The 54,727-nt window shown below is 64.1% G+C and carries 63 protein-coding genes and 2 tRNA genes (2 of these 65 only partly in view); 30 read left to right on the forward strand and 35 right to left on the reverse strand.

The features are described from left to right. The 3 genes from WG900_RS06935 to trmD form a co-directional block, all read right to left on the reverse strand. Positions 1-45 carry the 5' end (the start) of a DUF418 domain-containing protein gene (locus tag WG900_RS06935; protein WP_339965828.1) on the reverse strand. Its footprint begins 1,341 nt before the window's first position, so only the first 45 of its 1,386 coding nucleotides appear in the window; the start codon lies at positions 43-45; its stop codon lies beyond the left edge, outside the window. Between the two features lie 181 nt (positions 46-226). Then, entirely contained in the window at positions 227-604 is a 378-nt protein-coding gene (rplS, locus tag WG900_RS06940; RefSeq protein WP_339965830.1) for a 50S ribosomal protein L19, read from the reverse strand. A 6-nt stretch (positions 605-610) separates the two neighbouring features. Beyond that, positions 611-1,348, reverse strand: coding sequence for a tRNA (guanosine(37)-N1)-methyltransferase TrmD (gene trmD, locus WG900_RS06945; protein ID WP_339965831.1), 738 nt, complete (start codon positions 1,346-1,348; stop codon positions 611-613). 80 nt (positions 1,349-1,428) lie between these two features. Here trmD and WG900_RS06950 point away from each other — a divergent pair, with 80 nt between their 5' ends. Further along, the gene (locus tag WG900_RS06950) at positions 1,429-2,277 is read left to right on the forward strand and encodes a hypothetical protein (RefSeq protein ID WP_339965833.1); all 849 of its coding nucleotides are present in this window, start codon (positions 1,429-1,431) and stop codon (positions 2,275-2,277) included. On the opposite strand, the gene WG900_RS06955 is transcribed toward WG900_RS06950, so the two are convergent. The 6 genes from WG900_RS06955 to WG900_RS06980 form a co-directional block, all read right to left on the reverse strand. Next, positions 2,274-2,567: a hypothetical protein gene (locus WG900_RS06955; protein ID WP_339965835.1), complete on the reverse strand. Its 294-nt coding sequence runs from the start codon at positions 2,565-2,567 to the stop codon at positions 2,274-2,276. The two genes, WG900_RS06950 and WG900_RS06955, sit on opposite strands and share 4 nt — an antisense overlap. 28 nt (positions 2,568-2,595) lie before the next feature. Continuing rightward, complete coding sequence (rimM, locus tag WG900_RS06960) at positions 2,596-3,096, reverse strand: ribosome maturation factor RimM (RefSeq protein ID WP_417597108.1); 501 nt, start codon at positions 3,094-3,096, stop codon at positions 2,596-2,598. Positions 3,097-3,102: 6 nt separating this feature from the next. Further along, positions 3,103-3,633: a 30S ribosomal protein S16 gene (rpsP, locus tag WG900_RS06965; RefSeq protein WP_339965838.1), complete on the reverse strand. Its 531-nt coding sequence runs from the start codon at positions 3,631-3,633 to the stop codon at positions 3,103-3,105. Positions 3,634-3,674: 41 nt separating this feature from the next. After that, positions 3,675-5,147, reverse strand: a complete 1,473-nt coding sequence (gene ffh / locus WG900_RS06970; protein ID WP_339965839.1) for a signal recognition particle protein — start codon at positions 5,145-5,147, stop codon at positions 3,675-3,677. An 81-nt stretch (positions 5,148-5,228) separates the two neighbouring features. Further along, positions 5,229-5,304, reverse strand: a tRNA-Ala gene (locus WG900_RS06975). Between the two features lie 101 nt (positions 5,305-5,405). Further along, the gene (locus WG900_RS06980; protein ID WP_339965840.1) at positions 5,406-5,717 is read right to left on the reverse strand and encodes an FYDLN acid domain-containing protein; all 312 of its coding nucleotides are present in this window, start codon (positions 5,715-5,717) and stop codon (positions 5,406-5,408) included. A 198-nt stretch (positions 5,718-5,915) separates the two neighbouring features. On the opposite strand from WG900_RS06980, the gene aroA reads away from it, so the two are divergent. The 5 genes from aroA to rpsA all read left to right on the forward strand — a co-directional run bounded on the left by aroA (position 5,916) and on the right by rpsA (position 10,768). Next, positions 5,916-7,241 carry a 3-phosphoshikimate 1-carboxyvinyltransferase gene (gene aroA, locus WG900_RS06985; RefSeq protein ID WP_339965991.1) on the forward strand — a complete coding sequence of 442 codons (1,326 nt, stop codon included), beginning with the start codon at positions 5,916-5,918 and terminating at the stop codon, positions 7,239-7,241. Next, positions 7,238-7,495, forward strand: a complete 258-nt coding sequence (locus tag WG900_RS06990; RefSeq protein WP_339965842.1) for a CBU_0592 family membrane protein — start codon at positions 7,238-7,240, stop codon at positions 7,493-7,495. Before aroA ends, WG900_RS06990 begins: the two co-directional genes overlap by 4 nt. After that, on the forward strand, positions 7,492-8,118 hold the full coding sequence (locus WG900_RS06995; RefSeq protein WP_339965844.1) for a (d)CMP kinase: 627 nt from the start codon (positions 7,492-7,494) through the stop codon (positions 8,116-8,118). The genes WG900_RS06990 and WG900_RS06995 overlap by 4 nt, the downstream gene beginning before the upstream one ends. 77 nt (positions 8,119-8,195) lie before the next feature. Continuing rightward, positions 8,196-8,894: a hypothetical protein gene (locus tag WG900_RS20265; protein WP_339965845.1), complete on the forward strand. Its 699-nt coding sequence runs from the start codon at positions 8,196-8,198 to the stop codon at positions 8,892-8,894. Positions 8,895-9,061: 167 nt separating this feature from the next. Continuing rightward, positions 9,062-10,768, forward strand: a complete 1,707-nt coding sequence (gene rpsA / locus WG900_RS07005) for a 30S ribosomal protein S1 (protein ID WP_339965847.1) — start codon at positions 9,062-9,064, stop codon at positions 10,766-10,768. A 61-nt stretch (positions 10,769-10,829) separates the two neighbouring features. Here rpsA and WG900_RS07010 read toward each other — a convergent pair whose 3' ends face one another. Continuing rightward, on the reverse strand, positions 10,830-11,420 hold the full coding sequence (locus WG900_RS07010) for a hypothetical protein (RefSeq protein ID WP_339965848.1): 591 nt from the start codon (positions 11,418-11,420) through the stop codon (positions 10,830-10,832). Positions 11,421-11,514: 94 nt separating this feature from the next. On the opposite strand from WG900_RS07010, the gene gloB reads away from it, so the two are divergent. Then, a complete protein-coding gene (gloB, locus tag WG900_RS07015) occupies positions 11,515-12,288 on the forward strand; it encodes a hydroxyacylglutathione hydrolase (RefSeq protein ID WP_339965849.1) in 774 nt (257 codons plus the stop codon). Between the two features lie 15 nt (positions 12,289-12,303). On the opposite strand, the gene WG900_RS07020 is transcribed toward gloB, so the two are convergent. The 10 genes from WG900_RS07020 to WG900_RS07065 form a co-directional block, all read right to left on the reverse strand. Next, positions 12,304-12,603 (reverse strand): hypothetical protein, encoded by a 300-nt coding sequence (locus WG900_RS07020; protein ID WP_339965850.1) that lies wholly within the window; start codon positions 12,601-12,603, stop codon positions 12,304-12,306. A gap of 31 nt (positions 12,604-12,634) precedes the next feature. Further along, positions 12,635-13,519 carry a hypothetical protein gene (locus WG900_RS07025; RefSeq protein WP_339965851.1) on the reverse strand — a complete coding sequence of 295 codons (885 nt, stop codon included), beginning with the start codon at positions 13,517-13,519 and terminating at the stop codon, positions 12,635-12,637. A 117-nt stretch (positions 13,520-13,636) separates the two neighbouring features. Then, positions 13,637-14,191: a F0F1 ATP synthase subunit B family protein gene (locus WG900_RS07030; protein ID WP_339965853.1), complete on the reverse strand. Its 555-nt coding sequence runs from the start codon at positions 14,189-14,191 to the stop codon at positions 13,637-13,639. Beyond that, on the reverse strand, positions 14,184-14,675 hold the full coding sequence (locus tag WG900_RS07035) for a F0F1 ATP synthase subunit B family protein (protein ID WP_339965855.1): 492 nt from the start codon (positions 14,673-14,675) through the stop codon (positions 14,184-14,186). The genes WG900_RS07030 and WG900_RS07035 overlap by 8 nt, the downstream gene beginning before the upstream one ends. A gap of 82 nt (positions 14,676-14,757) precedes the next feature. Beyond that, on the reverse strand, positions 14,758-14,985 hold the full coding sequence (locus WG900_RS07040; RefSeq protein ID WP_101798446.1) for a F0F1 ATP synthase subunit C: 228 nt from the start codon (positions 14,983-14,985) through the stop codon (positions 14,758-14,760). A gap of 50 nt (positions 14,986-15,035) precedes the next feature. After that, the gene (locus tag WG900_RS07045) at positions 15,036-15,797 is read right to left on the reverse strand and encodes a F0F1 ATP synthase subunit A (protein WP_339965992.1); all 762 of its coding nucleotides are present in this window, start codon (positions 15,795-15,797) and stop codon (positions 15,036-15,038) included. Positions 15,798-15,892: 95 nt separating this feature from the next. Continuing rightward, positions 15,893-16,213: an AtpZ/AtpI family protein gene (locus WG900_RS07050; protein ID WP_339965858.1), complete on the reverse strand. Its 321-nt coding sequence runs from the start codon at positions 16,211-16,213 to the stop codon at positions 15,893-15,895. 201 nt (positions 16,214-16,414) lie between these two features. Next, positions 16,415-16,807 carry a YdbL family probable chaperone protein gene (locus WG900_RS07055; RefSeq protein ID WP_339965860.1) on the reverse strand — a complete coding sequence of 131 codons (393 nt, stop codon included), beginning with the start codon at positions 16,805-16,807 and terminating at the stop codon, positions 16,415-16,417. Next, positions 16,807-17,025 carry a YnbE family lipoprotein gene (locus WG900_RS07060; RefSeq protein ID WP_339965862.1) on the reverse strand — a complete coding sequence of 73 codons (219 nt, stop codon included), beginning with the start codon at positions 17,023-17,025 and terminating at the stop codon, positions 16,807-16,809. The genes WG900_RS07055 and WG900_RS07060 overlap by 1 nt, the downstream gene beginning before the upstream one ends. 47 nt (positions 17,026-17,072) lie before the next feature. Further along, positions 17,073-20,303: an intermembrane phospholipid transport YdbH family protein gene (locus tag WG900_RS07065; protein ID WP_339965864.1), complete on the reverse strand. Its 3,231-nt coding sequence runs from the start codon at positions 20,301-20,303 to the stop codon at positions 17,073-17,075. A 68-nt stretch (positions 20,304-20,371) separates the two neighbouring features. On the opposite strand from WG900_RS07065, the gene radC reads away from it, so the two are divergent. Then, positions 20,372-21,091 (forward strand): RadC family protein, encoded by a 720-nt coding sequence (radC, locus tag WG900_RS07070; protein ID WP_339965866.1) that lies wholly within the window; start codon positions 20,372-20,374, stop codon positions 21,089-21,091. 16 nt (positions 21,092-21,107) lie between these two features. After that, positions 21,108-21,824: an NRDE family protein gene (locus WG900_RS07075; protein WP_339965868.1), complete on the forward strand. Its 717-nt coding sequence runs from the start codon at positions 21,108-21,110 to the stop codon at positions 21,822-21,824. Positions 21,825-21,829: 5 nt separating this feature from the next. On the opposite strand, the gene WG900_RS07080 is transcribed toward WG900_RS07075, so the two are convergent. Beyond that, positions 21,830-22,150, reverse strand: a complete 321-nt coding sequence (locus WG900_RS07080) for a 2Fe-2S iron-sulfur cluster-binding protein (protein WP_339965870.1) — start codon at positions 22,148-22,150, stop codon at positions 21,830-21,832. Between the two features lie 8 nt (positions 22,151-22,158). Next, complete coding sequence (locus WG900_RS07085; protein ID WP_339965872.1) at positions 22,159-23,373, reverse strand: cytochrome P450; 1,215 nt, start codon at positions 23,371-23,373, stop codon at positions 22,159-22,161. 342 nt (positions 23,374-23,715) lie between these two features. On the opposite strand from WG900_RS07085, the gene purB reads away from it, so the two are divergent. The 4 genes from purB (at position 23,716) to WG900_RS07105 (ending at position 26,769) form a co-directional block, all read left to right on the forward strand. Then, positions 23,716-25,029 (forward strand): adenylosuccinate lyase, encoded by a 1,314-nt coding sequence (gene purB / locus WG900_RS07090; RefSeq protein WP_339965873.1) that lies wholly within the window; start codon positions 23,716-23,718, stop codon positions 25,027-25,029. 94 nt (positions 25,030-25,123) lie between these two features. After that, positions 25,124-25,429, forward strand: a complete 306-nt coding sequence (locus WG900_RS07095; RefSeq protein WP_339965874.1) for a LapA family protein — start codon at positions 25,124-25,126, stop codon at positions 25,427-25,429. Between the two features lie 10 nt (positions 25,430-25,439). Further along, positions 25,440-26,120 carry an orotidine-5'-phosphate decarboxylase gene (gene pyrF, locus WG900_RS07100; protein ID WP_339965875.1) on the forward strand — a complete coding sequence of 227 codons (681 nt, stop codon included), beginning with the start codon at positions 25,440-25,442 and terminating at the stop codon, positions 26,118-26,120. 7 nt (positions 26,121-26,127) lie between these two features. After that, a complete protein-coding gene (locus WG900_RS07105; RefSeq protein WP_339965877.1) occupies positions 26,128-26,769 on the forward strand; it encodes a phosphoribosylanthranilate isomerase in 642 nt (213 codons plus the stop codon). A gap of 54 nt (positions 26,770-26,823) precedes the next feature. Here WG900_RS07105 and WG900_RS07110 read toward each other — a convergent pair whose 3' ends face one another. Beyond that, a complete protein-coding gene (locus WG900_RS07110) occupies positions 26,824-27,285 on the reverse strand; it encodes an outer membrane protein (protein WP_339965879.1) in 462 nt (153 codons plus the stop codon). A 223-nt stretch (positions 27,286-27,508) separates the two neighbouring features. On the opposite strand from WG900_RS07110, the gene trpB reads away from it, so the two are divergent. The 5 genes from trpB to WG900_RS07135 are packed head-to-tail and all read left to right on the forward strand — an operon-like array spanning position 27,509 to position 31,797. After that, complete coding sequence (gene trpB / locus WG900_RS07115) at positions 27,509-28,723, forward strand: tryptophan synthase subunit beta (RefSeq protein WP_339965881.1); 1,215 nt, start codon at positions 27,509-27,511, stop codon at positions 28,721-28,723. Further along, on the forward strand, positions 28,720-28,914 hold the full coding sequence (locus WG900_RS07120) for a hypothetical protein (protein ID WP_339965883.1): 195 nt from the start codon (positions 28,720-28,722) through the stop codon (positions 28,912-28,914). Before trpB ends, WG900_RS07120 begins: the two co-directional genes overlap by 4 nt. Continuing rightward, entirely contained in the window at positions 28,911-29,696 is a 786-nt protein-coding gene (gene trpA / locus WG900_RS07125; protein ID WP_339965885.1) for a tryptophan synthase subunit alpha, read from the forward strand. The genes WG900_RS07120 and trpA overlap by 4 nt, the downstream gene beginning before the upstream one ends. Before the next feature lie 8 nt (positions 29,697-29,704). Next, positions 29,705-30,553 carry an acetyl-CoA carboxylase, carboxyltransferase subunit beta gene (gene accD, locus WG900_RS07130; protein WP_339965887.1) on the forward strand — a complete coding sequence of 283 codons (849 nt, stop codon included), beginning with the start codon at positions 29,705-29,707 and terminating at the stop codon, positions 30,551-30,553. Then, positions 30,550-31,797 (forward strand): bifunctional folylpolyglutamate synthase/dihydrofolate synthase, encoded by a 1,248-nt coding sequence (locus WG900_RS07135; RefSeq protein ID WP_339965889.1) that lies wholly within the window; start codon positions 30,550-30,552, stop codon positions 31,795-31,797. The genes accD and WG900_RS07135 overlap by 4 nt, the downstream gene beginning before the upstream one ends. On the opposite strand, the gene WG900_RS07140 is transcribed toward WG900_RS07135, so the two are convergent. Next, the gene (locus tag WG900_RS07140; RefSeq protein WP_339965891.1) at positions 31,775-33,349 is read right to left on the reverse strand and encodes an AmpG family muropeptide MFS transporter; all 1,575 of its coding nucleotides are present in this window, start codon (positions 33,347-33,349) and stop codon (positions 31,775-31,777) included. The genes WG900_RS07135 and WG900_RS07140 overlap by 23 nt on opposite strands. Before the next feature lie 100 nt (positions 33,350-33,449). On the opposite strand from WG900_RS07140, the gene WG900_RS07145 reads away from it, so the two are divergent. Together WG900_RS07145 and rsmD are read left to right on the forward strand one after the other, a co-directional pair. Continuing rightward, positions 33,450-34,625, forward strand: coding sequence for a pseudouridine synthase (locus WG900_RS07145; protein ID WP_339965893.1), 1,176 nt, complete (start codon positions 33,450-33,452; stop codon positions 34,623-34,625). A 2-nt stretch (positions 34,626-34,627) separates the two neighbouring features. Next, positions 34,628-35,173 (forward strand): 16S rRNA (guanine(966)-N(2))-methyltransferase RsmD, encoded by a 546-nt coding sequence (gene rsmD, locus WG900_RS07150; RefSeq protein ID WP_339965993.1) that lies wholly within the window; start codon positions 34,628-34,630, stop codon positions 35,171-35,173. Here rsmD and WG900_RS07155 read toward each other — a convergent pair. Together WG900_RS07155 and WG900_RS07160 are read right to left on the reverse strand one after the other, a co-directional pair. Further along, positions 35,157-36,428, reverse strand: a complete 1,272-nt coding sequence (locus WG900_RS07155) for an MFS transporter (RefSeq protein WP_339965895.1) — start codon at positions 36,426-36,428, stop codon at positions 35,157-35,159. The genes rsmD and WG900_RS07155 overlap by 17 nt on opposite strands. Before the next feature lie 246 nt (positions 36,429-36,674). Further along, complete coding sequence (locus WG900_RS07160; protein WP_339965897.1) at positions 36,675-37,355, reverse strand: hypothetical protein; 681 nt, start codon at positions 37,353-37,355, stop codon at positions 36,675-36,677. A gap of 120 nt (positions 37,356-37,475) precedes the next feature. Here WG900_RS07160 and WG900_RS07165 point away from each other — a divergent pair, with 120 nt between their 5' ends. Further along, on the forward strand, positions 37,476-39,755 hold the full coding sequence (locus tag WG900_RS07165; protein WP_339965899.1) for an ATP-dependent helicase: 2,280 nt from the start codon (positions 37,476-37,478) through the stop codon (positions 39,753-39,755). Here the strand turns inward: WG900_RS07165 and WG900_RS07170 are convergent. The 4 genes from WG900_RS07170 to WG900_RS07185 form a co-directional block, all read right to left on the reverse strand. Next, a complete protein-coding gene (locus WG900_RS07170; protein WP_339965901.1) occupies positions 39,752-40,180 on the reverse strand; it encodes an acyltransferase family protein in 429 nt (142 codons plus the stop codon). The two genes, WG900_RS07165 and WG900_RS07170, sit on opposite strands and share 4 nt — an antisense overlap. Continuing rightward, on the reverse strand, positions 40,181-40,456 hold the full coding sequence (locus WG900_RS07175) for a hypothetical protein (RefSeq protein WP_339965903.1): 276 nt from the start codon (positions 40,454-40,456) through the stop codon (positions 40,181-40,183). Between the two features lie 158 nt (positions 40,457-40,614). Beyond that, positions 40,615-42,138 carry a DEAD/DEAH box helicase gene (locus WG900_RS07180; RefSeq protein WP_339965905.1) on the reverse strand — a complete coding sequence of 508 codons (1,524 nt, stop codon included), beginning with the start codon at positions 42,136-42,138 and terminating at the stop codon, positions 40,615-40,617. A 152-nt stretch (positions 42,139-42,290) separates the two neighbouring features. Continuing rightward, on the reverse strand, positions 42,291-42,851 hold the full coding sequence (locus WG900_RS07185) for a hypothetical protein (RefSeq protein ID WP_339965907.1): 561 nt from the start codon (positions 42,849-42,851) through the stop codon (positions 42,291-42,293). 196 nt (positions 42,852-43,047) lie between these two features. On the opposite strand from WG900_RS07185, the gene WG900_RS07190 reads away from it, so the two are divergent. Next, on the forward strand, positions 43,048-44,496 hold the full coding sequence (locus WG900_RS07190) for an FAD-binding oxidoreductase (protein ID WP_339965908.1): 1,449 nt from the start codon (positions 43,048-43,050) through the stop codon (positions 44,494-44,496). A gap of 66 nt (positions 44,497-44,562) precedes the next feature. Then, complete coding sequence (locus WG900_RS07195; protein ID WP_339965910.1) at positions 44,563-45,393, forward strand: SapC family protein; 831 nt, start codon at positions 44,563-44,565, stop codon at positions 45,391-45,393. A gap of 217 nt (positions 45,394-45,610) precedes the next feature. Here the strand turns inward: WG900_RS07195 and WG900_RS07200 are convergent, their stop codons facing one another. Next, entirely contained in the window at positions 45,611-46,573 is a 963-nt protein-coding gene (locus WG900_RS07200) for an N-formylglutamate amidohydrolase (protein WP_339965912.1), read from the reverse strand. Between the two features lie 135 nt (positions 46,574-46,708). On the opposite strand from WG900_RS07200, the gene cpdR reads away from it, so the two are divergent. Next, positions 46,709-47,083: a cell cycle two-component system response regulator CpdR gene (gene cpdR / locus WG900_RS07205; protein WP_310531066.1), complete on the forward strand. Its 375-nt coding sequence runs from the start codon at positions 46,709-46,711 to the stop codon at positions 47,081-47,083. A 78-nt stretch (positions 47,084-47,161) separates the two neighbouring features. Continuing rightward, positions 47,162-47,236 (forward strand) — tRNA-Val (locus tag WG900_RS07210). A 50-nt stretch (positions 47,237-47,286) separates the two neighbouring features. Here the strand turns inward: WG900_RS07210 and WG900_RS07215 are convergent. After that, positions 47,287-48,048, reverse strand: a complete 762-nt coding sequence (locus WG900_RS07215) for a crotonase/enoyl-CoA hydratase family protein (RefSeq protein ID WP_339965914.1) — start codon at positions 48,046-48,048, stop codon at positions 47,287-47,289. A gap of 158 nt (positions 48,049-48,206) precedes the next feature. Between WG900_RS07215 and WG900_RS07220 the strand changes: the two genes are divergently transcribed. Both WG900_RS07220 and WG900_RS07225 read left to right on the forward strand, forming a co-directional pair. Continuing rightward, complete coding sequence (locus WG900_RS07220) at positions 48,207-49,430, forward strand: NADP-dependent isocitrate dehydrogenase (protein ID WP_339965916.1); 1,224 nt, start codon at positions 48,207-48,209, stop codon at positions 49,428-49,430. Between the two features lie 5 nt (positions 49,431-49,435). Beyond that, entirely contained in the window at positions 49,436-50,104 is a 669-nt protein-coding gene (locus WG900_RS07225) for a hypothetical protein (RefSeq protein WP_339965918.1), read from the forward strand. A gap of 3 nt (positions 50,105-50,107) precedes the next feature. On the opposite strand, the gene WG900_RS07230 is transcribed toward WG900_RS07225, so the two are convergent. Further along, entirely contained in the window at positions 50,108-50,920 is an 813-nt protein-coding gene (locus tag WG900_RS07230) for a sterol desaturase family protein (RefSeq protein WP_339965920.1), read from the reverse strand. 57 nt (positions 50,921-50,977) lie between these two features. Here WG900_RS07230 and WG900_RS07235 point away from each other — a divergent pair, with 57 nt between their 5' ends. Both WG900_RS07235 and WG900_RS07240 read left to right on the forward strand, forming a co-directional pair. Beyond that, positions 50,978-52,753 (forward strand): cation:proton antiporter domain-containing protein, encoded by a 1,776-nt coding sequence (locus tag WG900_RS07235; protein WP_339965922.1) that lies wholly within the window; start codon positions 50,978-50,980, stop codon positions 52,751-52,753. A 50-nt stretch (positions 52,754-52,803) separates the two neighbouring features. Next, positions 52,804-52,986 (forward strand): hypothetical protein, encoded by a 183-nt coding sequence (locus WG900_RS07240; protein WP_339965923.1) that lies wholly within the window; start codon positions 52,804-52,806, stop codon positions 52,984-52,986. A 2-nt stretch (positions 52,987-52,988) separates the two neighbouring features. Here the strand turns inward: WG900_RS07240 and WG900_RS07245 are convergent, their stop codons facing one another. After that, positions 52,989-53,519: a hypothetical protein gene (locus WG900_RS07245; RefSeq protein ID WP_339965925.1), complete on the reverse strand. Its 531-nt coding sequence runs from the start codon at positions 53,517-53,519 to the stop codon at positions 52,989-52,991. A gap of 128 nt (positions 53,520-53,647) precedes the next feature. Between WG900_RS07245 and WG900_RS07250 the strand changes: the two genes are divergently transcribed. Further along, positions 53,648-54,349: a hypothetical protein gene (locus tag WG900_RS07250; protein ID WP_339965927.1), complete on the forward strand. Its 702-nt coding sequence runs from the start codon at positions 53,648-53,650 to the stop codon at positions 54,347-54,349. A gap of 19 nt (positions 54,350-54,368) precedes the next feature. Here WG900_RS07250 and WG900_RS07255 read toward each other — a convergent pair whose 3' ends face one another. Further along, positions 54,369-54,727, reverse strand: the 3' portion of a protein-coding gene (locus tag WG900_RS07255) for a hypothetical protein (protein ID WP_339965929.1). Its footprint extends 73 nt past the window's final position; 359 of the gene's 432 nt are visible here — the last part of the coding sequence; its start codon lies beyond the right edge, outside the window — the gene reads right to left on this strand; its stop codon occupies positions 54,369-54,371.

Raw genomic sequence — 54,727 nt, forward strand, 5'->3', positions numbered from 1 at the left:
ACGATCGCGGCCGCGCACTGGCGCCAGCGCCAAGCCCTGTGTCATTGGAATTCTCCCCATCCGTTCCCTGCGCGGAGAGTATCAGGGTGTATGAGGAATGCAATACACGTTCAGTTGCGTTGCAATTCGCTTGGCGTGCCCATGCAAAAAGGGCCCCGACCGTCGTCGGAGCCCCCAGACCCTTGCGGGTAGCGTGCAACCACCCGAAGGCAGTTGATTCGTATTCTTATGCGTCGCCGCGCGGATCCCGGCGTTCGGCGATACGCGCGCGCTTGCCGGTACGGCCGCGCAGGTAGTAAAGCTTGGCACGACGCACGACACCACGGCGGACCACAGTGATGCTGTCGATGTTCGGCGAATAGAGCGGGAATACGCGCTCAACGCCTTCGCCGAAGCTCATCTTGCGGACGGTGAAGTTCGAACCGATGCCCTTGTTGGCACGAGCGATGCAAACGCCTTCGTACATCTGTACGCGGCTGCGTTCGCCTTCGATAACTTTCACGCCGACGCGCACGGTGTCACCCGGGCGGAATTCGGGAATTACCTTGTCGCCAGAGGTCGCCTTCGCGATTTCCTCGGCTTCGATCTGCTGGATCAGGTTCACTGGTCCTCAGTCCTTCTTTTCACGCCGCGCGCCAGAGGCAGACTGGACCCGAGCGTCGTCATGACGCTCCCAAAGATCCGGTCTGCGTAACCGTGTATCGATCTCGGACTGTGACTTTCGCCAAGCCGCGATCTTCGCATGATCCCCCGATCGCAGCACTTCGGGGATCGTGCGTCCTTCCCACTCGGCAGGCCGGGTGTAGTGCGGATATTCAAGGAGGCCGTTCTCGAACGACTCCTCAGTCCCGCTGGAAGCCGCGCCCATTACGCCGGGAAGCAGGCGAATGCAAGCATCAAGCAGCATCAGCGCGGCCGGCTCTCCGCCCGACAGGACGATGTCTCCGACCGAGACTTCCTCGACCTGCCGCCCGGCGAAGATCCGCTCGTCGAATCCCTCGAACCGGCCGCACAGGACGATGACACCGGGGCCATCGGCAAGTTCACGCACGCGGGTCTGAGTGAGCGGCTTTCCGCGCGGGGTCATGGCGATGACCGGGGCATCCGGATTGAGGCTGCGTGCATGATCAATGGCGCTGGCAAGGACGTCCGCCCGCAGCACCATCCCCGCTCCGCCGCCGGCGGGGGTGTCGTCAACCGTGCGGTGCTTGTCCGCCGCGAAATCGCGGATCTGGATCGCATCAAGCGTCCACTTGCCCTCGTCCCGCGCGCGGCCGGCAAGGCTGATGCCGAGCGGGCCGGGGAACATTTCCGGATAGAGGGTGAGGACGACGGCGCGGAAGGTCATGGCACGCGCCTTTCGGCCAAATCGCGTGGCGGCGCAATTGCCGACTTGCAGACGCCTCCCGCAAGGGCGAAGGTGGGGCCATGCGCAAGTCCCTGATTTTGCCTCTGGCGCTGATCGCCGCTCCCCTCCCCGCCCTTGCCGAGGAAATCGGCGAATGCCGTTTTGACCGCGACACCCTGACCTTTGCCGGCACGCCGCTGGAGCAGGCCAACTGCCTGCTGCGCAAGATCGAGAAGTTCGCAGTGAGGAAGCCGCAGCCGGTGCCGCCGGTCTTTTCCTGGCTGTTGACCAACGCGCCGCCGCCCAGCGCCGCGCACAAGGCGGCGGCAATCGTGGCATTCCCCGAGCCTTACCGCGCCTATGCCCAGCTCCACGCCGATGCGCCGGTGTCGCAGACCGAGGAGGGCGTCCCGCTGCAATACTACGTGATCCACGATACCAGCACGCCGTTCTACAAGTCTGATCCGTTTCCCAAGCGACTGGATCAGGATCTGAAGGTCAACTCGTTCCAGCCCTATATCTCTGACGAGATCGCCAAGGAGCCGGTAGCGCACATCTTCCTCAACCGCGTGGGGCAGATCTGGGCCGGGCATGAATTCGCCGAGCCATGGCGCGCAACCAAGCTCGAAAGCCGCGTGGTTGGCCCGCGCGCGCGCGGGCGGTTTGTCCATATCGAGACGGTGCAGCCGCGCCGCTTTGTGGGCGATGCTACCACCCGCGCGGCAACCGAAGGCCCTAAGCCGGGCTTCTCCAAGGCGCAGTACCGGATGCTGGCCGCGCTCTACGTTTATGTCAGCGCGCGCGCCGGACGCTGGCTGATCCCGGCGCAGCACAACACGGTCGACGCCGGCATTCCCGATGCCCACGACGATCCGCAGAACTTCGACATGAAGCAGTTCGGCAAGGAAGTGGAGCGACTGGTCCGCTAAAGATTGCGCGTCGCCGCCAGCCCAACGGGAAGGCAGACACAAACGCCGCCCACCACTGCCAGCATCAGCGTGCCGGTCACGGCGATCGCGGCCGCGTTGTTGATCATGTCTGCCTTGGCGACCCATACGGTGCCTAGCAGCAAGGGCATCAGCGCCCCCGCTGGCACTGCCTTGGTAAGCACATGACGGCGCGATCCGCCTTGGCCAAAGGCCACGAGCAAGCGCACCAGCCCCCAGGTGAACAGCGCGGGCAGGAGGATCAGGATTGCGAGAAAGAGCAGGCTCGCCACGGCAATGATCTCCGGTGCCAGGTTGGAATCAGTCCTGACAATAGGACGCGACGATTAACAATCGTTCGTCATTCCATTCGGGCACGGCTTCGGCGCGCATCGGCACCATGAAGCGTTTGCCATTGGCACGCTGGACTTCCACAACGTCGCCAGCGCCGAAATTCTCAATCGCAACGACGGTGCCCAGCGCGTCGCCTTCGTCTGACACGGCAGGCAGACCCAGCAGATCAGCGTAGTAGTATTCGCCCTCGCCCAGCGGCGGCAGTGCCGAGCGGGCGACGGTCAGCGCGGTGCCGCGCAGGGCTTCGGCGGCATTACGGTCTTTCACTTCGGCAAAGCGGGCAATCGCGCCGCCCTTGCCGTCGTCTTTCAGCTTTTCGACGTTGAGGGCCTTGCCGCCGCCAAAATCGTTGAAGGCGCGGAATCGCTTGAGCGAGTCCACGCCTTCACCGAACAGTTTGAGCCGGACTTCGCCCGTGATGCCATGCGCGCCGATGATGGCGGCGAGCGTAACGGGCTTGTCTTGCACCAAGGTTTAGCCCTGAGCCTGTTCTTCGCTGGCTTCGGCAGCCGGAGCTTCCTCAGCAGCACCTTCAGCGGCAGGTGCTTCAGCAGCAGCGAGAGCTTCTTCAGCCGGAGCTTCTTCAACGGCGGGAGCGGGAGCGGCAGCAGCGGCGGCGGCAGCTTCAGCGGCTTCAACTTCGGCAGCCTTCTTGGCTTCTTCGGCTTCAACCAGCTTCGCAGCCTTGTCTTCAGCGCGGTCCTTGGCCTTCTTGCCGGGCTCGCCCTTGCTCGGGTTCACCGTGGCAGCGCGTTCCTTGATGCCGGCCTTGTCGAGCATGCGGGCAACGCGGTCGGTCGGCTGGCCGCCAACGCCGAGCCAGTAACGCACGCGGTCCTCCACGAGGCGAACGCGATTTTCGTCGTCCTTGGCGAGCAGCGGGTTGTAGGTGCCGATCTGCTCAAGGTACTTGCCGTCGCGCGGGGCGCGGCTGTTGGCGACGACGATCTTGTAATAAGGGCGCTTCTTAGAACCGCCACGCGAAAGACGAAGGGAAACAGACATTTGAACTACCTTTCGAAGTAATCAGTTTTTTTCAGTTGTACTTATTTCTTGAGAAGATCGTTGAGGTTGGAAGGCATCGAGCCGCCGAGGCCGGGGAGCGCGCCTCCGGCTCCGCCGCCCATTCCACCTAGGCCGCCGCCGCCCACACCCCCGCCGCCCATTCCCGGGATTCCACCCTTGCCGAACAGCTTGCCGAGCGCGCCGAGGCCGCCCATCTTGCGGATCTGCTTCATCGCCCGTTCCATTTCCTGATGCATCTTCAGGATCTTGTTGACGTCCTGCACCTGCGTGCCGGAGCCCTTGGCGATGCGGATCTTGCGCTTGGCATTGAGCAGGTCGGGACGGCCGCGTTCCTTGGCGGTCATCGAACCGATGATCGCGTCCATGTGCAACAACACCTTGTCGTCCATGCCAGACGACGCCATCGCCGCCTTGGCCTTCTTCATGCCGGGCATCATGCCGGCGAGCGCACCAAGGCCGCCCATCGACTGCATCTGGCGAAGCTGGGTGCGCAGGTCGTTCATGTCGAACTGCCCCTTGGCCATACGCTTGGCCATGGCCTCGGCCTCTTCCTCCTTGATCGAGGCAGCCGCCTTTTCGACGATGGAGACAATGTCGCCCATGCCAAGGATGCGACCAGCCACGCGGCCGGGGTGGAAGACTTCGAGCGCGTCGAGCTTTTCGCCCATGCCCGCGAACTTGATCGGCTTGCCGGTGACGGCGCGCATCGAGAGCGCCGCGCCGCCGCGCGCATCGCCGTCCATGCGGGTCAGGATCACGCCGGTGAGGTCAACCTGACCGGCAAAGCTCTGCGCAACGTTCACCGCGTCCTGGCCGGTGAGCGAATCGACGACGAGCAGCGTTTCCTTCGGGTTCGAGATGGCGGCAACCGCCTTCATCTCTTCCATCAGCTGCTGATCGACGTGGAGGCGGCCCGCGGTATCGAGCAGCAGCACGTCGACTGCCTGCAGCTTGGCCGCCTGCATGGCGCGGGCGGCAATCTCTACTGGCTGCTGGCCGGCGATGATCGGCAGGGTGGCAACGCCGACCTGCTCGCCAAGCACGCGCAGTTGCTCCTGCGCGGCGGGGCGGTTGACGTCGAGCGACGCCATCATCGCCTTTTTGCCGTACTTTTCCTTGAGCAGCTTGCCCAGCTTGGCGGTCGACGTCGTCTTGCCCGAGCCCTGCAGGCCGACCATGAGGATGACCACCGGCGGCGCGGCATTGAGATCGAGACCGGGAACATCTTCCCCGCCCAGCATCTCCACCAGTGCGTCGTTGACGATCTTGACGACCTGCTGGCCGGGCGTGACCGACTTCAGGACCGACTGGCCAACGGCCTTTTCTGTGATGTCATCGATGAAACGGCGGGCGACGGGCAGCGCTACATCGGCTTCGAGCAGCGCGATTCGCACTTCGCGCATGGCATCGCGAACGTCCTGTTCGTTGAGCGCACCGCGCCCACGCAGCTTGTCAAAGACACTGCCAAGGCGGTCTGACAAGGTTTCGAACATGGAACCAATTCTCCAAAACGCGAAAAAAGCCGGTGGGCGAAACCTCGCCAACCAGCTGCCTTCAAAAGCATAATTTATGAATGGTGGAGCCTAGCGGGATCGAACCGCTGACCTCCTGCATGCCATGCAGGCGCTCTCCCAGCTGAGCTAAGGCCCCATACCATTCATTCCGGTTCGCCTGAAAGGTGAACCACCCCCGTGCCATTGGCTAGGAAGGCCCGCCCATTAGAAGCGGCTCCCGAGCTTGGCAAGAGGGTTTTAATTTTCGTCGTCGTCGCCATCAACCCCGGCAACGCCAAGGTCATCGTCGCCGCCCAGATCGACGTCGTTGTCCGGGCTGTCGCCGTCCTCGTCGATGTCGATATCGTCTTCGGCCAGATCGGCGTCGGCCACGACGACGTCCTTCTTGACCTCTTCAAAGGGAATCGGCTGCTTTGACTTCAGCACCGGATCGATATTCCAGGCATAACCGCATTCGATGCAGGTGATCGGATCGTCCTTGCCGAGATCGTAAAAGCGGGTGCCGCACTTCGGGCAGCCGTGCTTGGCACCCCATTCAGCCTTGACCATGTCCATTCCTCGTGTGCGCCGCGCGGCGCGAAAATCGCTTGAAACCTTGCGGCGAGGGCTTGCGCCGACGCCCCGCCCATCCTGAGCCTGTCGAAGGACGCGCGCCTTGCCATAGTGCGCCCGCGCTGTCAAAAGCCGCGCGCATTTCCGCCTGCCCAGACGAAAGCTCCGACCTTGAGCCACTCCGATGCCGCCGCCATGCGCCCGCGCCACTTCCGCCCTGCCGGAGCCATGCGCGGAGAGATTCGCGTGCCGGGCGACAAGTCGATCAGCCACCGCTCGATCATGCTTGGCGCGCTCGCCGTGGGCGAGACCCGCGTCACCGGTCTGCTGGAGGGCGAGGACGTGCTGTCCACCGCCGCCGCCATGCGCGCAATGGGCGCGCGGGTGGAGCGCGAGGATATCGGCGAATGGGTGGTGAACGGCGTCGGCGTCGGCGCGCTGCTGCAACCGCAGGCCCCGCTCGACATGGGCAATTCGGGCACTTCCACGCGCCTGCTGATGGGCCTTGTAGCCAGCCATGCGATCGAGGCGACGTTCGTAGGCGATGCCAGCCTGTCCAAGCGGCCGATGGGCCGGGTGATCGAGCCGCTCTCCCGCATGGGCGCGGCGTTCGATTCGGCGGAGGGCGGCCGCCTCCCCCTCACTGTGCGCGGCGCTTCGCCCGCCGTGCCGATCGAATACCGCCTGCCAGTCGCCTCGGCGCAAGTGAAGAGCGCCGTCCTGCTCGCGGCGCTTAACACGCCGGGAATCACTACGGTGGTCGAACCGGTGCCGACCCGCGACCATTCCGAACGGATGCTGCGGGGATTCGGCGCGGAACTCGAAGTCGAAGAAATCGATGGTGCCAATGGCCCTGAGCGCGTGATTCGCCTGCGCGGTGAGGCCGAACTTCGCCCGCAGGTGATCGAGGTTCCGGGCGATCCCTCGTCCGCCGCCTTCTTCATCGTCGGCGCGCTGATCATTCCCGGAAGCGAGCTGCTAATCCGCAACGTCGGACTCAACCCCACCCGCGCCGGGCTGATCGGCGTGCTGCGCGACATGGGCGGGCGCATCGATGAAGAGAACCCGCGTGTGGTTGGCGGCGAGCCGGTGGCTGACCTGCGCGTATTCCACTCGCCATTGAAGGGTATCGAAGTCGATCCGGCGCTTGCTCCCAGCATGATCGACGAATTCCCCGTGTTCTTCGTCGCGGCCGCGCTGGCGGAAGGCCGCACGGTCACCTCGGGCCTCGACGAACTGCGGGTAAAGGAAAGCGACCGGCTCTCCGCTATGGCCGCCGCGCTGACCCTCGCCGGGGCGAGCGTGACCGAGAATGAGGACGGCTTGGTCATTCACGGCACCCGCGGCGATCCGCTGCCGGGCACCGGAGGCCCGATCGCTACACACCTCGATCACCGCATCGCCATGGCCATGGCCATTGCCGGCATGGCGAGCGTCAAGGGCGTCGAAGTCGACGATACCCGCCCAATTGCCACCAGCTTTCCGGTGTTCGAGGAACTGCTCGAAGGCGTCACACAGTGACGTTTGACTGGGCGAACATCGTCGGGCTGATCGGCAGCACCCTGTTCCTCGCGGCCTTTGCCTATGCCAATGCCGCGCCGAAGATGGACAAGGTGCTGTTCAACGCGGCCAACCTTGTCGGCGCGGCGCTCCTGCTCGCGTCGCTGTCTGTCCACTTCAACCTTGCCGTCGTGGTTCTGGAACTGTGCTGGGGTGTCATTGCCCTGATCGGACTGGTCCAGGCAATCCGCGCCCGCAAAGCGTCCCGGCCGTGATCATCGCGGTCGACGGCCCCACCGCCTCGGGCAAAGGCACGATTGCCAAGGCGCTCGCCGCGCATTTCGGGCTGCCGCACCTGGATACCGGGCTACTTTACCGCGCGGTCGGGCGCCAGTGCTTCATCGATGGCGGCGATCCGGATGACATCGCCGATGCCCTTGCCGCCTGCGCCTTCCCGGACAGCCTGCTGGGCGACCCCGAACTACGCTCCGAGGCAACCGGCGGGCTCGCCAGCCGGGTCTCGGTCCATCCGGCGGTGCGGCAGGCCTTGTATAAACGCCAGCGCAGCTTCGCCACCCAGCCAAGCGGCGCGGTACTTGACGGGCGCGACATCGGCACGGTGATTGCGCCTGAGGCTGAGGTGAAGCTGTTTGTCATCGCCTCGGTCCCGGCCCGTGCCGAGCGGCGCTTCCGCGAGATGGAGCAGGCAGGGCGCGAAGCCTCGCTTGAATCGATCGCCGCCGACCTTGAAGAACGCGACCGCCGCGATGCCACCCGCGCCGCCGCCCCGCTGCTCGCCGCCGAGGATGCCGTGGTGCTCGACACGTCGCTGCTCAGCCGCGACGAGGCCATTGCCCGCGCCATCGCGCTTGTCGATCTGATCCGGGAACGCGGCTAAAGGTTAACCGCGCTGGCAGGCTGTTTACATCGTTGTAAACGCTTGGAATCGACCGACAGATAGTCCCCGGCTACATCGTGTTCGACGATTTCCTGCCGGATGGCCTCATCTCCCAACTCGATGCACAGGTTGCAGAGGAAGAGCCGCGCCTGTTCGAAATCGCCTTCGACAGCAACGCTAACAGCCACGGCTATGCCGGATCGCGCCGGCTATGGCAGGCACCCGGCGGCCTCGGACCCTGCGGGCCAGCCTTCACAGCCGCCGTCTCCGCACGGCTCGGCGACCTGTTCAGCGCCACTGAGATCCAGCCCTGCCCGCCCGCGCGCTATGAATACGAGCTCAACGCCCAGTTCGACGGCGTCTTTTTCGAGCGCCCCATTGACAGCGACTTCGGACCCGCCGCCGCTGCGCGCACAACCGACCGGGTGATCAGCGCGGTCTATTATTTTTCGCGGCCATCCGCGCGCCACTCTGGTATTTTTCGCGGCCATCCGCCCGCCACTCTGGCGGCGAACTGGAGCCTTTCGCCTTCAACGGCACCGAGCCGGCGGTATCCATCGCCCTTAAGCGCGCCCGGCTGGTCGCCTTTCCCAGTTTCGCCTGGCATCAGGTCGCCCGGGTTTCGCCGCAGGGCGACAGCCTTGCCAATGCGAGGCTGTCCATCAACTGCTGGATCCACCGCGCCCGCCCGGACGCCGCCTGCTAGACTTCGCAGCCTCGCTCGGGCTGGCGCAAAACCGCCCAATTTCCTTGCTTTTCGCCGCCCCCTCACCTAGGGGCCAGCCGTCCTGACGGCCTTCGGGCTGACGGGATGCTGCGGCAGGCAATCCGGCCTCTGCAGGAAACGGCCCTTTTGGCCCATGCCGGCAATCCCGCCGACATGGAGAAAAGACCAGCGGATACAACCGCTTGGCCGGAAACATCGATACTAAGGAAACTGAAAATGGCAACCACTGCCACACCGACTCGCGACGACTTCGCCGCGATGCTCGACGAATCGCTGGGCGGCGCCGCCAGCGGCGGCTTCGAAGGCCGCGTAGTCAAGGGCACCATCACCGCAATCGAAGGCGACAAGGCCGTCATCGACGTTGGCTTAAAGAGCGAAGGCCGCGTTCCGCTGCGCGAATTCGCCATGGCCGGTCAGCCGCACGGTCTTTCCGTGGGCGACGAAGTCGAAGTCTACGTTGACCGCGTCGAGAACGCCGACGGCGAAGCAATGCTCAGCCGCGACCGCGCCCGCCGCGAAGCCGCCTGGGACAAGCTTGAAAACGAATTCGGCGAAGGCAAGCGCGTTGAAGGCGTGATCTTCGGCCGCGTGAAGGGTGGTTTCACCGTCGATCTCGACGGCGCCGTGGCCTTCCTGCCCGGTTCGCAGGTTGATATCCGCCCGGTTCGCGATGTGCAGCCGCTGATGGACATTCCGCAGCCGTTCCAGATCCTCAAGATGGACCGCCGCCGCGGCAACATCGTCGTTTCGCGCCGCGCCGTTCTGGAAGAAACCCGCGCTGAACAGCGTTCGGGCCTGATCATGAACCTGGCTGAAGGCCAGATCATCGACGGCGTCGTCAAGAACATCACCGATTACGGTGCCTTCGTTGATCTCGGCGGCATCGACGGCCTGCTCCACGTCACCGACATGAGCTACAAGCGCGTGAACCACCCGAACGAAGTCATCAACATCGGTGACACCGTGAAGGTCCAGATCATCCGCATCAACCAGGACACCCAGCGCATCAGCCTCGGCATGAAGCAGCTGGAATCGGATCCTTGGGACGGCGTTGCCGCCAAGTACCCGGTTGGCGCCAAGCTCAAGGGCACGGTCACCAACATCACCGAATACGGCGCCTTTATCGAGCTGGAAGCCGGCATCGAAGGTCTGGTGCACGTTTCGGAAATGTCGTGGACCAAGAAGAACGTTCACCCCGGCAAGATCGTTTCGACCTCGCAGGAAGTCGATGTGCTCGTTCTCGAAGTCGATTCGGACAAGCGCCGCATCAGCCTTGGCCTCAAGCAGGCTGTCCAGAACCCCTGGGAAGCCTTCGCTGACCAGCACCCGGTCGGTTCGACCGTCGAAGGCGAAGTCAAGAACGCCACCGAATTCGGTCTGTTCATCGGCCTCGACGGCGACGTCGACGGCATGGTCCACATGTCGGACATCGCCTGGGGCATCTCGGGCGAGGACGCGCTGGCCCTGCACCGCAAGGGCGAGCAGGTTTCGGCCATCGTTCTCGACGTCGATGTCGAGAAGGAGCGCATCAGCCTTGGCATGAAGCAGCTTGAAAAGGGTGCTCCGGCAGCCGGCGTAGCCGCTTCGTCGTCGGGCCTGAAGAAGAACCAGGTTGTCACCGTCACCGTCCTCGAAGTCCGCGATGGCGGCCTCGAAGTTCAGGCTGGCGACGATGGCGCCACCGGCTTCATCAAGCGCAGCGACCTTGGCCGCGACCGCGACGAACAGCGCCCCGACCGCTTCCAGGTCGGCCAGAAGTTCGACGCCATGGTCACCGGCTTCGATCGTTCGAAGAAGCCGAACTTCTCGGTCAAGGCACGCCAGATGCACGAAGAGAAGGAAGCCGTGGAACAGTACGGTTCGTCCGACTCGGGTGCCTCGCTCGGCGACATCCTGGGCGAAGCGCTCAAGGGCAAGAAGTAAGCTTCAACCGCAAGGTTTGGCTAAAGCAAGGCCCGCCCGGAGCAATCCGGGCGGGCTTTTGCTATTCCAGGTCTGCAAGGGCCATGAGCCGCTCGCTCAGCGCGGCATGGGATAGTCCTGCCGTCGGCATGGGCGCTCCATGGCCCAGCAACTCCAGCGCCGCCTGGGCAGCCTGCGCCACGTCCTGCCCCTGCGCGCCGCGCATCAGCGTGTCCGCGATCAGGGCGGTGGGCGATTGTACCTCGAACGGCAATGCGCGCTCCACTGAAAGGCTTTCCAGCGCAGCGCCATAAGCGGTTTCGCGGCGCGCGAACGCAACCAGCAGGGCGTGATCGAGCCAGGCCCCGGTTCGCACTTCCGGAAACCGCACTTCAGTCGCCATCGCCAGTTCAAGCGCTTCGATGGCGGCATCAAACCTGCCAAGGATCGCCAGCGCTGTTCCCCGATAAAGCGCCGCTCGCGCGGTCTGCTGGGGATCGCCCAGCATAATGGCGCGCTCAAGCAGGCGCTCGGCCAGGTCCGGATGTCTGGTCAGGAGAGTATAGCCCTGCAGGACCAGATGCTGGGCCGGCTGACGTGACCGGGCTAGCCGCCGCTCGAACTCGGCGGCAATCGCTTCGTCCCAGTCCGTGTTTCGAAACCAATCGGCCATGTCGGACCTTTATGCGAGCAAGGATGGTCAAAGGCCTAATTGGCGCCTCGATTTGGCCCCTGTTATGATGATAGTGTCGGCACAGGAGATGACCATGATCGAAGTTCACCAGTTCCCCTGCCTCGACGACAACTACGGCTTCCTGCTCCATGATCCTGTGAGCGGCGAAACCGCCTGCATCGATACGCCGGACGCCAATGCCTACCTGACCGAGGCACGCAAAAAGGGCTGGCAGATCAGCGCCATCTGGAACACGCACTGGCACCCCGATCACGCCGGCGGGAACGAGAAAATCAAGGCGGTGACCGGTTGCACTGTCATCGCTCCGGCTGCCGAGGCGGAGAGGATCGCCGGGATCGACCGCACGGTAAAGCAGGGCGATGTCGTCTGCCTGGGCGACTGGGAGGCTGACGTGATCGATGTCGGCGGTCACACGCTGGGCCACTGCGCTTACCATCTGCCCGCCGCGAAAATCGCCTTCGTCGGCGATTCCCTGTTCGCGCTCGGCTGCGGCCGCATGTTCGAAGGCACGGCGGCGCAGTTCTGGGCGAGCCTGCAGCGGATCAAGGCGCTACCCGCCGAAACTACGCTCTACTGCGCGCACGAATATACCCAGAGCAATGCAAGGTTCGCGCTCCACGCCGATCCGGAGAACGAGGCGCTGCAGGACTATTGCCGCTCGATCGACAAGGCCCGCGCCGAAGGGCGGCCGACGGTGCCGTTTGCACTTGCGCGCGAGCTGGCGACGAACCCCTTCCTGCGCGCGGATAACGCAGACCTTCAGGCGCGATGGGCCAATCTAGGCGGAAAGATGGGTGATGCCGTAGCTACCTTCGCGGCGCTACGGGAAGCGAAGAACAATTTCTGAGCGCGCGGGCGAGCTCTAGCTGAAGATCCCCACAGCCAGTTCCGCCCAGACCAGCAGCAGGACCGCCAGTACGCCGGCGATCGCGAGCATCATCACCCTGCGCGACCTGATCAACCGAACCGCGAGTTCGATACCCAGCCCGGCGCCGCCAAGCAGGACCGCAGCGGCGAGGAAATCTTCCTTGCCCCAGTTCACTTCAGGGGTGAACTGCATGGCGACGGCGGGGATCAGCAGCAGCAATCCGGCAAAAGCCCAAAGCGCGAGGCGGAGGCGGCTGGACTGCTGAGGCAGGCGATCATCGTAGATGGTGCTCATGACGACCATCCTATCACACCTGCGCCCAAGCTCAACGGGTCGCCTCGTCCCAGCGCAGCAGATCGCGCCGGGACCAGACGCGCAGCCACACGGCTGGCCTGTACAGCCCCTCGGCATGTAGGCGCTGCCGCTCGGGCGAAAAGCGTAGCGCGTCGGCGGTGGCATGGGGGTCCTCCCCCACGCGGAAGAAGGCGGCACCGTGCCCTCGCGGCAGGTCGTCGATGAAGTCGAAAGCGCTCCCCAGAGCCGGGTCGTGCCACCAGCTTGCACTGGTCACGCCGCGCAGATGCGGATTGGCGCGCAGCAGATCGGCCAGGTTGCGGTAAAGCGAGCGGTATCCCTCGGCATTGAACCGCTCAATGTCGCGCCGGTCGAAGTGCAATTCCACGAATGGCCGGAAGCCACCGCAGCGGGCAAGAAGAGTCCAACCCACCGACATCCCCTGCCGCAGGCCGCCAGAGAACAGCAGGCGGCGGGGAACGCCGGAACCGGGATCGCCCGCCTCGACACCGCAGGGCAGCAGCACACCCCGGCAGATGGCGAGATCGCGGCGATAGGCGGGGCGAGAGAGCGAGAAGTGCTTGTCACGCTGCTCGATCAAATCTTGCCTGATCCGGGCCAAGGCGCGCTCGCGTTCCGCCCGCATCGAACCGGGCAGGACCAAGCCGGTCGGAGTGCGGCCGCGCGCCAAGGCCCGCTCCAAAACTCGTCGCAGCAAGTCCGGCGCATGCTTGCCCGCCGCCTCTACCTGCGCGGCAGCTGTGGCGGGAACAAAGGACAACGAGGTGCTGTGCGGCGCTTCGTCCCACGCCCGCAGGAAAGCATCTACCGCCAGACCTTCGGACAGCGGCGAGTCAGCTACCAAGAGGTCCTCTTCGACCTTCTGTTCATCCTTGTGAGTGTCGCCGTCGCCCATCCTGACGTGATTTCCGGCATGCCCCGCGGCCTGTCAACCGGCGCAGGGGACGCAGCAAAAAACCCCCGCCGAAGCGGGGGTCTTCCGAATTCAGCCGTCGCTGAAAACTCTAATCTGTCAGATCGATCCGATGGCGTCGTCGACCAGAACCTTGTCAGCCTTGGCGCCGTGGTTATCGGCGATCAGGCGGGCGGCGGCGGCGGCGGCGGCTTCGGCGGCCGTGGCACGCAGTTCATCAACCGCACTGCGTTCTGCGGCGGCGATCTTGTCCTGCGCCATCTTTTCGCGGCGGGAGATCGTCAACTTGGCGTCGGCCGAAGCCTTGGCGACGATGGCGTCTGCTTCGTGCCGGGCGTGGTCGAGCATTTCAGCCGCGTCCTTTTCGGCATTGGCGATCTTGTCGGCATATTCCTTGCGGAGTGCTTCAGCCTCTGCGCGCAGGGCCTTGGCTTCTTCAAGCTGCTTGCGGATCTCGGCAATCGACTTGTCGAGCATGCCGGTGAGCATCTTGGGGACGCCGAGCTTCAGCGCGATCAGGATCAAGGTCGCCATCGAGGCGGCAACCCACATCGAGGGCGAAAGTCCGAATGCGGAAGGTCCGACGTGCTCGCCGCCGTGTTCGGCAGCACCTGCGGCACCGTGACCGGCAGCGAGGAGAGCGAGATCAAGCACTGAGCGCCTCCTTCACGGCCTTGTCGGCCAGCTTGGCATCAATCGCAGCACCGGTCAGGCGGGTGACGATCTGGCTGGCGGCGTCGCTGGCAATGCCGGCGACTTCAGCCAGACCCTTGTCCTTGGCGGCGCCGATACGGGCCTCCGCTTCAGCAAGCTGGGCGTCGATCTTGTCCTGCGCCTTGGCGAGGCTCTTTTCGGTGGCCGTGGCCGCCTTGGCCTTGGCCGCTGCGATCAGGGCCTGAGCCTGCGCGCGCTGGGCGTTCGACTGGACACGCCAGGCCTCTTCCTCGGCATCCGCCTGGGTGCGGGCAGCACCGGCCGCGGCAAGGTCTGCCGCGATCTGGCTGTCACGTGCTTCGACGGTCGCCATGACCTTGGGCACCATGCCCCGGCCGACGACGAAAAAGACGAGGCCGAAGAACAGCAACATCCAGAAGATCTGGCTGGCATATGTCTCGGCAAGTTGCGCTATCTGAGGCATTGGCAGGTCCCGTCGGGGAAAATCATCAGGTTGATCGGCCGGGACGCAGGCCCCGGCCGGTCAGGTCTTGGTCAATCGAAGGTCAGGCGACGAAGATCAGGATCATCGCGACGACGAACGAGAGCAGGCCGAGAAGTTCAGCGGCGGCGAAGCCGATGAACAGGCGGCCCTGCTGGCCATCAGCCGCGCCCGGATTGCGCAGTGCGCCTTCAAGGAACGAACCGAAGACGTTGCCCACGCCGATGGCGGCCATACCGGCGCCAATTGCAGCGAGACCAGCACCGATCAGCTTTGCGCTTGCAGGTTCCATGGTACTAACTCCTCTTTCTCAAAATACGTGTTGGTTGGAAAAAATACGGCTTAGTGAAGATGTTCGGCGTCGTTGATGTAAAGCGAGGTCAACAGCGCGAAGACGTAGGCCTGAATGCCGGCGACCAGGATCTCGAGCGCGCAGATCGCCACCATCAGCGCGAAGCTGAGGACCGAGACGACCGGGCCGATACCCAGGCCGGCATTGATGCCGGAGATGACGAAGCCCGAAAGCACTTCGAGCAGCACGTGGCCGGCCATCATGGCGACGAACAGTCGCAGGCCAAGGCTGAACGGGCGGACCATGAAGGACACCAGTTCGATCACGAAGATCAGCGGGATCATCGGCAGCGGCGTGCCATGCGGCACGAACAGGCTGAAGAAGTGCAGCTTGTGCTTCCAGAAGCCGACGATCAGCACGATCGCGAAGCTCATGATCGCGAGCACGCCGGTGGCCGTGAAGTGGCTGGTGAAGGTGAAGGGGTGCACGCCGGGGATCAGGCCCAGCGGCAGCAGGCCCAGCACGTTGGCGAAGAGAATGAACATGAACAGCGAGAAGACGTAGGGCACATACTTCTTGCCGGCCTTGCCGATATTGGCGGAGAGCAGGCCATCAACGAAGCCGGTCATCGATTCGACCGCCATCTGCCAGCGGCCGGGCACCATCTGGCGCTTCATCCCGCCAAGGACGAAGACGAACAGCGCCACGGTGGCAATCGCCATCCACAGCGAGGAATTGGTGAAGGGGATGCTATAACCCGCGACTTCCCAGTGATCGGTGCCGAACATCGGCTCGATCTTGAACTGGTGCATCGGATCAACTTTGCCCTGCTCGGCTGCCACGCGCCTACCCTCTTGACTGATACCAAATGAAACGCCGCCCCTACTGTACCCCCTTGCAGGAGCGTTCAGTCAGGACGCCGGTTCGAAATCCGGATGATGTTCCTGAAGGCAACGATGATTCCGAGGAACATCATCACCAACAGACCCCAGGGCGAAGTGCCAACGAACCGGTCAAAGACCCATCCGATCAGCGCACCGCCACCGATGCCCCCTACAAGCTCCGAAAGCACCCTGGAACCCATGCGGTAATTCGCATCAGTAGAGGCGCTCGAAGCCGGCCGGTTGCGCTCTTCTTCCCGCTCTTTGGCGGCTTGCAGCCGCTTTTCGAGCGATTCGATTCGCGCATCCTCGGCAATGGGGTCCCGTGCGGGCGGCTGATCATTCATGCCAGGCTCCTTTTAAGGGAAGATCGGCACAATGGCGGCTGCCCGCCGAGGGCGCCGACCCCTTAGCAGAGGTGCCTCTTGAGTCAACCGGGTCCGCTGCACTTGCGAAAGAGCGCCGGCGCGATGGGGGCGTCGGACCACGAAAAAGGGCCCCGCCGGCAACGGCGAGGCCCCGAATTTTCCGTGCATCCAACAGGCCAGTTACGGACAATTGGAATGCTTCATCGCCGGCCCGGCACCGCGCGTCTGCCATGATCCGTCCGGTGCCTGATACTTTTCGCCGGCAGCGACGTTCGACATGTTGATGCAGCCGGTGGAGAAGGCATATTCGTCAGGCGTGACCTTCTGTTCCTGCGCCTTCTGGAAATAGATCGCCTTGCGCTTGATGTTGATGTCATCGACCAGTCGCCGGATCTCAGGCCCCTGATTACCGACCACGCCTAGGTAGCCATCGACCTTCTCACCCACTTGGCCCGCCGCACGCGCGGCGGCATAGGCCGGATCGCGCTGGGCGCTGGCCGCAACCGAGGTAAGCAGCAGGGCTGCCACAACTGCGGCCTGGGTGCTGCGAAGAAATCCGTTACGGATTTTCATCAGAATACGTCTCCATTTTCCGCCACCGTCTTTTGCGCGTCTTGCGCCAGACGATAGACAACCTCCTGCTTGATGTTGATGTTGAGCTCGATGACGATCGGCTTGTCCGGTGCTGCCACCGATACACAACCGGAAAGCGCCATCACGCCGCCCACCAGCACCGCCGCCGCATATCCGCGCCAGCCCGAACGCCGCGTTCCCTTATGATACCCTGTCATGGCAGGGACTGTCGCAAGCGAAGCGCATCCGGTCAATTCTTGATGCATCATGGCCTGTTCTCACTTTCAGGAGGCTGAACGCCCTGTGCGGGCGACGAATTGCCGGGATTGGGGGTTGGGCTCGGGGCCGGAACTTGCGGCGGTTGTGGTGCTGCTTGCGGAATCGGCTTCCCCTGCGCGTCAATCAGCCCCAGCTTTTGCGGATCGGGCAGCGCCGTGGGATCATAGAGCATTCGCGCCGTGGCGATCAGCTTCTGGAACGGCGCGCGGATATTGACGTTGAACTGGATCGGCAGCTTGCCAATCTGGCGGGTGATGATGTTCTGCTTGGTGCCCACACCCTGCTTGACGCCTTCGAAGCGGACGCGGGTGAGCATTTCACCATCGAGATCACCGTCCATGGCAATCGTCATGCGCTTGTAGTTGAGCGAACGCAGCGCCTGAAAGGCGAAGTTGCCCATGGCGGACAGGTCCTTGTAGGTAAGTTCGCCAACATAGGAGACATTGCCGCCGGGCGGGCGCGAGGTAAGCAGTCCGCCGACGATCTTGCCGCTGTTCTCGTCGAACACCAGCGGCAGGGTGCCATCGAACGTGCCGTTGGCCGAAAGGTTGCCGATCTCCATCCGCTCAAGGAAGCGCGCGGCGTTGAGGCCGACGACCTTCAGTTCGTAACGCCGCACTTCCGCCAGACCGAGGTTCAGGCGCGTGGGGAGCAGGGTCAGCGAGCCATCCATGAACGGCCATTCGATGCCGTCGATATCGAGCTGCAGGTTCGGCTTGATGGCATAGGTCAGGACGCCGTCCTCAACCTCGATGCCCGGATTGACCGAGGCCATGCGTAGCTTCTGGTCCGGTGCGGTGACGATGCCGAGCAGGTCGGTGAAGACAATCGTGCCCGATACGCCCTTAGCCGGACCGAAGGGCGCGGCGAGGTCCATGCCTTCGGTGGTGAAGGATCCGGTGCTGGTGACGCCGCGCGCGTTCCAGTCGATCCGCCCCTTGCCGGTGACGATGCCGCGCACATTGGCGACGATGCCGCGCGCGATGGCGGTGATCGTATCTGGCTGGAGCCGGCTGTCGAAGGTGATCGCCGGCACCGACAGGTCGGCAAAGCCCACCGCGCTGTTGAGGTCATGGACGATATCAGCCTGAACGATCGCCCGGTCGCTGCGCGGCTCGCGCATCAGGGCATTGGCGGTGATGCGGTTGCCCGCCATTTCAAGCACGGCATCGCGCGCCACCAGCGGCTCGAAGCGGTCGACCTGTTCGCGGTCAAGCAGGCGGAAGCTGCTGCCGCTGAGGTTCAATTTTCCGCCGGCAAAGCGCCAATTGCCCTGCGCTTCGACGATATCGAGCGGCACGGCGCCAATCCGAGCCTCGGTATTGGCGAAAGTGCCGTCGAAGGCTTGGCCGACATTGGCGCGCAGGGTGCCAATGCGCAATTCGGTGGCACTGGCCGTGGCGCCGATGGTGACGACCAGCGCATCGGCAGAGAGTGTGCCGGGATTGGAAAAGCTGGTCGCGCCGCTGACGATGCGGATCGGCGTTGTCTTCAATCGCCCATTGAGGTCGAGCCGCCCGGTGCGCGCCGCGATGGCCAGGCCCTGCGCCGTGGAACGCACGATCGCCCCGCCCGCACCGGGGCACAGGTCTATCGCCTCGCGGCCCAGTGTCAGGCCGGAAAAGGTCAATCCGTTGAAGCGGATCTGTCGGCATCCTCGCCACAGTTCGAGGCTACGACCCGGAGCCCAGCGGCCATCGAGCGGCATTTCGAGGTTTTTGACCGAACCTTCGGGAATCGCCCCGTTCACACGGGCATTGCCTACGAAGCCGAGCGTGCCGTCCGGCCCCTGCGCCAGCACCAATTGCGGAATGGCAAGGCTGGCTCCGCGCGCGGCATAGTCGGCCATGGCCATGCGGATCAGCGTCATGCCCCCGGCGCGGCGTTCAAGCGTCCCGGTGATGCGCGGCATCCCTGCCCCGCCTGTCTGGAAATTGCCCGCGAGCCGCGGTGCGGGCGCACCGCCGGTAACGAGTTCGCCGCGCGACACGCCAAGAATGACCTCGCCGCTGCCGCCGGTGACAGTCGCCTGCGGGACGATGAGGTTGGTGATCTGCCCGGTCTGCCGCAGCACGAAATCGGCGCTCATCCGGCTACCCGGTGCATGACGGGCAAGCGCGCCGCGCAGTTGAGCCAGCAGCGGCTCGGCCAAGGTCTTGGCGGCAGACTTCTGGGCAGAGGCCAGCGCTCCATCAAGACCCTTGCCGACGCGCAGATCGGCGGCTGTAAGTTTGCCGTCACTCTCGATCTTCGCGAAGGCATCGGCGCTGCGGAGAGCCCCGTTCAGCGTCACCCGCGATGCCGAAAGCTGCGGCGTGGCGAGAGTTCCGGCGGTCAGTTCATAGCGCGCATTCATCGCCTGCTTGCGGTAGGTCACATCGGCCTTGCCACCGATCGCGCCAAGGCGATTGGAGCCCAGATCCAGCCCGGCAATGCGCGGCACCAGCGAGGCGTCCCCGCCATCGAGCGACTTGTCGAGCGTGCCGTCAACCTGCACCGCCGCATCGCGCAGCGCGAGACTAGATGCTGGACAAGCCAGTGAAGCGAGGCGCATCGGGCCACTGAAAGAGGGCCGCTCGCCGGTGATCTTCACCTTGCCGTAAAGCGTCGCCTTGCCCGCCTTGCAGCCCTTGATCGCGAGGTCTTCGGAAATGGCGGCGAGTTCACCGGCAAAGCCTGAGCGTAGATTGCCCGCGCCTTCGGCCTTGATCCCGATCACGCCGAGATCGCCATCGATCCGCGCGCGCGCGTCCTGCAGCACGATATCCATGTCGGGCAAGCGGAATGCCGTGTCGGCCTTGCCGGAGAACAGCACCTTGTCGAGGCTGCCAAAGCTCACCTTGCCTTGTTGGACCGTGCCGTAAAGTCTTGCCTTGATGAGCTTTACCTCACCAATCACCGGCCAGCCGAAGCGCGGGATGATCTGCACTTCGGCGCGCTCGACAGTGAGGTCCGGGTCGGCGGGATTGCCGATCACGACATTGGTGACGACCTGCCGACTGGGGCTGATTGATTCAATCTTGTATGTCCCCGGCAGGCCCAGCGTTTCGAGCCGGCTGCCCACGACATTGTCGGCAATACGCTCGCGGTTCAGCCAGGTAATGCCGAGCGCGATGGCGATGACCAGCAGGACAATGCCGAGCACAAGCGGCCAGCGGCGGCGGGCCTGTTTGACCACCTCCTCGATTTCCGCTGCAATATCGGCCTCTTGCGTCATCGTCTCACACTTGCGCGTTTGGCAATCGAAAGGCAATGCTGCCACCAGACTTGCGGAGACCTGAACCCGTGGCGACAAGCGAACTGTTTGCAGGCGAGAAAGACGCGCCAAAGCCGGGTCATGATCCGAGCGGTCACCGCGCACGCCTGCGGGCCCGGCTGGTCGGCAGCGGCGAAGATGCTCTCGCCGATCATGAGGTGATCGAATACCTGCTCATGACCGCGATCCCCAGAAAGGACGTCAAACCCCTCGCCAGAACGCTCCTGACGCGCTTCGGTTCCTTGGCTGGGGTGCTCAATGCCGATGCGCGGACGCTGGCGAACCACCCCGGCATGGGCGAGACGAGCGCGGCGGCCATGAAGATCGTCGCCATCGCGGCGCGCCGGCTGGCAAAGGCGGGCGTAGAGGACCGGCCCTTGCTCGCGTCATGGCAGGCACTGATCGATTACCTGACAATCGCGATGGCGCACCTCAAGGTTGAGCAGGTGCGCGTGCTGTTCCTCGACGTGCGCAACCAGCTTATTGCCGACGAGGTTCAGGGCGAAGGCAGCATCGACGAAGCCGCCGTTCACCCGCGCGAGATCATCAAGCGCGCGCTCGATCTTGGCGCGGGCGCAATCATCCTGGTCCACAATCACCCCTCAGGCTCCCCCGAACCCAGCCGCGCCGATATCCAGATCACCAACAAGATTGCCGAGGCCGGCCGGCTGCTCGGCGTGGTGGTTCACGATCACGTGATCATCGGGCGGCAAGGCCATGTCAGCCTGAAAGCGAAGGGGCTGATCTGATGTGTCCCCAACCTCCATGTGCGTAGCAGCCGTCGCATGGAATGCGCATCCGCGCTGGCGGCTGGTCGTGGCAGCCAATCGCGACGAGTTCCACGAACGCCCAACCGCGCCGCTATCGCTGTGGGACGATGGCACCATCGCCGGGCGCGATCTGCGCGCGGGCGGCACTTGGCTGGGCATCAATGCTGCGGGGCGCTTTGCTCTGGTCACCAATCACCGTGTCGAGGGCTATCCTAAACCGGACCGGCTGACGCGCGGCGGGCTGGTGACGGGCTGGCTGGCTGGCGAAGGCCTTGGCGATACCGCGGCAATGAACCCGTTCAACCTGATCTGTGCCGGACCGGATGGCCTGCATTTCCGCACCAACTGGCCGCAATCGAGCGGAGTCCTGCCGCCCGGCATCCACGGCATTTCCAATGGCCCGTTCGATCACCCCTGGCCCAAGGCGGCGCAGCTTTGCGGCGCGCTATCACACTGGCCGGAAGGCGACGCCGGGTTCGATCCGCTCTTCGCTGCCCTGCGCGATGAAACCGCGCGCGAACCGGTAGACAGCCGCCGCACCGATCCCGAACCGCGCCTCTCCGGGGTGTTCATCAAGGACCCGATCTACGGCACACGCTGCTCCACCGTGATCGCGGTGGACGCGGATGGCGCTGGAAGGATCGTTGAACGACGGTTCGACGCGAAGGGCAACGTCAGCGGCGAGACCGAGCTCGCCTTCCGCTGGGCCTGAACTTCTCAGCTCTGGCTCTCAGGCAACCTCACCACCAGTCCGTCAAGTGCCTCACTCACCGTGATCTGGCAGGACAGGCGCACGCCTGGATTGTCTTCGTCGAGCGAGGAGAGCAGCCCCTCCTCGACATCGCCGCGCGGCCCCAGCCGATCGCCCCACGCGCCCTGCGGAATCACCCGGCACGTGCCGCAATAGGCATTGCCGCCGCACTGCGCCTCGATCCCGTCCACGCCATTGGCGACAGCATTCTCCATCAGCGAAATGCCGCCAGTCGCATCGATCTGCATTTCACTGCCATCAAAGGCGATGAAGGTAACCTGCGCCATTGCCGCGTTCAGGCCGGATCGCAGGCGACAACCGCGCCGCGCAATTCATAGCCCTGGATGAAAGCGTTCCACAGCACCGTCGGCTCGCTCACCAGCCGAATTCCGGGCAGACGAAACAGGCGGTCGAGGAAAATCCGCGTCTCGTGCAAGGCAACCTGAGCGCCGGGGCAACGGTGCGCGCCATCGCCAAAGCTGAGATAGGGGCCGAGCACTTTCATCCGCTTCGCCCTGTCGGGATCGAGTTCATAGGGGCATGGGCCAGTGATCGCCTCGTCGGTGTTGACCGCGCGGATGCTGACCGCGACTACGTCGCCTGCCGTGTAAACATCGCCCCCGGCCTCATAGGGCGCGACCGGTTCGGCAATGCGGCGGTGGACGAGCGATGCCACCGGTTCCAGCCGCAGGATTTCCTGCAGGATGGCAAGCTGATCGGCTTCATCGCCGTTCAGATAGCGCGTCCGCAGCGCCTCATTCCCGAACAGGTGCCATGCGGCCATGACGATAAACTCGCGCGTCGTCATCATACCCGCGCCGCCATAGGACAGAGCCTCCATGATCATCAGCTTGCGCCCGGCGCCGTCCTTGATCATCGCCGAAATCACATCGTCCTGCGGCACTTTGCGCCGCGCATCGATCGCGGGCTTCAGGTCCCTGCGATAGAACTGGCCTACCCGCCAAGCCATCCGCGCGCCAAATACCAGATTGCCGATCAATCCGGGCCGGCGCGATGCCGAACTGTCGAGCACGGCCTTGATCCGCTGGGCGAGGTTCTCGTTCGAATCGCTGTTGGTCAGCCCGATGATGTCAGCCGTAACATCAACCGCCATCTGGAAGCTGAGTTCATCGAGCGGCGCGGAGCCAAGCCGTTTCAGCTTGGCCTCAAGCAGGTCCATCGTCCGGTTCATCACCACCTGATGGCGGTTGACGATAGTCTTGGGCGCAAACAGGCCGGCGACCGAGGCGCGGCGTTTGCGGTGCTCTTCCCCGTCGAGGAAGAAGAACGAAACGTCGGCTGGAGCGGAAATGTCGGTACCGGCGGCGTGGGCGCCGGCCTGCCGCACCTTGGCCGAGCGCAGCATGTCACGTGCGGGATAAAAGCGTTCGATCACCCGCGCGCCTGGTTGCGGAGTGAGCATCGCATCGGCCATCGCCGCACTCTTGCGATCATCGCGGCCGTGGCCGAGCGGGCATGTGGCGGGGGCGCTGTCGGGTTGTGTAGCCATCGCGCAGATATGATCCATACTATATCACATGGCAAGCGCGGTGTGACGGCATTGCCGCCGAGGGACAACGCCAATGCCATTTCCTACACGGCCCCGGACTGGCAAGGTGCGCGCCGTGCCGAATTCCCCTGCACGCGGCCTGCCGCGTCCAATCCCGACTGGTCACCAAAGGCCGGACCAGGTGCGCGGCCTTCGCGCATTCAGGGCCTTCGATTCTAGCTTCAGGACTGTGTCCAGTGTGTCCAGTCAATAAACTTGGCTGCCGTCTTGCGCGCCCCCGCCCCTTGCCTTCCGCGCCCCCTCGCCCTAGCGGCACGCGCACAGCCCGATAGGAGTCGAAACATGGTCCCTCGCTACGCCCGCCCCGCGATGACAGCCATCTGGGAGCCGGAAGCGCGCTATCGCATCTGGTTCGAGATCGAGGCGCACGCCACGCAGAAGCTGGGCGAGCTGGGCGTCGTTCCCGCATCGGGTGCCAAGGCGCTGTGGGACTGGTGGGCGACGAACCCGGCCATCGACGTTCCCGCGATTGATGCAATCGAGGCCGTGACCAAGCACGACGTCATCGCCTTCCTTGACTGGGTTGCCCAGCAGGTCGGCCCCGAGGCGCGCTTCATGCACCAGGGCATGACCAGCTCTGACGTGCTCGACACCACGCTGTCGGTGCAGCTGGCCCAGGCGAGCGACCTGCTGATCGCCGACATCGATGCGCTGCTTGCCGCGATCAAGCGCCGCGCGCTGGAGCACAAGTACACGCCGACCATCGGCCGAAGCCATGGCATCCACGCCGAACCCACCACCTTCGGCAAGAAGCTGGCCGAGGCCTATGCCGAGTTCACCCGCTGCCGTGCCCGCCTCGTTGCCGCACGCGCCGAAGTCGCGACCTGCGCGATTTCGGGCGCGGTCGGCACCTTCGCCAATATCGATCCGTCGGTTGAGGAATATGTCGCCGAAAAGCTCGGCCTCGAGGTCGAGCCGGTATCGACGCAGGTGATCCCGCGCGATCGCCATGCGATGTATTTCGCCACGCTGGGCGTCATTGCCTCGTCGATCGAGCGCCTCGCCATCGAGATTCGCCACTTGCAGCGTACCGAAGTTCTGGAGGCCGAGGAATACTTCTCGCCCGGACAAAAGGGCTCGTCGGCGATGCCACACAAGCGCAACCCGATCCTGACCGAAAACCTCACCGGCCTTGCCCGCATGGTCCGCTCGGCCGTCACCCCGGCGCTCGAGAACGTGGCCTTGTGGCATGAGCGCGACATTTCGCACTCATCGGTCGAACGCTTCATCGGCCCCGATGCGACGATCACGCTCGACTTCGCGCTTGCCCGTCTGACCGGAGTTGTCGACAAGCTGCTGATCTATCCTGAGCGGATGCAGAAGAACCTCGACAAGATGGGCGGCCTTGTCCACTCGCAGCGTGTCTTGCTGGCGCTGACGCAGGCGGGTCTCGAGCGCGATGCCAGCTACCGCCTTGTCCAGCGCAATGCGATGAAGGTGTGGGAAAGCGACGGACAATTGTCGCTGCTCGAACTGCTCAAGGCCGATCCCGAAGTTAGCGCGGTGATGAGCGCGGCAGAACTCGAGGACAAGTTCAACCTCGACTATCACTTCAAGGCCATCGACACGATCTTCGCGCGGGTGTTCGGGGAGTAAGTTGCTGCCGGTTGCCCAAGGACTGCAACGCCTTGCCCCGGCAAGGCATCGCGCCTAGCATCGCTGCCAAGTGAACGGGAAAGGGTTCGATCCAATGCAGATTATCCGGACTGTCGTGTGGGTTGTACTGCTGATCGCGCTGCTGATTTTCGGCTTCAACAACTGGAACGTGGTCCAGGTGAAGATCTGGGAAAACCTGATTCTGGAAACGAAGCTGCCGGTACTGCTGCTGGTTGCCTTCCTGCTGGGGATGCTGCCAATGTGGCTGCTGCACACCGGTACGCGGTGGCGGCTGAACCGGCAGATTTCGAGCCTGAAGGACGCCGCGACGGTCACTTCCGCGCCGTCGCTTTCCACCACCAGCCTTGCCGAAGCGCAGCCTGAAAACCCGGCCAACTGACGGAGCATTTGTGAACCCGATCTACCTCGCCCTCGACCTGCCCCGCCTCGACGCCGCGCTTGCGCTCGCCCAGAAGGTGAAGGGCCATGTTGGCGGGCTCAAGCTGGGGCTCGAATTCTTCTGCGCTCATGGCCACCACGGCGTGCACGAGATTGCCCATGTCGGTCTGCCGATCTTCCTCGACCTCAAGCTGCATGACATTCCCAATACCGTCGCATCGGCCATGCAGGCGATCCACGTGCTCCAACCGGCGATCGTCACGGTCCACGCCGCCGGCGGACGCGCGATGATGGAGGATGCCAAGGCCGCGGCGGGTGAACGCACCAAGGTTGTTGCGGTGACGGTACTGACCAGTCTGGATGACGATGACCTTGCCGCAACCGGCGTTGGCGGCAGCGCGCACGATCAGGCGCTGCGACTGGCCGATCTGGCGCGAGAAGCCGGGCTCGACGGTATCGTCTGTTCGGGTCACGAAATCGGCGAGATTCACAAGCGCTGGAAGAACGGCTTCTTCGTCGTCCCCGGCCTGCGTCCGGCCGAGGCAGGCGGCGGCAACCACGCTGACCAGAAGCGCATCGTCACCCCCCGGCAGGCGCGTGATGGCGGTGCTTCGGTGCTGGTCATAGGCCGCCCGATCAGCCGCGCCGAAGACCCGGTAGCCGCCGCGCGGGCAATTGAAGCCACGCTCTGAACCGCTGATGCCGGCGCCCCGGATCAAGATCTGCGGCGTCAATTCGGCGCAAGCACTCGACGCCGTGATCGCGGCGCGGGCGGAATACTGCGGCTTCGTGTTCTTTGAACGCAGCCCGCGGCACCTGACCTTGGCAGAGGCCCAGGGGCTGGGCGCAAGGGCTGCCGGCCATGTCACCAGGGTCGGGCTGTTCGTCGATGCCGACGACGCGACAATCGCCGATGCGGTCGCGGCCAGCGCACTCGATGTTATCCAGCTCCATGGTGAGGAAAGCCCCGAACGGGTGGCGCAGGTAAAAGCGCAGACCGGCTTGCCGGTATGGAAGGCCGTGCCGATTGCCTCAGCCGCAGATGTCGAACGGGCGGCGCGCTATGCCGGCGCGGCTGATCTGGTGCTGTTTGATGCCAAGACACCAAAAGGCACGCTGCCCGGCGGCATGGGGCTGAGCTTTGACTGGTCGCTGCTGGCGGGCTGGAAAAATCGCGCACCGTGGGGCTTGGCAGGGGGGCTTTCGCCGGCGAACGTCGCTGAAGCTGTCCGCCTGACCGGAGCGCCGCTGGTCGACACCTCGTCGGGCGTGGAATCTGCACCGGGGGTCAAGGACGCCGAGAAAATCGCCGCCTTCTGCGCCGCAGCCCGCGGCACCTAAAAAAGGGGCGGCCCGTCGCCGGACCGCCCCTCGATTTAAGACTGATCGGTTAGATCAGAACTTGAAGCCAACGCCGACAACCACAGCGTCCGAATCCGAAACGTTGTTGTCGAAGAAGTAGTGGCGATAGGCGAGCTTGCCATAGACGTTGCTCGTCAGGGCCTGCTCAACGCCAACGCCGGCGTGGATCGAGCTGTCGCACAGATCGCACGATTCGGTGGTGTAGCCGCCATCGACGAACAGCTTGGTCGAGGTGCCCATCTTGGCGCCGAGACGACCGGTCAGGCCGAAAGCAACCTTGGTGCCGGTGGTGGCAATCTTGTCACCCGACACTTCAACGCCGGCGAATGCCGAGCTGCCGAGGTCGAAGTCGTAGCCGAGAGCAACGCCGTACACGTCTTCGGTTACGCCGCTGTCCCAGATCACGCCGCCGCGTGCTTCGACGCGGGTTTCGTTGGCAAGGGCGGGCGAGGCGAAAGCGGCCGTGGCGGCCAGCGCGAGAATCAGCTTCTTCATAAGGTAAACTCCTGAGTTTTCATGCCCCTTCTTGTCCGGGGGCGGGGGCCGGTTAGGCTCGGTTACATTTCGCTGCAATGAACAAATGGTGTCAAAAATGCGGCATTGCAACATAGTGTTGCCGCAGTGCAACACAATCTGTCGCTGGCATGAACGAGCGATCAATTGCCTTGCTGGAGGGCAAAGACTGGACACGGTCGCGCCTCTCTGCCAAGCGCCGGCCATGAACGCGCCAAGCCCCAATTCGTACCGCGCCCAGCCGGACGAGCGCGGCCACTTCGGCCAGTTCGGCGGCCGCTATGTCGCCGAAACGCTGATGCCGCTGATCCTTGACCTTGAAGCGCATTACCGCGCCGCTAAGCTCGATCCGGCCTTCCAGGCGGAATTCGACGACCTGCTCGAACACTATGTCGGCCGGCCCAGCCCGCTATACTTCGCGCCCCGCATCACCGAGGAGTTGGGCGGTGCACAGGTCTGGTTCAAGCGCGACGAGCTGAACCACACCGGTGCGCACAAGATCAACAACTGCATCGGCCAGATCCTGCTCGCCATGCGCATGGGCAAGACCCGGATCATCGCCGAGACCGGTGCGGGCCAGCACGGTGTTGCCACGGCCACGGTCTGTGCACGCTTCGGCCTGCCCTGCGTGATATTCATGGGCGCGACCGACGTGGCGCGGCAGGCGCCCAACGTGTTCCGCATGAAGCTGCTCGGCGCGCAGGTAGTGCCAGTCACCGCCGGCGCGGGCACGCTCAAAGACGCGATGAACGAGGCGCTGCGCGACTGGGTCGCCAATGTGCATGACACGTTCTACATTATCGGCACTGCCGCCGGCCCGCACCCCTATCCGGAAATGGTCCGCGATTTCCAGTCGGTGATTGGCAAAGAAGCCCGCGAACAGATGCTCTCGCGCACTGGCCGCTTGCCCGACCTGCTGGTCGCGGCCATCGGCGGCGGCAGCAACGCCATCGGCCTGTTCCATCCCTTCCTCGACGATGCCGAAGTGAAGATGCTTGGCGTCGAGGCGGCGGGCCACGGGCTCGACAAGCTCCACGCCGCCAGCCTCGCCGGCGGCCGCCCCGGCGTGCTCCACGGCAACAAAACCTATCTGCTGCAGGACGATGACGGCCAGATCCTCGAAGGCCACTCGATCAGCGCGGGTCTGGACTATCCGGGCATCGGGCCGGAACATTCGTGGCTCAAGGAAATCGGCCGCGTCGATTACACCAGCGTCACCGACACCGAAGCGCTGAGCGCCTTCCAACTGCTCTGCCGTACCGAAGGCATCATCCCCGCACTGGAACCCGCTCACGCCATCGCCGCCGTGCAAAAGGTCGCGCCGACGATGTCGAAAGACAGCATCATCCTCGCCAACCTGTGCGGACGCGGTGACAAGGACATCTTCTCCGTCGCGGAGCATCTGGGGGTGGAGCTGTGAGCGTGCAGGCCTCCGCGCTGTCTCGTGACTTTGCCATTGCGGCAATAGGTCTGTTCCTGATCACACGCCTGATCGCGTTTCTGAGCGGCACACCGCCTTTTGCGCTGACCTGGCAGGATGTGGCCCTGCCCTTGGGTGCCGCTGCCATCTTCGTGTTTTTCCGAAACTTCCGAGGCGGGAGGCCGCAATGACCCGCCTCGCCAACGCTTTCGCCAAGGGCCCCGCCCTCGTCACTTTCGTTACCGGCGGTGATCCGACGCCCGGCGCGACCGCCGCGATCCTCGACGCCCTCGTCGCAGGCGGCGCGGACGTGATCGAGCTGGGCATGCCCTTCACCGATCCGATGGCCGATGGCCCGGCGATCCAGTGCGCCAACCTGCGCTCGCTGGGCGCGGGCACGACGACGGCTGACATCTTCCGCATCGCCGCCAACTTCCGCGCGCGCCATCCGGACGTGCCGCTGGTCCTGATGGGCTATGCCAACCCGATGATCACGCGCGGGCCGGAATGGTTCGCCAATGAGTGCCAGAAGGCTGGCGTCGACGGCGTGATCTGCGTCGACATTCCGCCCGAGGAAGATCCCGAGCTCGGCCCGGCACTGCGCGCCGTGGGCGTCTCGCTGATCCGCCTCGCCACCCCGACCACCGATGCAGCCCGGCTTCCGGCCGTGCTCGATGGGTCTTCGGGCTTTCTCTATTACGTCTCGGTCGCCGGCATAACCGGCATGCAGCAGGCGGCGCAGACCTCGATCGAGGAAGCGGTCGCGCGAATCAAGGCTTCGGCGACAATCCCCGTCGCGGTCGGCTTCGGCGTGCGCACCCCCGAACAAGCCGCCGCCATCGCCCGCCACGCGGACGGCGTCGTCGTCGGCTCCGCGCTGGTCGATCTGGTGGCGAAGCACGGCGCCGATGCGGCGGGACCTGTTCAGGAACTGACCCGTGCACTTGCAAAAGCAGTCCATTCCGCGCGATAAGGCATCCCATGTCCTGGCTCACAAAAGTCCGCAATTCGCTGTCGCGCGTCACAAAGCGCGATACGCCTGACAACCTCTGGACCAAGTGCTCTTCGTGCAGCGAGATGCTGTTCACCAAGGAGTACGAGGAAAACCTCAGCGTCTGCCCGCGCTGCGAGCATCATGGCCGCATCGGCGCCGATGCCCGGTTCACGCAGCTGCTGGACGCGGGTTTCACGATCCTTCCCAGCCCCAAGGTTGCCGAAGATCCGCTGAAGTTCCGCGATTCGAAGAAGTATCCTGATCGGCTCAAGGCCGCCCGCGCGGCCAATCCGCACCCCGATGCACTGACCAATGCGGCAGGCACGATCGGCGGGCACAAGGTCGTGCTCGGCGTGCAGGACTTCGCCTTCATGGGCGGGTCGATGGGCATGGCCGTGGGCGAGGCATTCGTCACCGGCGCGGACGAAGCGATCCGCACCAGCAGCCCTTACGTCATATGCACCGCGGCCGGCGGCGCGCGCATGCAGGAAGGCATTCTCAGCCTGATGCAGATGCCCAAGACCACGGTCGCCACGCGGCGGTTGAAGGCAGCGGGCCTGCCCTATGTCGTGGTACTCACCGATCCCACGACCGGCGGCGTCACCGCCAGTTATGCCATGCTGGGCGACGTCCAGATTGCCGAGCCGGGCTGCCTGATCGGTTTCGCCGGCCAGCGCGTGATTCAGGACACGATCCGTGAGAAACTGCCGCCGGGCTTCCAGCGCGCCGAATACCTCCACGCGCATGGCATGGTCGATATGGTCGTGCACCGGAAGGACCTGAAGACGACGCTGGCGAGCGTGCTGGACTTCCTGGCGCCCGCCCAGGCGGCGTGAAAGACTTCGCCACGTCTGACAGCGCCGCCGTACAAGCCCAGCTTGACCGGCTCGCCCAGCTGACAGTCCCAGACGGACGGCTGGGGCTGGAAACCATGCGCGCCCTCCTCGCGCGGCTGGGCAACCCGGAAAAGGCCCTGCCGCCGGTGTTCCATATCGCTGGGACCAACGGAAAGGGCAGCACCTGCGCCTTCCTTCGCGCCATGCTGGAAGCGCAGGGCTACCGCGTCCACGCCACCACCAGTCCGCATCTTGTCCGCTACAACGAGCGCATCCGTCTCGCTGGCACACTGATCAGCGATGATCGCCTCGCGCAGGTTCTGGAGGAAGTTCTCGACATCGGCTTCGACCTTGAGCCGAGCTTCTTCGAAGTCACCATCGCCGCCGCCTTCGCCGAATTCGCGCGCGTGCCTGCCGAGGCCTGCGTGGTCGAGGTCGGCATGGGCGGCAGGTTCGATGCGACCAACGTGCTGCAACCGGCAGTGTTGGCGGCCTGCGGCATCGCCGCGCTGGGCATCGATCACGAACGGTTCCTCCTAGCGCCCGAAGATGGCGTGCCGGCCAATCCGATGGCGCGGATCGCGTTCGAGAAGGCGGGGATTGCCAAGCCGGGAGTGCCGCTCGTTACGCTAGGCAGCGCTTATCCGCCGCAGGCGCAGGCAGCGATTGCCGAGGTGGCCCGGACGCTCGGCGCGCTGCTGTTCGAAGCCGAATCGAGGGAATGGGCCTCGCCGCTGGGCATTCCCGGCCGGCATCAGGTTCAGAACGCCGGACTTGCGATCGCCATGCTGCGGCATCAGGACAAAGTTGCCATAAGCGAAGCCGCAATGCAGGCAGGAGCGGCCAGCGCCCGCTGGCCGGCGCGGTTGCAGCGCCTTTCCCCCGGCCCGCTCACCGGCACACGCGAAGTCTGGCTCGATGGTGGGCACAACCCGAGCGCAGGGGCGGCGCTGGGTGAGCATTTCGCGGGACAGCGCCTGCACCTGATCATGGGGATGCTGGCGAACAAGGACCCTGCGTCGCTTACTGGGCCGCTGGCGGAGAACATCGTCACGCTGTCAGCCGTGCCGGTTCCGGCGCATGACTATCACCCGGCCACGATATTCGGCCCGCAGGCCCGTGCCATTGCAGACGTTCCCGCTGCGCTCGCCGCGCTGCCAGATGACGGCCTGCCGGTGCTGATCGCCGGTTCGCTCTACCTTGCTGGCGAAGTGCTCAGGCTCAACGCGGAGTTGCCTGACTAGCTTTAGCCTTGGCATTGCCCAGCCAGGCAATCAGCCCGCCGAGCAGCAGCACAGCGGCGAAGATCAGCGCGGTCGAACCGGCCCACTTGAGCGGCTGCGACAGCAATACGCCGACCAGTCCCACCGTCACCAGCAGGAAGCCGAAGGCGCGCGCCGCGCCGATGGGTTCCTTCAAAGCGCGGTCGTTCACCGCATCGCTCTGGCGGATGCCCTGCACGACGTAGCCCTTGCTCCACAGCACCCAGAGCAGCAGCATTCCCGGGATCGCGGCGACCACGGTGAAGCCCCAGAAGCCGACCCAGCCCACCTTGTCGGCAATGATGCCCGCCGGCCCTGCCATGAAGGTGCGCCCTACCCCGGCAAAGGAGGACAGCAGCGCGAACTGCGTTGCGGTATAAGCAATCGAAGACAGGCCCGAGAGATAGGTGGTGAAGACCGTCAGGCCGATGCCGCTCGTCAGGTTCTCGGTCGCAATCGCGGCGACCAGCATCCAGTAATTGTTACCCACCGTCGCCAGAACCATGAACATCACGTTCGACAGCATCATCATCAGGCCCGATATCAGCAGCGCGCGGCCCATGCCCAGCCACAGGATGAACGGCGCGCCCAGCGCCGATCCGACGATCAGCGCGGCAAACCCCCACAGCTTATTGGCGGAAATGTAGTCAAGATCGGCAAAGCCCAGGTCGACGATCATCGGGCTCAGCATCGCCTGCCCCATGGCATCGCCCACCTTGTAGACCAGCACGAAGCCGAGGATCAGGAAGGCCCCGTGGCGGCTGAGGAATTCGCGGAACGGGTTGACCACGGCCTCGGTCAGGAACTGCCGCGTTTTCATGCCACTGGCATGGGCGAAGCGGTCCACAAAGCGGCCCGGTCCGATCCATAGCGCACCGATGATGGCGGGCACGATGCAGAACGCGGTCAGGCCAAAAGCCGTCGCCCAGCCCAGCCCCAGCCCTTCGGACGAGGCGAAATAGATGGTGCCGGCGCCGGCAATCAGGTTGCCGGTACGATAGCCGAACTGATTGGTCGCGGTGCCGTGGGCGAACTCTTCCTCGTCAAGGATTTCAATGCGGTAGGCGTCTATGACGATATCCTGCGTGGCCGAGAGGAATGCGGTGATCAGCGCCCAGACCGCGAAGACCCCCATGGAGCCGGGCTGCGGATTGCTTGCGCCCAGTTGCCACACCGATACGAACAGCAGCGCCTGAATCAGGAACAGCCAGCCGCGCCGCTGTCCGAAAGTCTTGGTCAGAAACGGCAGCGGCAGCTTGTCGACCAGCGGAGCCCAGAGGAACTTGATCGTATAGGGAATACCCAGCGCCACGGCGAAACCGATGGTCGCCGTATCGATGCCCACCTTGGCGAGCCAGAAAGTCATCGTCGCAATCAGCAGGGTCAGCGGAAATCCGCTCGAAATGCCGAGCAGGAAGGCGACCAGCGGCGCCTTGCGGATATAGGGGCGGAAGGTCTCGCTGGTCGTCGCGATCAGGACGAGCGCCAACAGGACGCCGGCGAAAATCAAGAACCGAATAAGATCAACCGACATGCGAACCCTTCTCCCTGCGTCCGGGCGGCACGCTAGCCATATTTGCCGGCATGGCTAGGGTCTCTTTGACGGTTTTGCCCTATGCGTCTAAGCGGCACTGATGGACCAATCCCCACCTGAAAAGGGCGAACGCATCGCCAAGCTCCTCGCACGCGCGGGGGTGGCCTCTCGCCGTGAGGTCGAGCGAATGATTGCCGATGGCCGTGTGAAGATCGATGGCGTGGTCGTGTCCACGCCCGCCACGGTGCTTACCACGCTGCACGGGCTGACGGTGGACGACAAGCAGATCAAGGCGCCCGAGGCGGCGCGGCTGTTCGTGTTCCACAAGCCCGCCGGGCTGCTCACCGCCGAGCGCGATCCGCAAGGGCGGCCGACGATCTATTCGGCACTACGAAACTCCCTGCCTGCCGGAACGCCCCGGCTGATGCCGGTGGGTCGGCTCGATCTCAACACCGAAGGCCTGCTACTGCTGACCAACGACGGCGGATTGAAGCGCGCGCTGGAATTGCCGGCGAGCGGTGTGCCGCGCACCTATCGCGCCCGCACCTATGGCGAAGTAACCCAGACACAGCTTGAAAGCCTGATGGAAGGCACCACCATCGAGGGCGTGCACTACGGCCGCATCGACGCCAACATGGAGCGGCGCACAGGGCGCAACCAGTGGATCGAACTGACGCTGACCGAAGGCAAGAACCGCGAAGTGCGCCGCGTTCTCGAAGCGCTGGGACTGGAAGTCAGCCGCCTGCTGCGCATCCGCTATGGCCCATTTGAACTGGACGACCTGCCGCGTGGACAGGCTTTCGAGGTTCGCCCCGCCGATGTCGAACGCTTTGCCCGCACGCTGATGACGCTGCCCAAGAAGCCCCCGCGCGACGAAGGTGCGAAGGACGAGGCACCCGCTGCAAAGACCGAAGCACCTGCCCGCAAGGCTGGCCCCTTCCGCTCAGAACCTGCCCGCGTGGGCTCCGCTCGCTCCGGCCCGCCAAAGCGCAAGCCGGATCCTTCGCGCCCGGTTGACCGCGATGCCCCCCGCTCGCCGCGCCGTGATGGCAAGCCGCCGGCACGGATCGGCAGCCGGCGCGGTGGCAGCCCTGATGGCGACACGCGCGGCGAAGCGCGTGGAGGTCCGGGCGGCAGTCCTCGGGGAGATCCGCGCGGCGGCACTGGTGGCGACACGCGCGGTGGCCCTCGCGGTAGCGGCAATTCCGGCCCTCGCGGCGGTGGAACTGGCGGCAGCGGACGCGGCAACAGGGGTCCGGGGAGACCAACCAAGTGAGCCTGCGAATCGTTGCCGGCCAATGGCGCGGACGAAAGCTGATCGTCCCCGCTGGCGATACCACCCGTCCGACGGCTGATCGCACCCGCGAGACGCTGTTCTCCATGCTGGTCAGCCGGCTGGGTGACTTCGAGGGGTTGGCCGTGGCCGACCTCTTCGCAGGATCGGGCGCGCTCGGTCTTGAGGCATTGTCGCGCGGGGCGGCTACCTGCCTGTTCGTCGAGCAGGATGCCGCCGCGATTCGGGCCATCCGCAGCAACATCGCCAATCTGCAGGCCCAATCTCAATGCGACGTTCGCGCCTGTTCGGTCCTGTCGCTTGGCAAACCGACTGCGGCGCTCGACCTCGTATTCCTTGATCCGCCCTATGCCACCGGCGCGGGCGACGTGGCGCTCGACAAGCTGGCGCGGCTCGGCTGGATCGGGCCGCAGACCTGGATCAGCCTGGAAACCGCGATGAATGAAAGTCCGACGCTGAAGGGCTTTACCGTCGAGGCCGAGCGCAAGGTCGGCAAGGCGCGGATCACGCTGGCTAAGCTGTCGGCCTAGCGCTCAACACACCGATCAGCGTCATCAATCCGGCGACGCTGATCAGCAGTCCGACGAATATGAGGTTGCCCGAAGCCGCCATGCCTTGCGCGACGAACGGCGTCAGCGCGCCGCCAACGATGCCTCCGGCGTTGAACGCGACCGACACCCCGCTGTAACGCACCAGCGGCGGATAAAGAGTGGGCAACCACGCGCCCAGCGGGCCATAGACATAACCCATGACGAACAGCGCCGCCGAGAGCGTAGCGAAGACTGTGAACAGCGATCCCGATTGCAGGCCGGGTCCGAATACGAAGCCCAGCACCACGGTCGCCGCCGCGCCCAGTGCGAGGGTAGAACGGCTGCCCTGCTTGTCGGCACGGTGGGCGGCAACGCCAATGCCCAGCGCAAGGAAACAGTTGGCGGCAAGCTGCGCTGTTAGGAATTCAGTGCGGTTGTACCCCAGCGTCGTCGTACCGACGCCAAGGGCAAAGGCTGTCGCGAGGTAGAAGATGGCGAAGCAGGCGATGGCCCCGGCCGTCCCCGCCAGCACTGCCCAGCCATGCTGTGCGAACAGGCGTGCCAGCGGAACGGCGGGCGGCTTTTCCTGCTCAAGCGCGGCACGGAACTGCGGCGTCTCGCCGATCCTGAGCCGCACCCAGAGGCCGAGGCCGACCAGCACAGCGCTCAGCAGGAACGGGATGCGCCAACCCCAGGCCTTGAACTCCGCTTCGGGCAACCACAGCCCGAGCAACAAAAACAGGCCGTTTGCCGCAAGAAAGCCGACGGGCGCGCCAAATTGCGGGGCCGCACCGAAGCGCGCCTCCCAGCCTTTGGGCGCGTTCTCCACTGCCAGCAGCGCCGCTCCGCCCCATTCACCGCCCAGCCCGAATCCCTGCCCGAATCGCAACAGGCACAGCAGCGCCGGCGCGAGCCAGCCCGCGCCCCAGCCCTCGGCCATGGCATGGGTCGGCAGGAAAGCGATCAGCAGCGTCGATCCGCCCATCAGCATCAGCGAGGCGACGAGCGTGGACTTGCGGCCAATGCGGTCACCGAAATGGCCAAAAGCGATGGCTCCGACCGGGCGGGCGACGAAGGCGATGCCGAAGGTCAGGAATGACAGCGCCAGCTGCGCCGCCGGATCCTGCGCCGGGAAGAACAGCGGACCAAACACCAGCGCGGCGGCCGTCGCATAGATGTAGAAATCGTAGAATTCGACCGCAGTCCCGGCAAGGGCGGCGGACAGGACACGGGCGTGCTGGCGGACAGGGTGCATGGCTAGGCTGCGTTGCCGTTCGGCCCGCGCCTGTCAACAAAATGAAATGGGCGCCGTAGCCCGAAAGCCCGGCGCCCTCCCCAAAGCGAAAGGGCGAGGCCTAAACCCCGCCCTTTCGTGCGACCCTTTGGGACTCAATGCCATCATCGATGGCTTGAGAGGTTCAATAGATCGGCGAAGATGAATTGGAAGAGAACAGCCTGTTGCAAGTTGTAAATCCTGGCAAGGCAGCCCTAATCCTCCAAATCACTTTCCGCCGCGATTGCGGCAGCTATCCTGCAGCTTGCTGGTGCAGACCGGATAGTCCTTGTTCATCGCGGTTACCGGCGGCGGCGTCAGCGCGCCTTTGTAGGGGCCGCCCTGATAGCTGGCATCAGCCGGCATGGCAGGTGGCACGGCCTGAGCTGCGGCCTGCGGATCGGGCACGCCGGTGGTCGGCGTCCCCAATCCCGGAGGGTTGGCCTGGTCTGCCGGAGTCGCCGGGGTCTGGCCGGCCATCTGCGCAGCCACCGCCGCCCAAGCCTTTTCCTGCTGCTCGGGCGACATCTTGTAGACCATGCCACGCTGGCTATCGCTCAGCGCCCAGTATCCCTTCTGCCGCTCAGCCGGGAGTGACAGGTAATAGGTCCGGTATTCGAGCGGCCAGCTTACGAACGACAGGCGCTGAGGATCTGTCAGCGCCCACCAGGCCATCGGCTGGTCACCGGTCAGCGACCAATAGTATTCACGCGCCTCATATGGCCATCCCTCATAGGAAGCGCGCTGGTCGGCGGTCCAGCCGTTGAACAGGGTCTGCTGCTCGGGAGTGAGCGTATAAGTGCGGCCCCCGGCAGTAGTCACCGTCGAGGATTCGGTCTGGGCATTGAGCGAGATGGGGGCGGCAAGCACGGCAAGAGCCGCGCAGCCCGCAAGAAAAATCGGGCGCATCTTTGAATACTCCGTCGTTGTCTGTTACCTGACCAAGGATACGAGCGGCCCCCCGAAAGGTTCCTCCGCCTGTCCCACGCAGCTTGCGCCCCGTCGCTTTGTTCCCTAGTTGTTCGCACCGTGTCCGATATTGCTCCCGATCCCCTGCTTGATGGCCTGAACCCGCCCCAGCGCGAAGCCGTGCTCACCACCGAAGGCCCGGTGCTGATGCTGGCGGGCGCTGGCACGGGCAAGACCGCTGCGCTTACCGCGCGGCTAGCTCATCTTGTCCGCAGCCGCCTCGCCTGGCCGAGCGAGATCCTCTGCGTCACCTTCACCAACAAGGCAGCGCGCGAAATGCGTGAGCGCGTGGGCCATCTGATCGGTCCTGCGGTGGAGGGGATGCCGTGGCTTGGCACGTTCCACTCGATCGCGGCCAAGATGCTACGCCGCCATGCCGAACTGGTCGGGTTGCAGCAGAATTACACGATCATCGATACTGACGATCAGCTGCGCCTGCTCAAGCAGCTGATTCAGGCCGAGGGCTTGGACGACAAGCGCTGGCCGCCGCGCCAGTTGGCCTCCTGCATCGATCGCTGGAAGAACCGCGGGCTCAATCCCGGCGATCTCGATGCGGCGGAGAACGAAAGCTACGCAAATGGCAAGGGCCAGCATTTCTACCGGCTCTATCAGGACCGGCTGAAGGCGCTCAATGCCTGCGATTTCGGCGATCTGCTGCTGCACATCCTCAACATTTTGCGCACACACCGCGAAGTGCTCGAAATCTATCGCCAGCGCTTCAAATACATCATGGTCGACGAATATCAGGACACCAACCAGGTCCAGTACCTGTGGCTCCGCCTGCTCGCGCAGGAGCGCAAGAACATCTGCGTGGTCGGTGATGATGATCAATCGATCTATTCATGGCGCGGCGCCGAAGTGGCGAACATCTTGAAGTTCGAAAAGGACTTTCCTGGTGCCAAGGTGATCAAGTTGGAGCAGAACTATCGCTCCACCCCGGAAATTCTCGCCGCCGCATCGGGCTTGATTGACACCAACAGCCAGCGGCTGGGCAAGACGCTGTGGACCGAGCGGCACGCGGGCGACAAGGTCAAGGTGATCGGAGTCTGGGACGGCCCCGAGGAAGCCCGCCGGGTGGGCGAGGAGATCGAGCGGCTGGAGCGCGAAGGTGCCAGCCTCAACACCATGGCCATCCTCGTCCGCGCGCAGTTCCAGACGCGCGAGTTCGAAGATCGCTTCATCGCTATCGGGCTGAATTACAAGATCATCGGCGGCTTCCGCTTCTATGAACGCGCCGAAGTCCGCGATGCGCTGGCCTATCTGCGGATCATCACGCAGCCGGCCGACGACCTCGCGTTTGAACGAATTTACAACACGCCCAAGCGCGGCCTGGGTGACAAGGCCTTGGAAAAGCTGCATCGGCACGCGCGTGCCCGCGGCGTCCCCTTGTCCTTCGCCGCCATCGAGATCGTCGATACGGATGAGTTGCCGGCGCGGGCACGCAACACCCTGCTGGCGCTGGTTCGCGATTTCGCCCGCTGGCGTGATCTGGCAAAGACGGCGACCCCGGCGGAACTTATCCGCACGATCCTCGAGGAGAGCGGCTATACCGCGATGCTCCAGGCCGAACGCAGCGCCGAAGCGGCGGGGCGGCTAGAAAACCTGTCCGAACTTGCCCGTGCGATGGAGGAATACGACACGCTCGGCGATTTCCTCGAACATGTGAGCCTCGTCATGGACAATGACGCCGCTGACGATGCCGAAAAGGTCACGATCATGACCATCCATGCGGCCAAGGGGCTGGAATTCGACCAGGTGTTCCTCGTCGGCTGGGAAGAAGGCGTGTTCCCCAGCCAGCGCGCGATGGACGAAGGCGGGCTCGCCAGCCTCGAGGAAGAACGCCGCCTCGCCTATGTCGCGATCACCCGCGCGCGGCGGCGCTGCACGATCCTCCATGCCGCCAACCGCCGCATCTATGGCCAGTGGACCAGCTCCATCCCCAGCCGCTTCATCGGCGATATCCCGCCCGCACACGTGGATGCGGAAACCACACTGACCGGCGGCGCAAGCCTGTGGAAGGCGCAGTGGTCAGAGCGCGAGGATCCCTTCGCCCACCTCGCCCGGTCTGAACCGGCGCGCACGATGACGCGTGGCCCCGGCTGGCAGCGCGCCGCCGCGCGCGATTTCGATCCGGTGCCCAAGCGCCTGACCGAGGCAACGCGCTCTGCCGCAAGCTTCGCCGCCAAGCCACGCAGCGACGTTAGCGTGGGTGCGCGCGTGTTCCATGAGAAGTTCGGCTACGGCTGCATCACTGCGCAGGAAGGTAACAAGCTCGAGATCGATTTCGAGACTGCCGGGCCGAAGCGGGTGATCGACAGCTTCGTGAAGCTGGCGGACTAGAGCAGCGCAGGCTTGGCTGCACGACGGGATGGGATCGGTCCCAGGAGCACGGCGTATTGCGTGACGCAACATGCAGCCAGACCTACCGCACCAGCTGCGACAATCCCGCCCTGAATGCCGCCGAAACGGTCGGAAACAAGCGTGATAATTGGTACGTGCAGGGCGTAGATGGGAAAGGACAGACCGCCGACTGCTTGCAGGAGTCGAGAATAGCGACCCGGTACCCCGCAGCATATGGCGAACCACAGCATGGCGGAAATTGCGATGAGAACCATCGCAATATCGACCGCAACCTCGTTACCTGGGAGGAACTGCAAGCCGATGGATGTCAGGACTGGCAGGGCGAGAGCAAGTATCCAGATTGGCCCGTCAAATTCCCGATGCAAACCCGGTTGAATCACACGCGCCAGAAGCACGCCTGCCATTCACCACAGGTTGTCAACAGCTCCGGCGTTGACGCTGCCATTGAGCGGTACAGTAATCCACAATTCGACAGCACATGAGGCAGCAAGCGCCAGCAGCGCCAATGCTCCCGCAAATGTGCCCAGGTCAATGAGCGGCCAGAGTCGACGCAGCCGGATCCTGAGTAAGGCACTGGGCCTGAGCCCTCCGGCAAACTTGCCCACATAGGCGCGCGCATGGACGAAGCGGCTTAGGCAGAAGAACAGGTCGACCAGCAGGAACCTCGCGCGCAGAGCCACGGAATCCCGAATTGCAATCCCAAGTGGTAATACATGACAGGAAGCGCAGCGATCGTTCGCAGCGCATCAAGCAGTGCCTGCCCTTCGGCATTGCGCAATTTGTCCCCCGGCCTGTCTACACCGGGAATCTACCTAGATATAGTTAACGTGTTGAAGTGTCAGAGCGCCGAAATGCCAAGAAAACCAGGGACCGGGCCATTCCATTCGCCCGGTGCGCTTGGCGCTTCGGCCTGCTCACCCCGCCGCGGACGGCGCGGCTCTTCGTTGCGCGGCGTTCGCGGCTCGCGTTCCTCACGCGGGGCACGTTCTTCGCGAGGTGCACGTTCTTCGCGAGGTGCACGTTCTTCGCGAGGTGCACGTTCCTCACGCGGGGCACGTTCCTCACGCGGGGCACGCTCCTCACGCGGGGCACGCTCCTCACGCGGGGCACGCTCCTCACGGGGTGCGCGCGCTTCACGGGGTGCGCGCGCTTCACGCGGAGCACGCTCTTCGCGGCGGGGGCGGCGTTCGCGGGCGGGCGGGGCTTCTGCTTCAACCTGGGTATCAGGTTCGGCTCCGACTCCAGCGGCCTTCATGTCATAGACCGGGATCTTCATGCCGGTCAGCTTTTCGACGTTCTCGATCGCTTCGAGATCAGCAGGCGCAACGAAGGTGAATGCGCGGCCTGTCGCACCTGCGCGGCCGGTGCGGCCGATGCGGTGGACGTAATCGTCCGGGTGCCACGGCGTGTCGAAGTTGAACACGTGGCTGACGCCCTTAACGTCAAGCCCGCGCGCCGCGACGTCCGAGCAGCAAAGGATGTTGATCCGGCCATCCTTGAACTTGTCGAGTTCGGCAATGCGCGAGGACTGGTCCATGTCGCCATGGATTTCGCCGCTCTTGAACCCGTGATCCAGCAGGCTCTTGTTGAGCTCGCGCACGGTGGTCTTGCGATTGGCAAAGATCATCGCGGTCGAAACATTGTCGGTCTTGAGCAAGGTGCGCAGCACTTCGCGCTTCTTGCGGACATCGACGAGCACCTTGTGCTGGGCGATGTTGATGTTCGCCGTGGCGGGACGGGCAACTTCAATCAGCTTGGGGTTCGACAGGAACTTGTCGGCCAGCTTCTTGATCGGCGGCGGCATGGTCGCGCTGAACAGCAGGGTCTGGCGCTGGGCGGGCAGTTTTGAACAGATCGTCTCGATGTCAGGGATAAAGCCCATGTCGAGCATGCGGTCGGCTTCGTCGATGACGAGAAGGTCGCAGCCGGTGAGCAGGATTTTGCCGCGTTCGAACAGGTCCATCAGGCGGCCCGGCGTGGCGATCAGCACGTCGACGCCTTCGTTCAGCGCCTTGACCTGATCGCCCATCTGCACGCCGCCGATAAGCAGCGCCATCTTGAGGTCGTGGTTCTTGCCATAAGCCTCAAAATTCTCGGCAACCTGGGCGGCGAGTTCGCGCGTGGGTTCCAGAATCAGACTGCGCGGCATCATCGCGCGGCGGCGGCCGTGGGCCAGGATGTCGATCATCGGCAGCACGAAACTGGCAGTCTTGCCGGTTCCCGTCTGGGCGATGGCGATCAGATCACGCATCATGAGCACGGAGGGAATGGCCTGCGCCTGGATCGGCGTGGGCGTGTCATATCCCTTGGCGATGATCGCCTTCAGCAATTCGTCGGACAGGCCGAGATCGGCGAAGCTCATGTGTACTTTCTGGATCAGAGGGTATCGGGGTAAAGGAACTGGCCTGTCCCGATTGACTTGCCACAGCAAAGCCGCCCGCGCCCTAGGCGCAAACATAGGGAAAAGTCAAGAAAAGCCGGGTGCGGTATTAACGATGGTGCGAACGATCGCGGTCAGTCCGATGGCACGAGCTGCTTCAGCTTGCCCAGCTTGCAATTGGCACCATTGCGCGACTGCAACTTGTCACGCCCGGAACACATCATCCCGTCGCCGGTGCGGGCAACGTAGAAGCCTGAATAGAAGTCCCGCGCGGTGCAGCCCTTGTCGAGCCCGGCGCTGACGATGCGGGTGTCACGCATGAACAGAACCAGCTTGTTGTCCTGCGCGATCTGCACTCCGGCAATGCCCGCCACCGGCACGCATTTGCCCATCGACTTTTCTTCGAGCTTGGAACTCATTGCCCGGCGCGGCAGGTCGGCAACAATGCCTGAACGCTGCGGCGCGGGGGCCTGCGGGGCGATCCGGATGATCAGGCGCTGTTCGATCGACACCTGATTGGCGACGTCCCGGGTCATGGTGCTGATGACCGAGAGCAGGGAGCCCGATTCATCGCGCTCCTCTTCATCAAACACGCCGTCTGCTGCCAGCGCCGCGCTTTCCGGGGCGGCCACCGAAGCCGGTGTCGTAACCGATTGCGGCGTCATTCCGGGCAGCACAGCGACCGGCACGAGCATCAAGGGGGCAAGGATGGCGGCAAACGGATTCATCGCGGGTTTGTTCGGTTCGACCTTTCCGGGACGATGACACGACAGGAATACGTCACGACCGCCTTTGCCTTGGTTTAGCCCCAATCCTTGAACCGCCGCTTAACCCCATTGTCAGGGATTGCAATGTTTCGCGGGCGCGCTGCCTGTGCCATATCGCCGGACCATGGATACCCATGCTGCCTTTCTGGATGAAGCCGCCGCCCTGCTCGGCCCACGCGGCCTGACGCAAGACCCCGATCTGGTCGAGCCCTGGCTGACTGACTGGCGCGGGCGATACCATGGTGCGGCTCTGGCCCTTGCATCCCCCGCCAGCACTGACGAAGTTGCTGCGCTGGTGAAGCTCTGCGCCCGGCACGGGGTCGCCATCGTGCCTCAGGGTGGCAATTCAGGCATGTCGGGCGGGGCCACGCCGGACGAGAGCGGAAGCCAGTTGCTCTTGTCGTTGCGGCGCATGAACACCTTGCGCCGGCTCGATGTCGCAGGCCGGCATGCGGTCTGCGACGCCGGGTTCATCCTCGAAAATCTCCACAACGCCGCCCAAGACCAGGGCCTGCGCTTTCCGCTGACACTGGGCGGCAAGGGATCAGCGACGATCGGCGGCTTGATCTCGACCAATGCCGGCGGCACGCAAGTTATCCGCCACGGTTCCATGCGCGCGCTTGTGCTGGGGATCGAGGCAGTGCTGGCCGACGGCACGGTGTTCGACGCCTTGACTCCGCTCAAGAAGGACAACCGCGGTTTCGATCTCAAGCAGTTGCTGATCGGCTCGGAAGGCACCTTGGGCATCGTTACCGCCGCAACCTTGCGGCTGGTGCCCGCCGTGGCAGATCGCATCGTCGTCTGGGCCGGCGTGCCTGACCTCCACGTTGCCCGCACATTGCTGCTCCACTGCCAGGACGCGGTGGGCGATTCGCTTGAAGGTTTCGAAGTGCTGCAGGCCACCAGCCTGCGCGCCGTGCTTGATCACTTGCCCGATGTCCGTGCACCCTTGCAGGGCGAACACGCATGGCACGTGCTGGTCGAGGTCGTGGCCGAACGCGGCGAGGCCGACTGCCTGCAGGACCGGGTCGAGGCGATGATCGCATCGGCCTTCGACGCCGGGCTGATTGAGGATGCGGTGCTTTCCGCCAACGAATCGCAGGCCCGCGCATTCTGGCTACTGCGCGATTCGATCGCGCCCGCCGAACGGGCCAAAGGTGCCGCCGTACAGCACGATGTTTCGGTGCCGGTCGAGAAGATGCCCGCTTTCGTCCATCACGCCGTGCCGCTGGTCGAAGCCGAGTTTCCCGGCGTTCATGCGCTGGCCTTTGGCCATCTCGGCGATGGCAACGTCCATTTTCACGTCCTTGCGCCGGCCGGAACCAGTCAGCGCGACTATGATTTGGACCTTGGCGCGCGGGTCAGCGCGCGGGTGCATGATCTGGTCACCGAATGGGGCGGATCGATCTCGGCCGAACACGGGATTGGGCGTTCAAAGCGTGCCGAACTGGAGCGGTTGGGCGATCCGGTATCGCTTGCGATGATGCGGCAGGTCAAACGGGCGCTTGATCCCGCCGGAATCCTGAATCCGGGCAAGCTTGTGACACTTGCGCCAGACCCGGCCAACGCTTAAAGCCGCGCCTTTCGGGTCCATTTCACAGATTCTATACTACCACAATCACTTCGGAGAGAACCTATCATGGCCAGCGCGCCGCAAGCCCAGCTTCCGCTTTTCTACCAGGACCTGATGCCGCTCAACAGCCGCGACCACGCGTCTTACAAGAGCCGCCAGACCGACAAGGCAACCTGGCTCTCCAACCAGCACGCCGTGCCGCTGACCGCCGAGGAATTCCCCGATGCGTCGCGCCACTATCCGATCATCTTTTCGTCGGGCGCCAACTCGGTTCCGCTGGCGCTGATGGGCCTGAACGAAGGCATCAACACCTTCCTCGATGCCGATGCCAAGCTGCTCGATAACGTCTACGTGCCGGCCTATGTCCGCCGCTATCCGTTCCTCCTCGCCAAGCTGAGCGATTCGAGCGAAGAGCTGTCGCTCTGCTTCGATCCGACCAGCGACTTGGTGGGTGAAGGCGAAGAGGGCCACGCCCTGTTCGACGGCGACCAGCCCACCGATTCGACCAAGGGCCTGCTCGAATTCTGCAAGCAGTTCGAAGAAGCCGGCCAGCGCACGCAGAACTTTGTCGCCGAACTTGAAAAGCACCAGCTGCTGATGGACGGCGAAGTCGCCATCCAGCAGGACGGCACCGATCAGCCGTTCATCTATCGCGGCTTTCGCATGGTTGACGAAGCCAAGCTGCGCGAACTGCGCGGTGACGTGCTGCGTACGCTCAACCAGAACGGCGTGCTCGCGCTGATTTATGCCCACCTTTTCTCGCTGCAGCTGATCCGCGAGATCTTCGGCCGTCAGGTCATGCAGGGCAAGGGCCCGGTCGGCGCTGCGGCCCCCGCTGCTGCTGCCCCCGCTGCTGACGAAAAGCCGGCTGCCAAGGCTCCCAAGAAGAAGTCCTGATTTTTCAGTTCAAGCCCGCAATGCCGCCACAATATCACGGTGTGCAATTGCGGGCTTGAATTTTGAAATTTCAAGGGATAGTTTCGAATCTGCCTGACTGGTGCTTCCCTCATGGTGCCGGTCGGGTTGGTGCACGCGAGTGCACCTCCTCCCTGAACCTTGGCCACCTCGTGCGATTGCACGGGGTGGTTTTTTTATGGACTTCAAGAAAGCTGGATCACTCCGCAGCGATGGCCCAGCCGCCGTCTTCCGGACGTGCAGAACGGCCCAATTCCGCCACTTCGCCCGCCAGCCGCCGCACGAGTCCGGTCAACAGGTGGACGATCGCGGCAAAGCCGGCGCCCGGTTCGGACTGCGCCGGATCGAGATAACTGGTGCGGTCAATTTCCAGTTGGAAGGCGTGGATGTGCGAATCGGGCCGGGCGTGACGCTCCAGCACATAACCGCCGGCATAAGGCCGATTGTGCGCGATCGCCCGGCGCATTTCGGAAAAATAGGAAAAGCTTGAGGCCACCAGCGCGCCCGAACAGGTCGCGCCAAATCGGTCGCCCAGAACGAATTCGGCCGGCCAGTTGCCACCCTGCTTGGGTAGCGGCGGCATCGAATGAAGATCCAGCAGCAGCGCCGCCCCCCATCGTTCGCGCAAGCATTGCAACTGGTTTGCAAGGCAGGTGTGATAGGGTTCGTGGATCAACGCAATGCGGTCATCCAGGTCCGACTGTTCAAGCCGCCGCTTCCACAGTTCGCCAAGCCCGGGCAAACGGCGCGGGATGAGGCCAAGCCCGCTGCGCGAACGGCGTCCGGGCTCGAACGAGCCGAGCGGGTCAGGCCGGCCCCGGGAAAACATCTCCCAATCGACATCGCCGGGATCGCGGTTCAGATCGATCATCGCGCGCGGCGCCTGGGCCACGAGAAGCGCCGCCCCGGTGGCATCGGCGACGCGGCGGGCGAGTTGGTCGGCATAGCGGTCTTCCAGCCGCACGGCAGCGGTGCCGGGATTGCGCATCCGCTCGAACACAGCCGCCGGATAGGTCCGCCCGGCGTGCGGGACGGCGATCAAGACAGGGATCGTGGACGGCTGCGGCGCATCGAGGAAATAGGCGGCTTCACCAGCGGAACCGGGGATTATCCCGCCTTCGATGATTGGCGAATCGGATCGCGACTTTTCCGGCGATGACATGGCCGGAAAGCTGGCCCGGATTGCCGGCCATGTCAAAAAATTGCCCTTCACCCGTGGGCCGCGGGCAAGGTTTGTTAAACTGTCGCGGTCTATAAGAACGCCGCTGCACGACAAACACGGGAATAGACAGGGCACATGATCCGCATCCTTCTGGCCGAAGACGAAGACGCAATGCGCACGTACCTTGCGCGGGCGCTGGAAAATGCCGGCTACGAGGTCGTGTCTGTCGATCGCGGCACGGCGGCGCTGCCGCTGCTTGAAGAGCAGCACTTTGATCTGCTGCTGTCCGACATCGTCATGCCTGAAATGGACGGAATCGAACTGGCCCAGCGCTGCGCCGAAGTCAGCCCCGAGACCAAGGTCATGTTCATTACCGGATTCGCCGCCGTGACACTGAAAGCCAACCGCGAAGCCCCGCAGGCGCGCGTGCTTTCGAAGCCGTTCCACCTCAAGGATCTGGTCATGGAAGTCGAGCGCGTTTTCGGCCTGCAAAACAGCGCGCGCATTTGATCTTGATTTGCCGGGGTGCCTACCTTATTGGCGCCCCCCTGCCCGGGGCGACGGCTTCGGGCAGAACCTGAATGGTGCGGGCGTATAGCTCAGTGGTAGAGCACTATGTTGACATCGTAGGGGTCGCAAGTTCAATCCTTGCTACGCCCACCATTCCATGACAGCCCGCCGGGAAACCGGCGGGCTTCGTCGTTTTCAGGCTCTCAACGCCCCTTCCACTGGGGTTTACGCTTCTCGGCAAAGGCCATCGCGCCTTCGCGCGCATCCTCGGACGTGAAGACGCCGGCGATGTATGGGCTCTGCTTCGCGTTCACGTCCTCATCGGCCCAAAGCCACGAATCGCGCACCACGCCCTTCGATGCGATCACTGCCAGCGGGCCATTGCCGGCAACCCGAGCGGCAAGTTCGCGCGCGCCTTCGATCGCTGGCCCATCGGTCAGAACATTGACCAGCCCCAATTCATGCGCTCGCTCTGCACTGATGGGATCGCCGGTGATCGCCATTTCCATCGCCAAGGTACGCGGCAGCAGGCGCGGTAGGATGACCATGCCCCCGCCGCCAGCCGCAAGTCCGCGCTTCACTTCGGGAATGCCGAATTTCGTGCCCTTGCTGGCGACGATCATGTCGCAGGCCATGGCGAGTTCCATGCCGCCGGCGAGCGCAAAGCCATCGACCGCCGCGATCACCGGCTTCTTCGGCGTCCACGTCGTCAGTCCGCCGAATCCGCGATTTCCGGCAACCGGGTATTCACCCTTGAGGAAGCCCTTGAGGTCCATGCCCGAACAGAATGTCCCGCCTGCCCCGGTCAGAATCGCACAGCGCAGATCGCCATCGGCATCAAGCCGGTCCATGGCCGCGGCAATGGCCTCTGCCGCCTCCTTGGTCATCGCGTTCTTCGCTTCGGGACGGTTGATCGTCACCTCAAGAACGCCGTCACGCGCCTCGACCAACACCTGTTCGCTCACTGTCTTGCTCCTGCCTTGATTTCACTGAATCCGGTTATGGTTCCGTTCCTGCCGTGCCGCCGATGCGAAGTCGAGCGCAGCCGCGCTTAACCGCGCTTGCGATGCGGCTTTTCCCTGCTAAGGGACCGGCGAAAGTTTTCTCCCCGGGAAGGACAGACATGGCCAAGATCAAGGTAGCCAACCCCGTCGTCGAAATGGACGGCGATGAAATGACCCGCATCATCTGGCAGTGGATCCGCGAGCGGCTGATCCTGCCTTATCTCGACATCGACCTGAAGTATTATGACCTCTCGGTTGAAAAGCGCGATGAAACGGGTGACCAGATCACCATCGATTCGGCCGAAGCCACCAAGAAGTACGGCGTTGCCGTAAAGTGCGCGACCATTACGCCGGACGAAGCCCGCGTTGAGGAGTTCAACCTCAAGGCCATGTGGAAGAGCCCGAACGGCACCATCCGCAACATCCTGGGCGGCACCATCTTCCGCGAACCAATCGTCATCCAGAACGTGCCCCGCTTGATCCCGGGCTGGACCGATCCGATCGTCGTCGGCCGTCACGCCTATGGCGACCAGTACCGCGCCACCGATACGCTGATCCCCGGCCCCGGCACGCTGCGCTTGGTATTCGATGGCGACAACGGCGAATCGCTTGACCTCGAAGTGTTCAAGTTCCCCGCCGCTGGCGTGGCCATGGCGATGTACAACCTCGACGAATCGATCCGCGATTTCGCGCGCGCCTCGTTCCACTATGGCCTTGGCCTGAAGTGGCCGGTGTACCTTTCGACCAAGAACACCATCCTCAAGAAGTACGACGGCCGCTTCAAGGACCTGTTCCAGGAAGTGTTCGACGGCGAAGGCTTCAAGGAAAAGTTCGCCGAAGCGGGAATCACTTACGAACACCGCCTGATCGACGACATGGTCGCCTCGGCGCTCAAGTGGTCGGGCAAGTTCGTCTGGGCCTGCAAGAACTACGACGGCGACGTGCAGTCGGATCAGGTTGCGCAGGGCTTCGGCTCGCTGGGTCTGATGACCTCGGTGCTGCTGACCCCGGACGGCAAGACCGTGGAAGCCGAAGCCGCGCACGGCACGGTTACCCGCCATTACCGCCAGCACCAGCAGGGCAAGGCGACCTCGACCAACCCGATCGCCTCGATCTTCGCCTGGACCCGCGGCCTGATGTATCGCGGCAAGTTCGACAACACGCCCGACGTGGTGAAGTTTGCCGAGACGCTGGAACGCGTCTGCATCGAAACCGTCGAAAGCGGCAAGATGACCAAGGACCTCGCGATCCTGATCGGCCCTGAGCAGCCCTGGCTGACCACGGAAGGCTTCTTCGAGGCGATCGTCGAGAACCTCGAAGCAGCAATGGCCAACGGCGGCTAAGGCTCTTGGCCAAGCCAATCAAAAAGGGGCCGCTCCTGCTTGCAGGTGCGGCCCTTTTTCTTGCCCTGCCGGTCATCATACCCTCGGCGCTGGCCTTCCCTTACCGCGCACAGGTAGGCACGTTCGATATCCGCAGCGAGGCCCCGCTGCCCCGCGCCGAGATCGAACGCGTGATCGCCGATGCCAATCGCCGCATTGCGACCAGCCCGATCGCCGATCCGCAGGGGGAGAGCCGGTCGATCTATCTGACGCAAGGCGGCTGGCGCTGGACCTGGCTGGCACTGCAGAGCCGCAAATCGTTCGGTTTGACCCGCGCCGCGACCATTTACATCGTGATCAACCGCAGCCACCTTGCCGCCAACCGCATGACCAACAGCCAGCCGGTCGGCGCGGCGCGGACGCTGTCCTCGATCATCGCGCACGAGACCTGCCACGGCATGGAGCGCCGCCGCTATGGTGCGCTGATGTCCGTTACCAAGCCGACATGGCTGGTCGAAGGCTATTGCGATCACGTGGCGCAGGAGAGCACGCTGAGCGACGCGCGCGCGGCCGACCTCAAGGCTCGCGGGATAGATCATCCCGCCATGGTCTATTACGAGGGGCGCAAGAAAGTAGCCGCTGAACTTGCGCGCAATGGCGGTGACGTTGACCGATTGTTTGCCGAGGCCAAATAGACCTCAAGTCCGCCGCGTGCCTTCCGAGCGGAACAGCGGCCATGCCAACTGTTCGGCCGCGGTGATCGGCGGCAGGTCCTCGATGCCAATCTCATCGGGATAACGCCGGGTAATCTTGGCTGTGCGGAACAAGACATCCCAGAAGAATAGCAGATTGCCGAAGTTGCCCTTGTAATGGGTGACTCCATCCGCCTTGTGCTTGCCGTGGTGCGCCGAGTGCGTCGACGGCGTCGAGATCGTCCGTTCGACCAGCCACATCAGCGGCGACAGCCATGCGATGCGGTACAACGGCCTGTCCCACTGAACGTCCGAATGGGCGGAAATGATCACCAACTGCTTGATCACCACGTAAGGCACATAGACAGAGCCCAGCCCCAGGTAGATCAGCGCCCCGGAAAACCAAAGGCTGGGCATTGTCAGGTAATAGAACACGTTGTTGCGGAACACGATCCGCACCGACATGTAGCTGCCGCTGTGGTGCGCCCGGTGCAGGTTATAGAGCCAGGTGAAACTGTGCGACGCACGGTGCCACCAGTACTGCGCCATGTCATCAAACACGAGCAGGAGCGCGATCTTGGCGAGGAGCGGAATGCCGATCAGCGCGCCGGCATGTTCCGGTGCCGCCCATGCCATGGCCTGATAGGAAAGGAACAGCACCAGCGGCTGGGTGAGCAGCAACAGGACGGGCGATCCGATCAATTCGACCAGAATGTCGCTTCTGGTCTGCCCCGCCTTGCGCAGGAATCCGCCGCGCATCGCCTCAAGCAAAGCGAAGGCCGCAAAGATGGCCGCGATCCATAGCGCTTCGGTCTTCATGCCGATCCCCCTAATCCCGCCGTGACAAATGCCCCGCCAATGCCTTAGGTGCAAGGTATGGCTTCACCGATAGAGTTCGCACCCAATACCCCTCTCGGCGATGCGCTGGTCATCCTTGGCGCCGCTGGCCTCGTCATCCCGCTCTTCGCCCGCTTTCGCATTACGCCGGTGATCGGCTTCATCCTGGTGGGTATGCTGGTCGGCCCGTTCGGACTGGGCGCGAAGGTCGAGGACATTCCCTGGCTGTCCTATGTGACCATCTCCGACCCCGGAGGACTGGCACCCTGGGCTGAATTCGGCATCGTCATGCTGCTGTTTTCCGTGGGCCTGGAGCTTTCATTCGGACGCTTGTGGACCATGCGCCGGCTGGTCTTCGGGCTGGGCGCGCTGGAACTGATCATCGGTGCGCTGCTGATTGGCGCAGTGCTGTTCGCGATGGGCAATTCGCTGGCCACTGGCCTGGCGCTCGGCCTTGCGCTGGCGCTCAGTTCGACCGCGCTGGTGCTCAAGATCACCGATACCCGCACGCCCGTGGGTCGCGCCGCGTTGTCGATGCTGTTGTTCGAAGATATCGCGCTGGTGCCGATCATCTTCCTGCTCGGCGCGATGGGCAGCGGCGGCGAAGGCGCGGACATCTGGCGGACGCTGATGATCGGCGGGCTCACCGTAGGTGCGCTGATGGTCGGTGGACGCTTGTTCCTGCCGATTCTGTTCGCACAGGCCGCCCGCACCAAGAGCCCTGAGCTGTTCCTTGCCGCCAGCCTGCTAGTGGTGATCGTTGCCGCGCTGGCGACTGCTGCCAGCGGACTTTCCCCGATCGTCGGCGCGCTGATCGCGGGACTTCTGATTGCCGAAACTGATTATGCCGGCGAGGTCGAATCGATGACAGAGCCCTTCAAGGGGCTTGCGCTCGGGGTGTTCCTGATCACCGTTGGGATGAGCCTCGACCTCGATCAGGTGTGGAACCGGATCTGGGAAGTCACGCTGGCCGTGGTGGCGGTGCTGGGCATCAAGGCGGTGGTCACCGGCACGATCCTGCGCATGATGGGCGCGCGCACCGGCATGTCGACCGAGACCGGCATCCTGATGGCCAGCCCTTCGGAGACGACGCTTATCGTACTGGGCACGGCAACTTCGGTGGGGCTGATCAACAGCGATGCGGCGCAGTTCTGGCAGATCGTCACGGCGCTTGGCCTGACCATCACCCCGCTGCTGGCAAAACTGGGCAAGCGGCTCGGCAGGCGGATCGACCGGGCGGCCCCGGCCACAGAGGACAGCGCCGATGATACCGTGCCGCGTGCGATCATCATCGGTTTCGGCCGCGTCGGGCGCATGGTGGCGGACATGCTGCGCAATCACGACAAGCCGTTCATCGCGCTCGATGCCGATGCTGACATCATCGCTCAGGGCGCGCGCGATGGCTATCCGGTAGTGTTTGGCGATGCCGCACGCGGGGGCGTGCTCAGCCACCTGCACGTCGACCGGGCCAGCGCGGTCATTCTGACCATGGATGAACCCTATTCGATGCAGCGGCTGGTGCGAAATCTGCGCGGGCAATACCCCGACCTGCCGATCATCGCCCGCGCCCGCGATGCCAGCCACGCCGCGCTCCTCTACAAGGCCGGGGCCAGCCATGCCGTGCCCGAAACGCTGGAAAGCTCGCTGCAGCTATCCGAAGCGGTGCTGGTCGATTTGGGCGTACCGATGGGCTTCGTCATCGCCTCGATCCACGAAAAGCGCGACGAATTCCGCGCGCAGATCATGGTAGAAGGCGGGCTAGACGAAAAACCGAAGTTAAAAAGCGCCAGCATGCGCGAACGCGTCGCCGAATAGGGCAACCTTGCGGCGCGCGGTGCGTTGCACTTTCCACAAGGAGAGTTGCCATGTCCGAGAAGATCAATCCCGCCAATCCCGATGGCCGCACCGATACCAACCCTGCCCACGCCACGGGCGAGGACAAGGGCAGGATAAAGCGCCCACAGCGGACAGATCGCACCATGAATGAGGATGACCTTGCCCGCGGGTCCGAAGTGGAAACCCGTGAAGGTGCGCGGCAGGGCGGCTGAAACTATTTCAGCCGCGTCAGACGGACGACCAGCCCGCCGTCGCCCTTCATCTCGGTTCTGCCGCCGACTTCCAGCTTGAACGAGCGGTCGAACGAGACAGTTGATGAACCTTCTTCGCAGGCGACGCCGGGCCGCGTCCAACTGGCATTGACGTTGAACGTGTCTGCGGCACCGTACCCGCGGCGGCTCAGCGACACGCGCACCGAACGGCTGAAATTGGGGGCATAGCTGCCAAGGTTAGCCTTGTCCGCGGAGCAGGTTTCCGGCGCTTCGTTCACCGAGCTGTTGAACGAAGCGTTGTTGTAGGACCCGACGCGCAGGTCGCCCGCCCACAGCCGCTCCGTGCCGCCCAGGACTTCGACCTGGAATACGGTTGCCGGAAGCCGCGCCGGCGAAGCGACCATTGGCACCGGCATGGGCGGCGCGATCATGACAGGTGGCGGGGGAGCTGGCGGCATCGGCTCCGGGCGCGTCTGCGCCGAAGCGGCGGTTGACGCGACAAGCGTCAAGATGATCGGATCAATGGCGCGCATGGTAACCTCCCCAATAAATCAGGGGCATAGACTAACCAGCCCTCGCGCGGCTGACCAGAGGGATTATACGAGCTGCCGTAACGATTGGCTCAGCCGGAACCCCTGCGTGCGCGGGACGTTTGGCTGCCATGCAGACCCGGTCCCTCGCTATTGCCCTCCTCCCTGTACTTTTGGCGACATGCGCCTGCGGACCGAGCGAGACCAAGGAAGAGGCTGCTTTGGCGGCTTCGACCAACACGCCGCCCGGCAGCCCCGGTGATCCGGCAGCATCGACAGCCCCGCAACCATCAGCGCCGCCATCAGGGCCGCCCGCTGATCACATCGGCCCCGAACCATCCGCCACCCCGACCGTGCCCGATCCGGCCGCTGTCGCTCTGACGCTGCACGAATGGCGTTTGTCAAAGGCCGCGAAGCTCTGCGGTCCGCTGACGTTCAAGCAGACCGGCGACCAATCCGCGCGGGTGCGCCGGGCAGACTTTTCCGGCGGCTGGGGAGTCGCCTACGATACTCCGGAAATCCGCAGCGCCTATGGCGTCGCCGGCCCGGGCGTGCTTGGCACGGACAGCCTTGGCCCTGCCCGGCAGCGTGTCCGGCTGGCTAGGCAGTGGCCGCATCTTCGCGAGCTTGACCAATTCCCCCACCCCTCTTTCGCCGGCTACGGCGTGGAAGGTGCGAGTGCCTATCCCAAGGACAACCCGGAGGGGCGCGGCCTCAATTCGGTCGCCTACGTCCGCGTGCACGGGCAGACGTGCACCTACAACGTGTGGAGCCGGCTCGGCCGGACGCACTTGGAGTTCCTGCTCGAGAACCTCGTGCTGATCGATACCTGACTTGCGAAGTAGGCCTGTCTTAATCGACCCCGTATCGTCTACGTGTTGGCCTGCTGAACCAGACAGCTGCGAGAAACCAGACAGCGAACCCAAGCCAGGTCGCAATATAGCCAGCAGTCAGGTGATCCAGCGGATAGGACGCGGCGCGCCACACACACCAAGCGGCCCCCAGCCCGGCGATGACCTGAAACTCGGGCCAGAAATAGCCAGATTCTGACCGGCTGGCGAACCACCAAATCCGGCTGCGTTGCTGAATATCTGGAGACCAGATCGTGAAGGAATACTGCAGGAACGGCCAAAGCAACGCGAGCGCGACGATCGGGGCCGACATCTCCAACAGCGGGAAATAGTCGTTGAAGCAATCGTCAAAGTGGTCTG

It is taken from the genome of Novosphingobium aquae (assembly GCF_037572715.1).
GTDB classification, from domain to species: Bacteria; Pseudomonadota; Alphaproteobacteria; order Sphingomonadales; family Sphingomonadaceae; genus Novosphingobium; species Novosphingobium aquae.

Excerpts from the sequence above, each read along its gene's own strand:
- WG900_RS07245 (WP_339965925.1), bottom strand. The coding sequence starts at position 53,519 with ATGCGCGCCATTGATCCGATCATCTTGACGCTTGTCGCGTCAACCGCC.
- WG900_RS07230 (WP_339965920.1), bottom strand. The coding sequence starts at position 50,920 with ATGAAGACCGAAGCGCTATGGATCGCGGCCATCTTTGCGGCCTTCGCT.
- WG900_RS07235 (WP_339965922.1), top strand. The coding sequence starts at position 50,978 with ATGGCTTCACCGATAGAGTTCGCACCCAATACCCCTCTCGGCGATGCG.
- WG900_RS07050 (WP_339965858.1), bottom strand. The coding sequence starts at position 16,213 with ATGAATGATCAGCCGCCCGCACGGGACCCCATTGCCGAGGATGCGCGA.
- WG900_RS07040 (WP_101798446.1), bottom strand. The coding sequence starts at position 14,985 with ATGGAACCTGCAAGCGCAAAGCTGATCGGTGCTGGTCTCGCTGCAATT.
- trpA (WP_339965885.1), top strand. The coding sequence starts at position 28,911 with ATGACCCGCCTCGCCAACGCTTTCGCCAAGGGCCCCGCCCTCGTCACT.
- trpB (WP_339965881.1), top strand. The coding sequence starts at position 27,509 with ATGAACGCGCCAAGCCCCAATTCGTACCGCGCCCAGCCGGACGAGCGC.
- aroA (WP_339965991.1), top strand. The coding sequence starts at position 5,916 with ATGCGCCCGCGCCACTTCCGCCCTGCCGGAGCCATGCGCGGAGAGATT.
- WG900_RS07190 (WP_339965908.1), top strand. The coding sequence starts at position 43,048 with ATGGATACCCATGCTGCCTTTCTGGATGAAGCCGCCGCCCTGCTCGGC.
- WG900_RS06980 (WP_339965840.1), bottom strand. The coding sequence starts at position 5,717 with ATGGTCAAGGCTGAATGGGGTGCCAAGCACGGCTGCCCGAAGTGCGGC.
- WG900_RS07220 (WP_339965916.1), top strand. The coding sequence starts at position 48,207 with ATGGCCAAGATCAAGGTAGCCAACCCCGTCGTCGAAATGGACGGCGAT.
- WG900_RS07200 (WP_339965912.1), bottom strand. The coding sequence starts at position 46,573 with ATGTCATCGCCGGAAAAGTCGCGATCCGATTCGCCAATCATCGAAGGC.
- WG900_RS07045 (WP_339965992.1), bottom strand. The coding sequence starts at position 15,797 with ATGCACCAGTTCAAGATCGAGCCGATGTTCGGCACCGATCACTGGGAA.
- WG900_RS07180 (WP_339965905.1), bottom strand. The coding sequence starts at position 42,138 with ATGAGCTTCGCCGATCTCGGCCTGTCCGACGAATTGCTGAAGGCGATC.
- WG900_RS07020 (WP_339965850.1), bottom strand. The coding sequence starts at position 12,603 with ATGAGCACCATCTACGATGATCGCCTGCCTCAGCAGTCCAGCCGCCTC.
- trmD (WP_339965831.1), bottom strand. The coding sequence starts at position 1,348 with ATGACCTTCCGCGCCGTCGTCCTCACCCTCTATCCGGAAATGTTCCCC.
- WG900_RS07055 (WP_339965860.1), bottom strand. The coding sequence starts at position 16,807 with ATGAAAATCCGTAACGGATTTCTTCGCAGCACCCAGGCCGCAGTTGTG.
- WG900_RS07195 (WP_339965910.1), top strand. The coding sequence starts at position 44,563 with ATGGCCAGCGCGCCGCAAGCCCAGCTTCCGCTTTTCTACCAGGACCTG.
- WG900_RS07075 (WP_339965868.1), top strand. The coding sequence starts at position 21,108 with ATGTGCGTAGCAGCCGTCGCATGGAATGCGCATCCGCGCTGGCGGCTG.
- WG900_RS07065 (WP_339965864.1), bottom strand. The coding sequence starts at position 20,303 with ATGACGCAAGAGGCCGATATTGCAGCGGAAATCGAGGAGGTGGTCAAA.
- gloB (WP_339965849.1), top strand. The coding sequence starts at position 11,515 with ATGATCGAAGTTCACCAGTTCCCCTGCCTCGACGACAACTACGGCTTC.
- ffh (WP_339965839.1), bottom strand. The coding sequence starts at position 5,147 with ATGTTCGAAACCTTGTCAGACCGCCTTGGCAGTGTCTTTGACAAGCTG.
- WG900_RS07160 (WP_339965897.1), bottom strand. The coding sequence starts at position 37,355 with ATGCGCCCGATTTTTCTTGCGGGCTGCGCGGCTCTTGCCGTGCTTGCC.
- WG900_RS07140 (WP_339965891.1), bottom strand. The coding sequence starts at position 33,349 with ATGTCGGTTGATCTTATTCGGTTCTTGATTTTCGCCGGCGTCCTGTTG.
- WG900_RS07155 (WP_339965895.1), bottom strand. The coding sequence starts at position 36,428 with ATGCACCCTGTCCGCCAGCACGCCCGTGTCCTGTCCGCCGCCCTTGCC.
- WG900_RS07085 (WP_339965872.1), bottom strand. The coding sequence starts at position 23,373 with ATGGCTACACAACCCGACAGCGCCCCCGCCACATGCCCGCTCGGCCAC.
- WG900_RS07025 (WP_339965851.1), bottom strand. The coding sequence starts at position 13,519 with ATGGGCGACGGCGACACTCACAAGGATGAACAGAAGGTCGAAGAGGAC.
- WG900_RS07010 (WP_339965848.1), bottom strand. The coding sequence starts at position 11,420 with ATGGCCGATTGGTTTCGAAACACGGACTGGGACGAAGCGATTGCCGCC.
- WG900_RS07080 (WP_339965870.1), bottom strand. The coding sequence starts at position 22,150 with ATGGCGCAGGTTACCTTCATCGCCTTTGATGGCAGTGAAATGCAGATC.
- WG900_RS07035 (WP_339965855.1), bottom strand. The coding sequence starts at position 14,675 with ATGCCTCAGATAGCGCAACTTGCCGAGACATATGCCAGCCAGATCTTC.
- WG900_RS07145 (WP_339965893.1), top strand. The coding sequence starts at position 33,450 with ATGGACCAATCCCCACCTGAAAAGGGCGAACGCATCGCCAAGCTCCTC.
- purB (WP_339965873.1), top strand. The coding sequence starts at position 23,716 with ATGGTCCCTCGCTACGCCCGCCCCGCGATGACAGCCATCTGGGAGCCG.
- accD (WP_339965887.1), top strand. The coding sequence starts at position 29,705 with ATGTCCTGGCTCACAAAAGTCCGCAATTCGCTGTCGCGCGTCACAAAG.
- WG900_RS06950 (WP_339965833.1), top strand. The coding sequence starts at position 1,429 with ATGCGCAAGTCCCTGATTTTGCCTCTGGCGCTGATCGCCGCTCCCCTC.
- WG900_RS07060 (WP_339965862.1), bottom strand. The coding sequence starts at position 17,025 with ATGACAGGGTATCATAAGGGAACGCGGCGTTCGGGCTGGCGCGGATAT.
- WG900_RS07250 (WP_339965927.1), top strand. The coding sequence starts at position 53,648 with ATGCAGACCCGGTCCCTCGCTATTGCCCTCCTCCCTGTACTTTTGGCG.
- rpsP (WP_339965838.1), bottom strand. The coding sequence starts at position 3,633 with ATGTCTGTTTCCCTTCGTCTTTCGCGTGGCGGTTCTAAGAAGCGCCCT.
- WG900_RS07110 (WP_339965879.1), bottom strand. The coding sequence starts at position 27,285 with ATGAAGAAGCTGATTCTCGCGCTGGCCGCCACGGCCGCTTTCGCCTCG.
- WG900_RS07170 (WP_339965901.1), bottom strand. The coding sequence starts at position 40,180 with ATGGCAGGCGTGCTTCTGGCGCGTGTGATTCAACCGGGTTTGCATCGG.
- WG900_RS07240 (WP_339965923.1), top strand. The coding sequence starts at position 52,804 with ATGTCCGAGAAGATCAATCCCGCCAATCCCGATGGCCGCACCGATACC.
- WG900_RS07095 (WP_339965874.1), top strand. The coding sequence starts at position 25,124 with ATGCAGATTATCCGGACTGTCGTGTGGGTTGTACTGCTGATCGCGCTG.
- WG900_RS07105 (WP_339965877.1), top strand. The coding sequence starts at position 26,128 with ATGCCGGCGCCCCGGATCAAGATCTGCGGCGTCAATTCGGCGCAAGCA.
- WG900_RS07185 (WP_339965907.1), bottom strand. The coding sequence starts at position 42,851 with ATGCTCGTGCCGGTCGCTGTGCTGCCCGGAATGACGCCGCAATCGGTT.
- cpdR (WP_310531066.1), top strand. The coding sequence starts at position 46,709 with ATGATCCGCATCCTTCTGGCCGAAGACGAAGACGCAATGCGCACGTAC.
- rpsA (WP_339965847.1), top strand. The coding sequence starts at position 9,062 with ATGGCAACCACTGCCACACCGACTCGCGACGACTTCGCCGCGATGCTC.